The organism is Pseudoalteromonas sp. MMG013, from assembly GCF_018100885.1.
Taxonomy (GTDB): Bacteria; Pseudomonadota; Gammaproteobacteria; order Enterobacterales; family Alteromonadaceae; genus Pseudoalteromonas; species Pseudoalteromonas aurantia.
Map to the genome: position 1 here is coordinate 288,358 of NZ_JAGJEE010000004.1, position 51,883 is coordinate 340,240.

The 51,883-nt window shown below is 41.9% G+C and carries 48 protein-coding genes and 1 riboswitch (1 of these 49 cut by a window edge); of the genes, 20 read left to right on the top strand and 28 right to left on the bottom strand.

The genetic code is table 11. The features are described from left to right. A protein-coding gene (gene rep / locus J8L98_RS06440) for a DNA helicase Rep (protein ID WP_210995774.1) crosses the window boundary here: on the bottom strand, positions 1 to 837 show its 5' end (the start). It extends 1,179 nt beyond the left edge of the window; only the first 837 of its 2,016 coding nucleotides appear in the window; it begins with the start codon at positions 835 to 837; the stop codon falls past the left edge of the window. Between the two features lie 474 nt (positions 838 to 1,311). On the opposite strand from rep, the gene J8L98_RS06445 reads away from it, so the two are divergent. After that, positions 1,312 to 1,575 carry an accessory factor UbiK family protein gene (locus tag J8L98_RS06445; RefSeq protein ID WP_192508926.1) on the top strand — a complete coding sequence of 88 codons (264 nt, stop codon included), beginning with the start codon at positions 1,312 to 1,314 and terminating at the stop codon, positions 1,573 to 1,575. A gap of 1 nt (position 1,576) precedes the next feature. Here the strand turns inward: J8L98_RS06445 and can are convergent, their stop codons facing one another. The 8 genes from can to ilvG form a co-directional block, all read right to left on the bottom strand. Next, the gene (gene can, locus J8L98_RS06450) at positions 1,577 to 2,233 is read right to left on the bottom strand and encodes a carbonate dehydratase (RefSeq protein ID WP_192508927.1); all 657 of its coding nucleotides are present in this window, start codon (positions 2,231 to 2,233) and stop codon (positions 1,577 to 1,579) included. Positions 2,234 to 2,245: 12 nt separating this feature from the next. Next, positions 2,246 to 3,424 (bottom strand): methyltransferase, encoded by a 1,179-nt coding sequence (locus J8L98_RS06455; RefSeq protein ID WP_210995775.1) that lies wholly within the window; start codon positions 3,422 to 3,424, stop codon positions 2,246 to 2,248. Positions 3,425 to 3,450: 26 nt separating this feature from the next. Next, the gene (locus tag J8L98_RS06460; RefSeq protein WP_210995776.1) at positions 3,451 to 4,545 is read right to left on the bottom strand and encodes an ABC transporter substrate-binding protein; all 1,095 of its coding nucleotides are present in this window, start codon (positions 4,543 to 4,545) and stop codon (positions 3,451 to 3,453) included. A gap of 64 nt (positions 4,546 to 4,609) precedes the next feature. After that, the gene (ilvA, locus tag J8L98_RS06465; RefSeq protein ID WP_210995777.1) at positions 4,610 to 6,151 is read right to left on the bottom strand and encodes a threonine ammonia-lyase, biosynthetic; all 1,542 of its coding nucleotides are present in this window, start codon (positions 6,149 to 6,151) and stop codon (positions 4,610 to 4,612) included. Between the two features lie 2 nt (positions 6,152 to 6,153). Next, positions 6,154 to 8,010: a dihydroxy-acid dehydratase gene (ilvD, locus tag J8L98_RS06470; protein WP_210995778.1), complete on the bottom strand. Its 1,857-nt coding sequence runs from the start codon at positions 8,008 to 8,010 to the stop codon at positions 6,154 to 6,156. A 99-nt stretch (positions 8,011 to 8,109) separates the two neighbouring features. Beyond that, positions 8,110 to 9,033 carry a branched-chain amino acid transaminase gene (locus J8L98_RS06475; protein WP_192508932.1) on the bottom strand — a complete coding sequence of 308 codons (924 nt, stop codon included), beginning with the start codon at positions 9,031 to 9,033 and terminating at the stop codon, positions 8,110 to 8,112. Positions 9,034 to 9,067: 34 nt separating this feature from the next. Continuing rightward, on the bottom strand, positions 9,068 to 9,310 hold the full coding sequence (gene ilvM / locus J8L98_RS06480) for an acetolactate synthase 2 small subunit (RefSeq protein ID WP_192508933.1): 243 nt from the start codon (positions 9,308 to 9,310) through the stop codon (positions 9,068 to 9,070). Continuing rightward, entirely contained in the window at positions 9,307 to 10,956 is a 1,650-nt protein-coding gene (gene ilvG, locus J8L98_RS06485) for an acetolactate synthase 2 catalytic subunit (protein ID WP_210995779.1), read from the bottom strand. The genes ilvM and ilvG overlap by 4 nt, the downstream gene beginning before the upstream one ends. Positions 10,957 to 11,475: 519 nt before the next feature. On the opposite strand from ilvG, the gene J8L98_RS06490 reads away from it, so the two are divergent. Together J8L98_RS06490 and J8L98_RS06495 are read left to right on the top strand one after the other, a co-directional pair. Next, the gene (locus tag J8L98_RS06490; protein ID WP_210995780.1) at positions 11,476 to 12,366 is read left to right on the top strand and encodes a TraB/GumN family protein; all 891 of its coding nucleotides are present in this window, start codon (positions 11,476 to 11,478) and stop codon (positions 12,364 to 12,366) included. Positions 12,367 to 12,506: 140 nt separating this feature from the next. After that, positions 12,507 to 13,121: a hypothetical protein gene (locus tag J8L98_RS06495; RefSeq protein ID WP_210995781.1), complete on the top strand. Its 615-nt coding sequence runs from the start codon at positions 12,507 to 12,509 to the stop codon at positions 13,119 to 13,121. Here J8L98_RS06495 and J8L98_RS06500 read toward each other — a convergent pair. Next, on the bottom strand, positions 13,115 to 14,827 hold the full coding sequence (locus J8L98_RS06500) for a response regulator (RefSeq protein WP_210995782.1): 1,713 nt from the start codon (positions 14,825 to 14,827) through the stop codon (positions 13,115 to 13,117). The two genes, J8L98_RS06495 and J8L98_RS06500, sit on opposite strands and share 7 nt — an antisense overlap. A 150-nt stretch (positions 14,828 to 14,977) precedes the next feature. Further along, a riboswitch (Lysine riboswitch) is annotated at positions 14,978 to 15,186 on the top strand. Positions 15,187 to 15,298: 112 nt separating this feature from the next. Here J8L98_RS06500 and dapA point away from each other — a divergent pair. The 5 genes from dapA (at position 15,299) to J8L98_RS06525 (ending at position 20,486) form a co-directional block, all read left to right on the top strand. After that, positions 15,299 to 16,183 carry a 4-hydroxy-tetrahydrodipicolinate synthase gene (gene dapA / locus J8L98_RS06505; protein ID WP_210995783.1) on the top strand — a complete coding sequence of 295 codons (885 nt, stop codon included), beginning with the start codon at positions 15,299 to 15,301 and terminating at the stop codon, positions 16,181 to 16,183. A 10-nt stretch (positions 16,184 to 16,193) separates the two neighbouring features. After that, the gene (locus J8L98_RS06510; RefSeq protein WP_210995784.1) at positions 16,194 to 16,934 is read left to right on the top strand and encodes a 2,3,4,5-tetrahydropyridine-2,6-dicarboxylate N-succinyltransferase; all 741 of its coding nucleotides are present in this window, start codon (positions 16,194 to 16,196) and stop codon (positions 16,932 to 16,934) included. Continuing rightward, positions 16,934 to 18,139 carry a PLP-dependent decarboxylase gene (locus J8L98_RS06515; RefSeq protein ID WP_210995785.1) on the top strand — a complete coding sequence of 402 codons (1,206 nt, stop codon included), beginning with the start codon at positions 16,934 to 16,936 and terminating at the stop codon, positions 18,137 to 18,139. Before J8L98_RS06510 ends, J8L98_RS06515 begins: the two co-directional genes overlap by 1 nt. Before the next feature lie 9 nt (positions 18,140 to 18,148). After that, on the top strand, positions 18,149 to 19,261 hold the full coding sequence (locus tag J8L98_RS06520) for a succinylglutamate desuccinylase/aspartoacylase family protein (protein ID WP_210995786.1): 1,113 nt from the start codon (positions 18,149 to 18,151) through the stop codon (positions 19,259 to 19,261). Between the two features lie 199 nt (positions 19,262 to 19,460). Next, positions 19,461 to 20,486: a phospholipase A gene (locus tag J8L98_RS06525; RefSeq protein WP_210995806.1), complete on the top strand. Its 1,026-nt coding sequence runs from the start codon at positions 19,461 to 19,463 to the stop codon at positions 20,484 to 20,486. Positions 20,487 to 20,558: 72 nt separating this feature from the next. Here the strand turns inward: J8L98_RS06525 and J8L98_RS06530 are convergent, their stop codons facing one another. From J8L98_RS06530 to metB, 4 genes are all read right to left on the bottom strand, one after another. Next, the gene (locus J8L98_RS06530) at positions 20,559 to 20,801 is read right to left on the bottom strand and encodes a hypothetical protein (RefSeq protein ID WP_010367068.1); all 243 of its coding nucleotides are present in this window, start codon (positions 20,799 to 20,801) and stop codon (positions 20,559 to 20,561) included. A gap of 16 nt (positions 20,802 to 20,817) precedes the next feature. Beyond that, positions 20,818 to 21,657 carry a hypothetical protein gene (locus tag J8L98_RS06535; protein WP_210995787.1) on the bottom strand — a complete coding sequence of 280 codons (840 nt, stop codon included), beginning with the start codon at positions 21,655 to 21,657 and terminating at the stop codon, positions 20,818 to 20,820. A 270-nt stretch (positions 21,658 to 21,927) separates the two neighbouring features. Further along, positions 21,928 to 24,276, bottom strand: coding sequence for a bifunctional aspartate kinase/homoserine dehydrogenase II (gene metL / locus J8L98_RS06540; RefSeq protein WP_210995788.1), 2,349 nt, complete (start codon positions 24,274 to 24,276; stop codon positions 21,928 to 21,930). Positions 24,277 to 24,280: 4 nt separating this feature from the next. Then, complete coding sequence (gene metB / locus J8L98_RS06545) at positions 24,281 to 25,504, bottom strand: cystathionine gamma-synthase (protein ID WP_119861494.1); 1,224 nt, start codon at positions 25,502 to 25,504, stop codon at positions 24,281 to 24,283. Positions 25,505 to 25,801: 297 nt separating this feature from the next. Here metB and metJ point away from each other — a divergent pair, with 297 nt between their 5' ends. Next, entirely contained in the window at positions 25,802 to 26,122 is a 321-nt protein-coding gene (gene metJ, locus J8L98_RS06550; protein WP_192508946.1) for a met regulon transcriptional regulator MetJ, read from the top strand. 482 nt (positions 26,123 to 26,604) lie between these two features. Here the strand turns inward: metJ and rpsQ are convergent, their stop codons facing one another. From rpsQ to rpsJ, 11 genes are read right to left on the bottom strand one after another with little or no spacing between them, the layout of a single operon-like run. After that, entirely contained in the window at positions 26,605 to 26,862 is a 258-nt protein-coding gene (gene rpsQ, locus J8L98_RS06555; protein ID WP_010367075.1) for a 30S ribosomal protein S17, read from the bottom strand. Beyond that, positions 26,862 to 27,053 (bottom strand): 50S ribosomal protein L29, encoded by a 192-nt coding sequence (gene rpmC, locus J8L98_RS06560; protein ID WP_192508947.1) that lies wholly within the window; start codon positions 27,051 to 27,053, stop codon positions 26,862 to 26,864. Before rpmC ends, rpsQ begins: the two co-directional genes overlap by 1 nt. Further along, positions 27,053 to 27,466 carry a 50S ribosomal protein L16 gene (rplP, locus tag J8L98_RS06565; protein WP_010367077.1) on the bottom strand — a complete coding sequence of 138 codons (414 nt, stop codon included), beginning with the start codon at positions 27,464 to 27,466 and terminating at the stop codon, positions 27,053 to 27,055. The genes rpmC and rplP overlap by 1 nt, the downstream gene beginning before the upstream one ends. Positions 27,467 to 27,479: 13 nt before the next feature. Next, positions 27,480 to 28,181 carry a 30S ribosomal protein S3 gene (rpsC, locus tag J8L98_RS06570; RefSeq protein WP_192508948.1) on the bottom strand — a complete coding sequence of 234 codons (702 nt, stop codon included), beginning with the start codon at positions 28,179 to 28,181 and terminating at the stop codon, positions 27,480 to 27,482. 12 nt (positions 28,182 to 28,193) lie between these two features. Beyond that, a complete protein-coding gene (gene rplV, locus J8L98_RS06575; protein ID WP_192508981.1) occupies positions 28,194 to 28,526 on the bottom strand; it encodes a 50S ribosomal protein L22 in 333 nt (110 codons plus the stop codon). Positions 28,527 to 28,538: 12 nt separating this feature from the next. Beyond that, entirely contained in the window at positions 28,539 to 28,817 is a 279-nt protein-coding gene (gene rpsS / locus J8L98_RS06580; protein ID WP_010367084.1) for a 30S ribosomal protein S19, read from the bottom strand. Between the two features lie 16 nt (positions 28,818 to 28,833). Next, positions 28,834 to 29,658 carry a 50S ribosomal protein L2 gene (rplB, locus tag J8L98_RS06585; RefSeq protein ID WP_010367086.1) on the bottom strand — a complete coding sequence of 275 codons (825 nt, stop codon included), beginning with the start codon at positions 29,656 to 29,658 and terminating at the stop codon, positions 28,834 to 28,836. A 17-nt stretch (positions 29,659 to 29,675) separates the two neighbouring features. Continuing rightward, positions 29,676 to 29,978: a 50S ribosomal protein L23 gene (gene rplW / locus J8L98_RS06590; RefSeq protein WP_010367088.1), complete on the bottom strand. Its 303-nt coding sequence runs from the start codon at positions 29,976 to 29,978 to the stop codon at positions 29,676 to 29,678. Then, positions 29,975 to 30,577: a 50S ribosomal protein L4 gene (gene rplD, locus J8L98_RS06595; RefSeq protein WP_010367090.1), complete on the bottom strand. Its 603-nt coding sequence runs from the start codon at positions 30,575 to 30,577 to the stop codon at positions 29,975 to 29,977. The genes rplW and rplD overlap by 4 nt, the downstream gene beginning before the upstream one ends. Before the next feature lie 17 nt (positions 30,578 to 30,594). Continuing rightward, positions 30,595 to 31,230, bottom strand: coding sequence for a 50S ribosomal protein L3 (gene rplC / locus J8L98_RS06600; protein ID WP_010367093.1), 636 nt, complete (start codon positions 31,228 to 31,230; stop codon positions 30,595 to 30,597). Between the two features lie 27 nt (positions 31,231 to 31,257). After that, on the bottom strand, positions 31,258 to 31,569 hold the full coding sequence (gene rpsJ / locus J8L98_RS06605; RefSeq protein WP_010367096.1) for a 30S ribosomal protein S10: 312 nt from the start codon (positions 31,567 to 31,569) through the stop codon (positions 31,258 to 31,260). A gap of 401 nt (positions 31,570 to 31,970) precedes the next feature. On the opposite strand from rpsJ, the gene plsB reads away from it, so the two are divergent. Then, complete coding sequence (gene plsB, locus J8L98_RS06610) at positions 31,971 to 34,397, top strand: glycerol-3-phosphate 1-O-acyltransferase PlsB (RefSeq protein ID WP_210995789.1); 2,427 nt, start codon at positions 31,971 to 31,973, stop codon at positions 34,395 to 34,397. Between the two features lie 55 nt (positions 34,398 to 34,452). Here plsB and tesB read toward each other — a convergent pair whose 3' ends face one another. Then, positions 34,453 to 35,313, bottom strand: a complete 861-nt coding sequence (tesB, locus tag J8L98_RS06615; protein ID WP_192508950.1) for an acyl-CoA thioesterase II — start codon at positions 35,311 to 35,313, stop codon at positions 34,453 to 34,455. A 168-nt stretch (positions 35,314 to 35,481) separates the two neighbouring features. On the opposite strand from tesB, the gene J8L98_RS06620 reads away from it, so the two are divergent. Further along, on the top strand, positions 35,482 to 35,934 hold the full coding sequence (locus J8L98_RS06620; protein WP_210995790.1) for an EVE domain-containing protein: 453 nt from the start codon (positions 35,482 to 35,484) through the stop codon (positions 35,932 to 35,934). 195 nt (positions 35,935 to 36,129) lie between these two features. Here the strand turns inward: J8L98_RS06620 and J8L98_RS06625 are convergent, their stop codons facing one another. Further along, a complete protein-coding gene (locus J8L98_RS06625; protein WP_210995807.1) occupies positions 36,130 to 37,191 on the bottom strand; it encodes a potassium channel family protein in 1,062 nt (353 codons plus the stop codon). Between the two features lie 181 nt (positions 37,192 to 37,372). On the opposite strand from J8L98_RS06625, the gene J8L98_RS06630 reads away from it, so the two are divergent. From J8L98_RS06630 to J8L98_RS06650, 5 genes are all read left to right on the top strand, one after another. Then, positions 37,373 to 38,320, top strand: coding sequence for a chemotaxis protein CheV (locus tag J8L98_RS06630; RefSeq protein WP_210995791.1), 948 nt, complete (start codon positions 37,373 to 37,375; stop codon positions 38,318 to 38,320). Positions 38,321 to 38,467: 147 nt separating this feature from the next. Continuing rightward, on the top strand, positions 38,468 to 40,633 hold the full coding sequence (gene uvrD, locus J8L98_RS06635; RefSeq protein ID WP_210995808.1) for a DNA helicase II: 2,166 nt from the start codon (positions 38,468 to 38,470) through the stop codon (positions 40,631 to 40,633). Next, on the top strand, positions 40,611 to 42,695 hold the full coding sequence (locus tag J8L98_RS06640; protein ID WP_210995792.1) for a GNAT family N-acetyltransferase: 2,085 nt from the start codon (positions 40,611 to 40,613) through the stop codon (positions 42,693 to 42,695). The genes uvrD and J8L98_RS06640 overlap by 23 nt, the downstream gene beginning before the upstream one ends. Beyond that, positions 42,670 to 43,776, top strand: coding sequence for an ABC transporter substrate-binding protein (locus tag J8L98_RS06645; protein WP_210995793.1), 1,107 nt, complete (start codon positions 42,670 to 42,672; stop codon positions 43,774 to 43,776). The genes J8L98_RS06640 and J8L98_RS06645 overlap by 26 nt, the downstream gene beginning before the upstream one ends. 43 nt (positions 43,777 to 43,819) lie before the next feature. Continuing rightward, positions 43,820 to 44,668, top strand: a complete 849-nt coding sequence (locus tag J8L98_RS06650; protein WP_210995794.1) for a CZB domain-containing protein — start codon at positions 43,820 to 43,822, stop codon at positions 44,666 to 44,668. A 125-nt stretch (positions 44,669 to 44,793) separates the two neighbouring features. On the opposite strand, the gene typA is transcribed toward J8L98_RS06650, so the two are convergent. Further along, on the bottom strand, positions 44,794 to 46,617 hold the full coding sequence (gene typA / locus J8L98_RS06655) for a translational GTPase TypA (RefSeq protein ID WP_210995795.1): 1,824 nt from the start codon (positions 46,615 to 46,617) through the stop codon (positions 44,794 to 44,796). A 456-nt stretch (positions 46,618 to 47,073) separates the two neighbouring features. On the opposite strand from typA, the gene glnA reads away from it, so the two are divergent. From glnA to glnG, 4 genes are all read left to right on the top strand, one after another. After that, entirely contained in the window at positions 47,074 to 48,480 is a 1,407-nt protein-coding gene (gene glnA / locus J8L98_RS06660; protein ID WP_192508956.1) for a glutamate--ammonia ligase, read from the top strand. A 115-nt stretch (positions 48,481 to 48,595) separates the two neighbouring features. After that, positions 48,596 to 49,096: a DUF4124 domain-containing protein gene (locus tag J8L98_RS06665; RefSeq protein ID WP_210995796.1), complete on the top strand. Its 501-nt coding sequence runs from the start codon at positions 48,596 to 48,598 to the stop codon at positions 49,094 to 49,096. A 112-nt stretch (positions 49,097 to 49,208) separates the two neighbouring features. Beyond that, on the top strand, positions 49,209 to 50,264 hold the full coding sequence (gene glnL / locus J8L98_RS06670) for a nitrogen regulation protein NR(II) (RefSeq protein ID WP_192508958.1): 1,056 nt from the start codon (positions 49,209 to 49,211) through the stop codon (positions 50,262 to 50,264). Between the two features lie 24 nt (positions 50,265 to 50,288). Further along, positions 50,289 to 51,683 carry a nitrogen regulation protein NR(I) gene (gene glnG / locus J8L98_RS06675; RefSeq protein WP_210995797.1) on the top strand — a complete coding sequence of 465 codons (1,395 nt, stop codon included), beginning with the start codon at positions 50,289 to 50,291 and terminating at the stop codon, positions 51,681 to 51,683. The last annotated feature ends 200 nt before the right edge of the window (positions 51,684 to 51,883 follow it).

Below are 51,883 nucleotides of genomic sequence, written 5' to 3' on the forward strand. Positions count from 1 at the left end.
ACTGCGGTAGTTTTGCTCAAGCTTGATCAATCGTAACCCTGGGTAGTCTTTCGATAACAACACTAAATTTTGGGGTTTAGCACCTCGCCATGAATAAATAGATTGATCATCATCGCCTACCACAGTAAACCGAGCTCGTTCACCTACTAACAACTTTACTAATTGATATTGACTGGTATTGGTATCTTGATATTCATCAACCAGTAAGTAGCGAAAACGACTCTGCCATCGCTCTCTTACCGTCGAGTTTTGCCCCAATAATAATGTTGGGATCATGATTAAATCATCGAAATCTAGCGCATTATAGGCACGTAATTGAATTTGATATCGCGCATATAGCTGAGCAAAGAGCGCTTTTTGCGGTTCCCGGGCTTCTTGTATTGCCCGTTGCGGTAAGATGAGTTCGTTCTTCCAATTACCAATCTGCATTTTAAGCAAATTCAATAAATCTTTATCTTTTTCTAACTCTTTCTCTGTTAGCTCACTCAATAGTTGGTTCGTGTCTTGATCATCCAATAATGAAAAGCCCGGCTTATAGCCTAACGTTTTAAGCTCTTTTTTTATCACTTCTAAGCCAAGTGTGTGGAACGTAGAGACCCATAATCCTTTTGATTCTTTTTTACCCAATGTTTGCAGTACCCGCTCACGCATTTCCTTAGCGGCTTTATTCGTAAATGTCACAGCGGCTATATTTTTTGCCTGATACTCACACTCTTGCACCAAATAGGCTATTTTATTCGTAATAACACGTGTTTTCCCAGAGCCTGCCCCCGCCAAGACCAAGCATGGTCCACTAATATACTTTACTGCTTCATCTTGTTTTGGGTTCAGTTTCATTACTGTGCTTATTTAAATACGATTAATAGTCATATTTTAACGTAAAGCGTCTCATGCGCCTAGCCACCAATTAATTCACGAAGGTGATGAAATGAGCTTTGCGCCCTTTCTATAATTAACCTCAGGTTTGGATAAGGGTTTTGGAATAGAAAATGTTTTGAAAACAAATTTACGTACAATCCAATGATGATATTTTGTTCAATATCAAGGCGCTTTTATGCAGTAATAGCGGGCTATTACAAATGAAAGCAACGCCGAGAGTGAGAAAAATAGCTTTATTGGGCAAATTCGCTTAGCTTGAGCTGAGGTTAATTAAACCAATCAACAAAAGTGCCGTTTACTTAACGAGGCAAGCGATCTTATTCTTGGTGTTTCTTTTCTTTATCGTAAAGTACACCCAACACTTCTCTTTGCTATGTTGTTTTACGAACATTTGCTAATATGCGTACAAGCAACTTTTTATAGGCCAAAAAGATGATCAATCCAGCAAAAATTGAAGAAATTGCCAAACAAATATCGAGTAACATGCCTCAAGGCGTTAAAAATCTGGCAGATACGTTCGAGTCAAAAACGAAGCAAGCTATCCAAAATAAACTTGCTGAGATGGACTTTGTCAGTAGAGAGGAGTTTGATATTCAAAGTAAAGTACTCATCAGAACACGTGAAAAGCTCGCCGAATTAGAAGCTAAAGTCGCTGAAATAGAAGCACAGCTAGACAGCGACAAACACGCAGAATAAATTAATTTGCGTAACGTTCCTTTACTTGTGTAACAGCCAGAGCATATTGGCTATTTATTTGCTCTGGTTGCCCAGCTCTGGCATTTAATTCATGCAATAATCCATCCGCTAGTCCATACACCCAACCATGAATCGTTAAACTTTGCCCTCTGCGCCAAGCATCTTGAACAATGTTGGTTTGACAAACATTACGAACTTGATCAATAACATTAAGCTCGCATAATGCGTCACACTGCTTATCTTGCGCAATATTATCAATAATATGTTGATGCTTTTCTTTTATATCTGAGACATGACGCAGCCAGTTATCAATAAGTCCAAAACGCGCTTCATCCAATACCGCTTGTACACCACCACAGCCATAATGGCCGACTACCATAATGTGTTTTACTTTTAGTACTTCAACCGCATACTGCATGACCGACAAGCAATTGTGATCAGTATGTACCACCACATTTGCAACGTTACGGTGCACAAAGAGCTCACCTGGCATTAAATCAACAATTTCATTCGCCGGTACTCGAGAATCGGAACACCCGATCCATAGATATTCAGGTTCTTGTTGACCAAGTAACTTTTTGAAAAAATCAGGATCTCGCGCTTGTTCGCGCTCTGCCCATTGTTGGTTATTATCTAATAAGTGTTCGAGCGTACACATCGCAGGAGTCCTCTATTTTCGGGTAGCGTGTATTAATATGTTCCTTGGTGTGAGCTGCTTTTCACAAAACTCACTAAGAGTGACATCATACCCAGCTGATTGTAAATATAAACCCCTATCGAGGACCAACCAGATCTCCAATGCCCGTCGAAAAACATGTCGTACCAGCTCAATTCTATCTGTTATACGTTTTCGTTTTTGGCCTTGAAGTAAATATTCATCATAATTAACTTCGGCTGGTAAGTTAATATTTTTTTGCATTGCAGCCCATTGGCAAAAATCGGAAAACTCTCCTGAGAATATGCTTTTATTTACCGAGGGAACACTTATATATACCTCAGAATCAGTACATTCTCGGCGTAATGCATCAAACCCCAAACGCCACGTCACTTCTTTACGTCTAACGACGGCTATCCGATCTGGTGCGGTGACCGTTTCTTGTAATGCTAATTTCATATCACTGTGGCTTAAAGTTAATTTACTGTGTTTTACTTCCTCACTCATTGGTTGATATGTTGGCTCAGTAAATAAATGGTAACAACACGGTGATAAGCTAATTTTTTGACAGTGCCCTGCTGCTGCACGACGTATGAAGGTCTGATGCAGTGCACCACATGCATGTAATGCTATTGCGTGCTGCTGCGCTTTAAAATACTGCACCGTATTGTCGGTTAAAACATTTGCGCAACTAAAGGTGACATTAAGTGCTTGTTGCTTGGCACTGTGGATACCTTGTTCACATAGCCCAGCTTGTAACTCAATAGCATGTACTTCGGGCGCACCTAAATGTGCCATGAGTCTTCCCAAGTGTCCTTTACCCGCGCACCACTCCAATACAGGTAATTGCTGCTCAGGCACATGGCTCACGAAATCTTGTAACTGAATTAATTTACGACCTTTTATCCCATTGCTTAACCAAAAAGGCACGCTTTCTCGGGGCCTTTCTGTGTACGGTAATGCTGTTAATGAAGCAAGCTCACTCAGGTGTGGAATATACTCAGAAAACACATCATATAAACGATTTTGATCAGCATCCAACACCGCCACCTCACTATCATCCAAGCTTAATAAAAAATGATTTAGCTCATCTGTAAATGGTAGTGTTAAATAATCAAATGCGACACGTTGCCAGTAATCTCGTGTGTTGGATAAGCACGTATCGAGTTGTTGAAATTGATTAAGCAAAGACATGAATACATACATTTCAAAATAAAACGCTATTCTAGCGTGTTTTTATCACGATAGGATAATTGTTGTATGCGATATTTTCGTTTATGAAATAACATCAAATAACCGTACATGGGTATTGATAGTAAGGTCAATACACAAGCTAACACTAACATCCAAGACCATGATGAATCGGTAGTATCATGCTTATGTTGATATAAAAAAGTGGGTTTAATCTTCCGCCACTGAGACAAATCCAAGTTGTATAATTGTGCGATCCATTGCCAACGTGTTTCAGACATGCTGCCAATAGCGCCTCCGGAATGCGTAATATAAGTCGCAAGCTCATCCGCTTCAAAGCTCAGCTGCTCTTTGGTTTTATGCCGCGCATACTTCTCATGGATCACCTCTATGCTGTGCTGCATATTCAGTAATGCATAGCGCCACCCTTTTAAACTCGCCTGCTTAAACTTCTCAACCGTCTCGGGCTTATGGGCCAGCATATTTTCACTGGTAAAAAGAATATCGCCATACACATTCAGCCCATATTGCTTAGGACAAATTTGTCGTGTCTTAACACCTTCCTGCAGCATTTTATACGGCTCGTTCGTAACGTAAACCTGAATTGCATCAAACATTCCCCGCTTGAAATCCTCTAATGGATTTAATCCTGCGTATAATGGCAAATCTGAAATGTTAATACCGACACGCTCGAGCATTACAGTAAGCTCTGCACTTTCCTCTTTTCCTAAGTGACTGACCTTTTTCCCTAAGAAGTCTTCCGGTTTATATATATTACTACTCTCTTTTACCATCCAGCAGTAAGGTGATGACTGAAATATAGCAGCTAACGCAACCAATGGTTTACCATCCATTTTGGCCTTTAACACGCCTGAATGAGTAACGCCAAACTGAGCCTGACCTGAAAGCACTTTAAAATGTGTATCTGGGTTACTAGGGTTGGCTGGTAAAATGGTCACTTTCAACCCAGCCTCTTTATAAAACCCCTGCTCCGCTGCCATATAATACCCAGCAAACTGAAATTGATGTGTCCACTTCAGCTGCAGAACAACAGGCTCAAGTCCGTTAGCACCTGATGTCCAAAAAAAAATAATAAACGACAAAGTAAACCAAACTTTCGCCATACATCTTTTACTCTTCCCAATAAACTCGAAGTTTAACTATAGAAAAGCAAAGCTTTTTTGCAAATTACCCGACCTTACGCGCTTCTTCCACCGAAGCTTGAAGATATTGGCTAAAACACGGGTTATTCGTCTCATCTTGATACAAGTAGCCAAGTTGAGAGAGGTGTTTATCAAACTGCTCATATGCATTCGGTGCAATATCAAAAGCAGCCAGTACATTCCCCTCCGCGGCACCATGGTTTCTATAATGAAACAAGGTGATATTCCAGTTCGCTCCCAATGTATCTAAAAAACGAGCCAGTGCACCAGGGTACTCAGGAAATTCGAAACGCAATAAACGCTCTTGCAATAACACAGGCGGCTTGCCACCAACCATGTAACGTATATGCAGCTTAGCAAGTTCATTATCTGACAAATCTTCTAATGCATAACCTTTCTTTTCAAGCCGCCCTTTAAGATCGTCTAATTCAATTTGTCCACCGCGTAATCCAACACCAACAAAAATTTGCGCTTCTCCTTCACCGGCATATCGATAGTTAAACTCAGTGATAGCACGACCCTCTAGATCATGACAAAACTGTTTGAAGCTGCCTTTTTCTTCCGCAATAGTCACCCCAAATAACGCTTCATTTTTAGCGCCTAATGCAGTTCTTTCTGCAATATATCGTAATCTGTCAAAATTCAAATTCGCGCCAGATAAAACAGCTGCTAAGGTTAGCCCTGCACGATTACTTTGCTCGCTCCATTTTTTTATGCCGGCGACGGACAATGCACCCGAAGGCTCAGCTATTGCACGTGTCGCAATAAAGATATCTTGTACCGCGGCACAAATCTCATCAGCACTCACAGTGATAACTTCATCACAAAACTGTTGTGCCAATCGAAATGTTTCGGTGCCGATCAGTTTCACCGCCACACCATCGGCAAAACTCCCCACCTCCGATAACGTCACTGGCTTACCTGCCTCCAAAGCGGCTTTTAAACATGCACTTTCCTGCGCTTCAACTCCAATGACTTTAATATCAGGGCGTAACGACTTGATGTACACCGCCATACCTGCCAACAGGCCGCCGCCGCCAACCGGAATAAATACCGCATCTAACTCATTTAATTGCTGCATTAACTCTCGCGCAACAGTGCCTTGTCCTACAATCACATCTTTATCATCAAAAGGGGGAACAAATACCGCTTGTTCTTGTTCTGTTAGCATGTGCGCATGCATTTGAGCTTCATCAAAGTTATGGCCATGTAACACCACTTTCGCACCTAAATTACGTACTGCATTGACCTTAATCTCAGGAGTCGTCACTGGCATCACAATACACGCTTGATGTCCAAGGTGTGCGGCACTTAATGCAACACCTTGGGCATGATTCCCAGCAGATGCTGTAACCACCTGACTACCTAGAGGTAATTGCTGTAATTTGTGATATGCACCACGTAATTTAAAAGAGTATACCGGTTGTTGGTCTTCACGCTTGAGCCAGATTTTTTGCCCCAAACGTTCTGAGAGTGCACTCATTTCACTTAATTCAGTCACCTTGACTAGTGGAGACATATCAGCTTGAATAATAGCGCGAAAATAATCTAGCTCTTGTGAAACCATCGTTAACTTAACTCCTCTAACTTCGCTAAATCACGTACAGCGCCTTTGTCTGCACTTGTTGCTAACAACGCATAGGCTTTTAATGCAGGGCTCACAACTCGTTGACGATCCAATGGTTTATAGGCATCTTTTCCACGTGCCAATTGCTTATCTCGTCGAGCCTGCATTTGCGTTTCGTCAAGTAACAAATGAATACCTCGATTATGGATATCAATATGGATCAAATCACCATTTTCAACCAGAGCTAACGCGCCGCCACTGGCCGCTTCAGGGGAAGCATGGCCAATAGATAAACCAGACGTGCCACCTGAAAAGCGACCATCGGTTAATAATGCACAGTCTCTATCTAAACCCATTGATTTTAAATAGCTTGTCGGATACAACATTTCTTGCATCCCAGGCCCCCCCTTAGGTCCTTCATAACGAATGACTATCACATCCCCTTTTTTAATCTCACCAGCCAAAATGCTATCAACCGCATCGTCTTGAGATTCAAATACAACCGCTGGACCTGTAAAATCAAGCATCTCGTCAACAACACCGGCACTTTTTACAATACAGCCATCAGGTGTTAAATTACCAGAAAGTACCGCTAAACCACCATCGAGTCGAAACGCATGTTCAATGCTACGAATACAACCATTTTCACGGTCAGTGTCTAACGTATCCCAGCGATATGCTTGACTCATCCCCTTCGTGGTTCGAATACCGGCAGGGCCTGCTCGAAAAAATAGTTGTGCTTTTTCATTGTTACTATCCATTGCATCCCACCGCGTGATCACATCACCTAAAGTGCCACCCGCAACATGTCCTACCGTTAAATCTAAACGATCACCTTTGGCTAATTCATTCAACATACCCATCATGCCACCAGCACGGTGTACATCTTCAATATGATATTCTTGAGTTGCCGGCGCAACTTTACATAAAAATGGCGTTTTGCGAGAGAGCTCATCGATATGGCTCATATCAAAATCAACCCCACCTTCTTGCGCTGCTGCCAATAAATGTAATACCGTATTTGATGACCCGCCCATTGCTATATCTAAGGTCATCGCATTCATAAAGGCCGCTCTATTCGCGATATTTCGAGGTAACACGGCTTCATTATCTTTTTGATAATAATCATTGCACAGAGCAACTATACGCTTACCTGCCGCTTCATATAATTGTTGACGATCTTTATGTGTCGCTAACGTTGTACCGTTGCCCGGCAATGCCAGTCCAAGCGCTTCTAGTAGACAATTCATTGAATTTGCCGTAAACATGCCCGAACATGATCCACACGTTGGACACGCTGAGCGTTCAACTTGCTCTGAGTCTTCATCACTCACAGTTGGATCTGCGCCTTTAACCATGGCATCAACCAAATCCAATTTGATATCAATATCGGCCAAGCGGGTTTTTCCGGCTTCCATTGGGCCACCCGACACAAAAATCACAGGTATATTCAAACGCAGTGCAGCCAACAGCATTCCTGGTGTAATTTTGTCGCAATTTGAAATACACACCATGGCATCAGCACAATGTGCATTCACCATATATTCTACTGAGTCAGCAATTAAATCGCGTGAAGGTAAAGAATACAACATGCCACCATGGCCCATTGCGATACCATCATCAATTGCTATGGTATTAAACTCGCGAGGGACGCCCCCAGCATCACGGATGGTATCCGCCATCAATTCGCTGAGCTGATTGAGATGAACATGGCCCGGAACAAATTGCGTGTAAGAATTTACGACAGCAACAATTGGCTTCTCAAAATCACTGTCTGTCATGCCTGTTGCACGCCAAAGCGCCCTTGCGCCTGCGCGTTTTCTGCCTTCGGTGGTAGTTTTACTTCTTAACTTGGCCATGCTTAACCCTTTAATGTTGTGCGCCGTTACTATATGTACAACGACGACGTTTCCTCATTCCCAATGCAGCCACATTACTGTGGCTGAGCGCTCTTCTCACTATTGATTGACGTACTCTAACCAACCATTTGTGTCGTCACTTTGTCCTTTTACTAAATCGAAATACGCTTTTTGCAACTCTTCAGTAATTGGACCACGTTTACCATTACCCACCTGGATCTGGTCAACGCTGCGAACTGGCACAACTTCAGCAGCTGTGCCCGTCATAAAGAACTCATCAGCTAAATACAATGCTTCACGTGCTATAGACTCTTCACGTACTTCATAGCCCCTAGCTCGGGCTAGTTCCATGAGTGTGTCTCGCGTTAAGCCTGGTAAAATACACGCCGTTGTTGGTGGTGTGTAAAGTATCCCTTTTTTAATAACAAATAGATTCTCACCCGCGCCTTCACTTAAACAACCATTGACATCGAGGGCAATACCTTCAACATAGCCATTGCGCTTGGCTTCACCTGAAATCAATTGTGAAGACAAATAATTACCACCAGCCTTTGCCGCTGTCGGCATAGTATTTGGTGCTAAACGATTCCAAGATGAAATACACACATCAACGCCATCAGCTAAACTGTCATCACCTAAATATGCGCCCCACTGCATCGCAGCAACAGTGACATCAGCTAAATGCGATTTCGGATTTAACCCTAAACCAACATTCCCTAAAAAAGCAAAAGGTCGGATATAAGCATCTTTAAAACCATTCTCGCGCACTGCATCTTTACACGCCTGAATGATCTGCTCAGCAGTAAATGGAATTTCCATACGATAAATTTTTGCTGAATCATATAACCGTTGAATATGATCCGTTAAACGAAAAATCGCCGGGCCATTCGGCGTATCATAGGCACGTATTCCCTCAAACACCGAGCTACCATAATGTAATGCATGGCTAAGTACGTGAGTTGTTGCTTGCTCGTAAGGGATCATTTCGCCGTTATGCCAAATCAATTCCGAAGTTTTAGTCATTTGTAATACCTTGTTCTTTTCTTAATAATTAATTTTAAATTGCCTGTTGCTGTAATGAGTGCAAATCAACCGTATGCACTTCAACCAGCTTACTCAGTTGTGATGTTAATAGATAGATCGGCTTATCACTGTCGACTGTCATTTTGACGTGAAATAATTCGTCATGGCCCTCCATCTCTAACTGAGTCAAACGAAACCCTCTGTGACGTGCAACTCGGAGAAAACGCTCGACAGCAATGCCTTGATTTTTAACTGAGATTGTTAGTTGATGTTTCATTGCGCTTTCTCCGTCATCATTTCATCATTAGCAGCCCCTGGTGGTACCAAAGGCCAAACATTTTCTTTATCGTCTATACATGCATGTACAATATAGGGCCCTGTTGAATTAACTAACGCATCTATCGCACTATCCACTTCATCTGCATGAGTAATTGTTTGACCTGGAATACCAAATACAGCCGCTAATTGCACAAAATCAGGGTTATCAGATAAATTAGTCTCACTGTAACGCCCTTCAAAAAAGAGTTGCTGCCACTGACGTACCATACCCAAACGTTGGTTATCTAAAATAACGATTTTCACTGGTAAATTATTGCGTCTTATGGTCGCAAGTTCCTGAATGTTCATCATGATAGAACCATCACCCGATACGGTCACAACCATATTCTGTGGACGCGCTATTTGTGCACCTATTGCCGCAGGTAAGCCAAAGCCCATAGTGCCAGCACCACCACTGCTGAGGTGATTGCTTGGGTGACTGAACGTCATATGTTGTGCAACCCACATTTGATGCTGACCCACGTCACAACATACCACCCCATCAGTTGGCATTTTCTTACTGAGCTCTTTTAGTAAATACGGCGCAAACACTTTTTCACCTGGGTAGTCATAACGCCAAGCATGTTGCTGCTTTAGCTGTATTATTGTCCTCAACCATGCTTCATCAGTGACAAAGCACCCAAGTGCCGGTATCGAGGCTTTAAGATCCGCTATCAAAGAAGCGGCTACCGGCTTACGTTTACCCACTTCCGCAGGGTCTATATCCAAATGAATAACTTTTGCCTTAGCGGCAAATTTTGCTAGATTTCCGGTCACTCTATCGTCAAAGCGCGCGCCGATACATACAAGCAAATCACATTCTTGCACCGCAATATTAGCGGCTTGACCACCATGCATACCCAACATACCTAAATCGTATTCATATTCAGGCAAAACGCTTCCTAATGCCTTTAATGTCGAGACGGCTGGCATCTGAGTTTTATTCAAAAACTGCATCAACTCGGCTTGCGCGCCAGCACTTTGCACACCCCCACCCACATAGGCGATAGGACGCTTAGCTTCAGACAGTAATAATTCCGCTTTTTGTACTTCACTATTGAGTAATTCTGGTAACTTCTCCTCCATCGCAAGCCAAGGCTGAAAAGGGGCCGAGGCAAGCTGGATATCTTTGGGAATATCCACCAGTACTGGGCCCGGACGACCAGACATGGCTAAATGCATAGCCTCTTGTAGCACTTCAGCTAAATCTTCAGCTCGCTCAACCATATAACTGTGCTTCGTGCATGATAAAGACATACCTAAAACATCAATCTCTTGAAAAGCATCAGAGCCAATAGCTGCGGTCGGCACTTGGCCTGTGATTGCAAGCAAAGGTACAGAATCCATCATTGCATCTGCCAATGCAGTGATCAAATTGGTGGCACCAGGCCCTGATGTTGCAAAACACACTCCCAGTTTCCCTGTACTACGTGCATAACCAACCGCCGCAAAACCTGCACCTTGCTCATGACGCGTCAAATAATGCTTCACAGGCGCACCATAAAGGGCGTCGTAGATGGGCATAATTGCCCCTCCGGGATAACCAAAGACTTCTTGAACGCCGTGTTTGGCAAGTAAGTCGATAAGTAATTGTGCGCCTGTCATTATTTTCCCCATTCCCAATCGTTCAAATTATCACTAAGAAATTTAGCCCTAAAACCAAGAAGCCCCCCGAACTTTTCAGTGCGGGGGGCTTCTCGTTGATGCTTTTTAAAGCACTAACTCGCCCCCGCGGTAATAATAATTACCACGTTTATAATCACGACTAGAGTTAGTACTTTTGCTAGCATACTGAATATCACCAAATTAAATTATTTACGTAACGACAAATCGCTGTTTCTCGACTTGCCTTGTTCTTTTTCTATTAGTAACCCGAAGCCCAACCCAAGTCAACCATAAAAACAATGCTTAATATCAATGAAAAACACTTTACAAAGGTTTTTCAATCCACACAAAGCAATATTTCAAATAAAAAAACCTGAATTTTACAATTTCTTTTTGTTTTGACGTGTTCATATTTTATTTACAACACATTTCATCCTGTAAAAAAATCATATGAAACTTTTATGATCTACTCGGTATTTTGATTATGATGATACATCACAATCTATTCTAGGGAATACCATGGCAACCTACACTGCTCGCCTTATCGTCATTTTCATCATCGGCTTTTTATTTCTATTTAGCCACAACGGGCATACAACACCTGCGTTATACAAAATCGAAAAGTCAGGGATCACATCCTATTTATTGGGCACTGTACATGTAGGTGATGAATCAATGAAGGGGCTTAATCAGATGGTCACTACAGCGATTGATGCCAGCAGTGCTGTCATTGTTGAAGTCAATATTAACAACTTATCACCCCTTGAAATACAACGTCGCTCAGCACCATTTATGCTACTCACCCCACCTAACACCTTAAAGAATCAACTGAGTAAAAAAAATTACGCCCAATTAAAAGCGTATCTAGCCGAAAAAGAAATCGATATTGCAGTATTTAATCAATACGCACCTTGGGCAGTTATGGTTACAGTATTACAAATGGAATACCAGAAATTAGGGTTCAAAGATGATTTTGGCATTGATAAGCAGGTGCTTAACTATGCAAACATGAAACAAAAACCCATCATTGAATTAGAGACACTGGAACAACAATTAGCCATGTTTAACCGCTTAAGTGCACAAGGTGACAGTATGTTAACCGAAACATTCAAACAAATGGGTGATATAGAGCACTACTTTTTAGATTTGATCCGCGCTTGGAAGCAAGGTGATATGACCACACTCAGTAAATACTACAATTTAAGCTTTGACGACAGTACTTATGGAAGGTTTAGTGAGCAAGTCATGCTCATTGAACGTAATAATAATTGGGTAAATATGTTAACTAAGCAACTGACAAAACAATCTTTATTTATCGCAGTCGGTGCCCTACACCTGCCAGAAAAACACGGCCTAATAGCGCAATTACAACAGCACGGTTTTGCCATTACCAATATTTCAGTAAAATAAGACTCACGCCTTTATTATGCCAAATGTACTGAACGCTCCCACATTTGGCATAGTGAAGCGCCTGCCTCCAACTTTTGATTTAAACCTTTTCAGCTTATTTCACGTCACACCCTATAAATACATAAATTGGGGTTTAGAACATGAAGACGATTGTACTTTTAGTGCTTTTAGCAGCCATCAACACGGCAAACGCCGCTGACAATCATATCATTAAACAGTATTTTGCAATTGAAGACAGCCAAGTGCTGGAAATTGACGTACCGGTCGGTAACTTAGAAATGATCGCCTATGATGGTGAGCAGATTGAAGTATCAGTTGTTTTAAAATCGCAACAGCACGGCAATTGGTACCCACACACCAACAACCTATCTGATATAAAATTAAAAAGCCAACGCAACCAGAATAAATTGTCACTGTCAATTGATGAGGAAAACTTGCAACAACATTGGCACGTAAAAGTACCAACTGCCTTTCGCTTAGATATCGAAATAGGCGTAGGCAATGTTGATATTGCAGATCTTGACAATTCCGCAGAGGTTGAGGTTGGCGTGGGCAAGGTACGCATTGATACCAACGTATCTGATTTTAACTCTGTATCTTTAGAGTCTGGTGTAGGCAACACCAGCTTAATTGGGTTAATCAACAAAGTTCAGCATCACAAAAAAGTGATTCACTCTGAGACCATATATCACGGTAAAGGCGCATATAACCTAGAGGTTGAAGTTGGGGTTGGAAATATTAAAGTACGTCATTGAATTAGCCCAACATGTTCAAGCGCTGTGCGTACTGACTCTTTCCTTAATGGTTTCAGAATGGTCACGTCAGCACCCAGCGCTTTTGCCCGATTTAATTCTACTGGTTCACTATTTGCGGTCACAACAATGATGGGTTCAGATAAGCCCAGTGTTTGTCGAATATATTCAATGGCCTGAAAGCCATCCATCACCGGCATATTTAAATCCATAAAAATCACATCATAATGATGAGTACTCAAATCATCGACAGCTGCCAATCCATGCTCAACATGCTTCACGGTAATTGAAAATGTCTCTAGTACTTTTTTAATTATCTTTGCATTTAATGGGTTATCTTCCACTAATAAACCAGTTAAAGGCCTTAGTTGACAATGTTGTTCTCGTCGGCTGTGCATGAGATAAATAGGAGTTTTTACCCGTACCACGGTACCGCTAGGTAGCCCCTTTTCAAATTCTATGTCTCCGCCCATGGCATCTAACAACCATTTACACCGTACCAAGCCTAGCTGCAAACCTTGAAAGTGTGTCTCTGTCACATTGCTTGAAAGCGGCGAAACACCAGAAAAACCACACCCGGTATCTTTTACGGCGATCTGCAAGTAAGTCTGAGCTTCATCTAAATACACCTCGATTAATACACTGCCTTGCTCGGTGAACTTAATCGCATTATCAACTAATTGGCCAATGATCCACGCCAGGTGTTCATGATCACAAGCAATAACCAATGATGTAGAAAATGAAAACTCGGTCTCTAATGCTATCTTTTTCCGCTGTGCTTCATATTCATGGGGTGAAATCGCCTGCATCAGCGTTTGAGTAAGATCATCAGGCACCACCGACACTAGAATATCTCCTTGCTCCCAACGACTAAACTCTTGAATTGCATTCAATTGGTTAACTAATTGCTTCGCCGACACCTCTACTTGTGTCAGCTGTGATTGCGCCCCATCTTGGCGGTATAGGTTTAAAAAACCCAAAATAGCTTGTAAAGGCGTTCTTAACTCATGACTTGCACGAGCAAGAAAGTGCGTTTTCATGGTTAAGGCATGCTGCGTTTCTTGTTTTTGAAGTTCAAGAGAATCGATTGTATCCCTTACCTTTTTCTCCATTGGTTTAAAGATAAATACCACTTCTAACCAAAGCACAACGATTGCACTGACCCAGAATACAAATTCAAACAAACGTGTTAATGCCACTTTACGATTAGCACCTTGCTCAAAAAGTTGCACAGCTTGTTGTTGATAAAATAGTAATACCTGTGCTTCATTGGCCATCTTAATAGCCACCTCTGGACTGAAGGTTTTAGAGTCATATAACGCTAAAAAGTCTAGGCTCCGTTTATTCAAATTAGCCGGCGCATCAAAATACAATGTCATTAACGCTTCAGACAAAAATACATATTTCCCCTCTTTTTCACCTAGGATCATCTGATGATTGGCCGAAAATACGCGCACACTTTTATCCAACTCTGTAAAAAGTGTCTGGGTGAGCTTTTGCTCTTTTTTATAAAAAACAATTTGATTAACGTGTAACGCTATTTTCTGTGCCAACATACGTTGCATACCTGCACGATTAATAAGCTCCGCATCCTCTTGTTTTTGCTGCAAAAGGTATTGCATCGCCGCAGCCGCCAATGTGACTAATACCCCCATTACCAACACTGCGATAAAATAACGGCTGCGCATAGACTTAATGATATTACGCATATTAACTTATCCATCCTATTTGCCATAAAGTGTAGTGTAAAAATTGAAAACTAACATAACCTCACTTGACACCTAGATGGCTAAAGTGTTTCAATGCGTGCTCACCCTATTTGAGGGTCAATGTAAACTCACCGAGTAATATGTTGGCCTAGGGCTGGAAGAGGTGCGTTATTCAGGTACTTGTGTTGAGGAGAGCAAACTCCCATGACACACAAGGAGGGGGAACTAACGCCGAGAAATATATACTATTTGCTCAGTATACATTTCGGGCGACTGGGTTGAATCCCAGCGACTGTCACCAATTGCAGCGTTAATCATATTAACAACGCACATATGTTTGGTGGAGAGCTTCTGGTCTTAAAATAATAAGGCCACTCGCCTTGTCATTTTTAAGTCCATTGCTCTTCGAATTTTAACTGTTCGAAGTTTGGACTCACTCCAGACCCCGAACAAGATATAAGTTCGGTAGAGATGAAATCACAATACGATTTATCCAACTATCCGTTGTGGACAGCCTTAGTTACGCCTTTTGATGCGAATAACCAAGTTGACTATGACACTTTACATTCGCTTGTGAATGAACAAGCGCAAGCAAATAACGGTATTCTCCTGCTTGGCAGTACTGGTGAAGGGCTGGCCTTAAGCTCTGCTGAGCATAAGTGCATTGTCGAGACTGTTTGCAACATGCAATTAGACGTCCCTATTATGGTGGCTGTGGGCGGCATGAACTTGCAAGATCAATCTGAATGGGTGGCGTTTTGTAATACCCAGCCGATTCATGCACTGTTGCTTGGCTCTCCGTTATACACAAAACCTGGGGTAGTCGGCCAAACACAATGGTTTGACACCCTGCTGAGCGCCACTGACTTACCTTGTATGTTATACAACGTACCTGGACGCAGTGGGGTATCCATCAAACCCCAAGTGCTAAAAAATCTAGCCCACCATAAAAATTTATGGGCACTCAAAGAGGCCAGCGGTGATATTGGAGTATTTGAAGCTTTCAGAAAAGCCAATCCAACTCTCGCTATTTTTAGTGGCGATGACGGCCTCATGCCATATTTTGCTCAAGCCGGAGCTGCTGGACTCGTATCCGTGGCCGCAAATGCCTGGCCAAAGCAAACCGCTGAGTTTGTTCGTCGCTCGTTAGCGGGGACTTTTCCTAACTTGTTTACAACTTGGACTGATGCTGTTAATAGCCTATTTTCAGTGGCTAATCCCATTCCAGTCAAAGTATTAATGCATGTACAGGGCAAACTTAGTACCCCTAATTTACGTCCTCCATTAACGCACCTAGAGTTGCCGTGTACTCAGGCAATTGACCGTGCAAACACCACAATTTTATCTTGGAATTAAGGCAGTTATTATGAGCTGGTTAGAACTATTAAACAATTTAGAAAATGGCAGTGTACGTGCTGCGACACAAGACGAACAAGGCAACTGGCACGCTAATATCGAAGTAAAGCAAGGTATTTTAGAAGCTTTTAAAAATGGCAATAATATTGAATTCCCGGGTGGTTTTGTTGATAAACATAATTTAGCGCCACAAGGGTTTGCAGCTGAAGCAGGCGTTCGTATGGTCCCTGGTGGCAGTAGTGTTCGCCGTGGTGCGCATGTTGCATCGGGTACCATTATCATGCCACCAGCATATGTGAATATCGGTGCCTACATAGGTGAAGGTACTATGGTCGATAGCCACGCATTAGTAGGGTCATGTGCTCAAGTAGGTAAAAATGTACATTTAAGTGCCGCAGTGCAACTAGGTGGCGTGCTTGAGCCAATTGGCGCAAGCCCAGTTGTTATTGAAGACGATGCATTCATCGGTGCTGGCTGCGTTATCGTTGAAGGCGTTGTTGTGAAAAAAGGCGCTGTACTTGCACCTGGCGTACGTTTATCAGCAACTATTCCTGTCTATGACTGTATCAACGAACGTCAGTTAGACAAAGGGGAAGCCATTCCAGAAAATGCCATTGTTATTCCTGGTTCTCGCCCGTCATCAAGTGAATGGGGCCGTGAGCAAGGCTTAAGCATGTCATGTGCGCTTATCGTAAAATATCGTGATGAACAAAGCGACGCATCTTTAGAATTAGAAGAGGTATTACGATAATGTCTTTTTTGAGCACACCATTGCGTCAAACCATTACTAAGTTAACCGAACAAGAGCATACCCCGTTTTTTGTTTATGACTTAGATGGCTTACTGTCACACCTAAAACCACTCACAGAGCAATCTGTTGTGAAACTATGGTACGCGGTTAAAGCGAATCCTTTATCGAAGGTGATCCAAACCTTAGATAAAGCAGGGTTTGATTTCGATGTGGCCAGTAGCGGTGAACTTGATCAAGTTTTACGTCAAGACATCGATGCAAGCCGAGTGCTCAATACGGGTCCTGCCAAATCAAAAAGGCAGATCCAGCACTTTCTGTCACAAGGGGTACGTACCTTTGTGGCAGAAAGCCATAATCAAGTTAAGTGGCTTAATGATGCTGCTGAAGAATTAAATATTCAACTGCGTATTTTACTTAGAGTACAGCTGCGCTGGCCTGAAGGTGAGAAAAACCCACTTGGTGGTGATAGCCTAACGCCTTTTGGATTAGGCGTTGAACAATGGCACTCGTTGCAAATAAGTAAATACCAAGCCCTGAATTTTGTTGGCCTGCACATTTTCCAATGGGGCAACATGTTAAGTACTGAGAAGCTCGTGCAACTTTGGACGCAAATGGTGCCGCCACTAAAAGCTCTGGCCGATAACTTGGGCTTCAAATTAGACATATTAGACTTAGGCGGTGGCTTAGGGATCCCTTACTCTGAAAATGACGCTCAGTTAACTTGGCCAACCTTGATTGACGCACTCGCACAAATTAAGGCATCAGCTGGCGTAACAGAGCTGTGGATGGAGCTTGGTCGATATGCTGTGGGAGAGTTTGGTCATTATGCCAACCCTGTCGTCGAACAAAAACAAAACTATGATGAGCATCAACTTATTATGTCGGGTGGTATTAATCACCTGTTGCGTCCAGCAGTGACCAACCAAGCATTCCCTTGTGAACTACTACGTAAATCAAGCGCGGCATCTCGCAGCTATGTGCTCCATGGCCCGTTATGCACGGCCTTAGATAATTTAGGCTATCACACGTTACCTAAAGATATACACGAGCAAGACTGGTTGGTATTCAGCCAATGCGGCGCGTATGGCTTTACAGAAAGTATGCCCTACTTTTTATGTCATGAATTACCAGCTGAGTATGTGATTGAGCACGGCAAAATATGCCACGTCAGAGCTATGCAGCATGCCAGTGATTATTTAAGGTAAGGAGCCAATATGACCCCAATTAAGCAAGAAAATATTCAAGTGGGTGAAATAGCAAACGGGCTACCATTAACGATTCCTGTGTATCGTTTAAAAGGCAATGACACCGGCCCACGCGTCTATATTCAGGCCAATATGCATGGTGCAGAAGTGCAAGGCAATGCCGTTATTTATCAATTACTAGAACAGTTGCAACAACAGACATTGGCTGGTGATATTACGTTAGTCCCTTACGCCAACCCTATTGGATGTAACCAAAAGTCTGGGGAATTTACGCTAGGCCGCTTTGACCCAATTACAGGCACCAATTGGAATCGCATGTATCAAAGTCATCTACCATTAGTGGATACCTTTGTTGCTGAACATCTCGACAGCTCCTTAAGCGAAATTAAAAACCAGTTCTCAGCAGCTTTAGTACAAGCGACACAAGCTATGCTTGATGGGCCAGCATACAGTATAAATACCGGTAAACGCATAGCTTTAAACCTACAACGCTTAGCCCATGAAGCCGACATTGTACTGGACTTACACACTGGGCCTATTTCATCTAAACATCTATATTGCCCAGAATATGCCAAGGCGAGTGCCAGTTACTTTAATATTCCCCATGTGCTGCTCATTCCCAACGACTTTGATGGTGCACTTGATGAAGCCAGTTTTTGTCCGTGGTGGGCATTGAGTGAAGCCTATAAAAAACAGGGGCGAGATATACCTGTTTTAGTTGAAGCATTCACTGTTGAACTTGGCTCTCAAGAAAAAATTGACTTAACCGAAGCCAAAGCAGATGCAGCAAGTCTACTCAGCTACTTAAGCTATAAAGAAGCGTTGCTAAACTCGCCATTTAAACCACAAGCAATGGTCCGCTACGGTTGTATGCTGCAAGATTACCTAGCCTACTATGCACCAATGGGTGGCATGGTTGAATACACAGCGGCACTGGGCAGCCATATAAAAGCAGGTGACACAATCGCTCATATTTTGCGCATGGAGCGTTACCTGTCGGAGCAACCTTTGCACAGTATCACTTTAGATAAAGATGCCATTGCTATCTTGCATTTTGCGTCAGCAAGCGTCAACCAAGGAACTGAGTTGTATAAGTTCTTTACTAATTACTTTGAGCTATAGCTCAATCACAATATTGCGTGAGAGTAAGCTGGTATCAACCTGCTTACTAAGGAATGGCGGCGATGCCGCCAACCTTTTTTCATTCAGATCCGCTAACTAGCATATTTGACCCCAAACCTAAACAGCAGTTATTCATCCTCATTTAATATAAAGCGGTGTATAATTGTCACTTCAATAATATTCTATGAAACAATACACTATGGAACTGCGTTCACTTGTTTTTGGTACTTTACTTTCAGGGCTTTCATTTACAACTCTCGCTGAGACACCTGCAAACAACGATGAGATTGATCTAGTTAAGCAATGCATTCTGAATGAAATTATTGGTGGCGATAAAAAGCAAACAATTGAGCAACTGAGGACTCGATGCGCTAAGCTGGATGCCGCAAGACAGCTCAGTTCTTTAGATAAGCGCGTAGCGCGAGAGCGAGTCGGTGAAAAAAACCGTAATGTACTTACACCACATCACCGTAACTATATTTTGCCTGTATCCTACATAAGCAACCCTAATAATCGCCCTTTCGATGGTCTTAAGAATATTGATGCGGAAGCGGGTGAGCCGCTTGATAACTTTGAAGCGAAATATCAACTGTCTCTTAAAATACCACTTTATAGCGATTTTTCTGATAGTGACCAAGCCATTTATATGGGCTTCACTTTACAATCTTACTGGCAGCTTTATAACAAAGATATCTCTTCACCGTTTCGTGAAACCAATTATGAGCCAGAACTATTCTGGGTTAACTTCCTAGATGATGAAAATGTCCTTTGGGGTGATGAAATGGCGATAGTGTTAGGTATCTCTCACCAATCTAATGGTAGAAGTCAACCTAACTCACGTTCTTGGAACCGTATTTATGCAAATTTCATATGGGAAAATAATGGTTTTGTCTTCAGTTTCAAACCTTGGTATCGACTGCCAGAAGAGCGTAAAACTGATGTACTAACGGCCAAAGGAGACGACAATCCAGATATTCATAGATATATGGGTTACTTCGAGCTCAGTGGGGTGTATAGATATAAAGAGCATGAATTTGGCTTTACTGCGCGAAATAACCTTAACAGCGACAATCGGGGCGCTCTACAAATTGACTGGTCATTCCCTATCTGGGGAAAATTACGAGGCTACGCACAATACTTTAATGGCTACGGTGAAAGCTTGATTGACTATAACGCAGACATTCAACGATTTGGGGTGGGTATACTGCTTACCGATATTTTATAAATACCACGCTCTACCCTGAAAATAGACCCACGATATAAAAAAGCGCCCTATTTATGGCGCTTCTTATTGTCATTACTCGTCTTCAGATAGGCTTTTTTTATCTCGCCTTTGATAAAATATTGCCGCAAGTAAATAACCAACACATACATACATGTTCAATATAGGAATACAGGATGAAATTATCGCAGGCTTTTTCCTGAAACCCTTTAACTTCGCAATCAATAAATTAAACGGCAACGCTATTATTATGGATACTATGCCGCCTAATAGTATCGGCGGTAGTTCTCCTGTCCTGAATAATTCTAAAAATTCCATGTTTCACCTTTGTATATTATTCTGGGGAGATGGGCACTATGGTCACACTTCCTCCGCCACTACCCCCCATCCAACCTTCGCTGTACACCACCGTAACTGCAATACCGTATTCAGCAGCCTTATCTAAAAAGCGCTCTAAAGCCGCACTACTGCTAAATGTATACCGGCCTTGAATCGATGCACCAGCATCGGGGATTCTATTGCCATTGGCATCGCGCGCGCTGTTAGCTTTATAATTCAATTTTAAAACAGCACTTCCCAATGTTGAAGCTGTCATTAACAAGATCGATCCATCTTCAAACTTAAACCTCAGTTCAAGACCGTTTAACGGACCAATAAACGAGCCCCCAACAATTGAGGTAAGATTTGCTGACCAATACGTGAGTGGATAAGCAGATTGATACCAGCTATCTAACTTATCGTGATTACTGAAATTTTGCGACAAACTCCATGCACTCCCTAACCCTGAAGAGGATGGGACTGGCACCGTAGTTGACGCCTCTATACTGTTGAAATACGTATGCGCTTGATTCACTCTGTTCTGCAAATCTGAAGAAGTTGCGGTATATCGACCGGTCACCACAGTGACTAATTCACCACGACGATCTAACTCTGGTCTAGACGTCACTCTAAACGACTTAACTAAGCCATTTTTAATACTAATAACATGCACATTATACTCAGAGCTAACACTGTCATACTCAGTCATCTCTTTCACTTTACTCACCGCTTTGGTATGCATTTGCACTGCCGAAGAGCACGGATTGCAAGTCACATTAATTGCAGCTTTGCTATCGTGAGTAAATAAAAAAAGTAAAAAACAAAATGTAATAATAAGAAGTTTGCTATGTTTCATTTTCTATGTCCTTATAGGTAATTGCAGTTATCCATTAACTGACAATTTACAAGGTAGACCAAGAGCTGATATTAAGCAATTATTTAGTAGGTAATAATACGAAAGAAATAGTATTTAAGTTTTATTTTTAAATCGATGTGTTATTTAAGGATACACGCTATCCTGTTCTTAACATGCAAATTATGAACAACGCGTGCGCGCAGTATCCTGCAATGCTAAAGGCGATGAACTTTAGTGCATCACCTTTGAATTTATTGAGACCACCAAATATTATTTGAGTTGCTGAGTGAGCCAATACAAATCTGAATGAATGCCTGCTGCAGTCACCTCTTTGCCGGCACCAGGGCCTTGAATAACTAACGGATTCTGCTCGTACCACAGACTTTTTATTACAAATATATTATCACCAGGGGTTAAATTCGCAATCGCCGAGCCTGCCTCAGCAAAAGCAATTCCAACTTTTGCAGTCACTGTACTACTGTCGCTAATAATTAATTGTCCTGTGTAACGGAGCGATTTACCCTCATCATCTGCTTGTTGGTATTTCGCAGCATAAAATGTGTCTAATTCATCACGTTTCGCTAAAAAGTCATCCCAACTACCTTCAGCTAAATGCACCGGCATTAGAGGTTCTAATGCAATGTCATCAACATCGAGTTCTAAGCCTAAATCACGCGCCAATATGAGCAACTTTCGTTGCATATCTCTACCTGATAAGTCTTCTCTGGGATCTGGTTCGGTATACCCCATTTCTTGTGCAGCAAGCACCAAGTCAGAGAACTTTTGATTAGCAGTAAAACTGCTACATAACCAAGAGAGCGTGCCTGAAAACACCCCTTCAATTGACGTGATCACATCACCGCTATTTTGTAAGTCAGCCAGGGCAAAATTGATAGGCAAACCCGCACCAACACTGGTGTTATAACGCCAATGTAAATTACGCTCACGTTGCTGCTCTCGTAATAACTGATACCAACTTCTGTCGGCAGTACCTGCGTATTTATTAGCGCTGATCAAGTGACAATCACTGGCCACAAAGTCTGGATACAGCAAACTAAATGCTTCACTTGCGGTGATATCAATCACCACTTTATGTTCATAATCTAATTCTGAAATGTGCTCAACAAGCGACTTACTGTTGTAACTTTGCGCTTCATTTTTCCATTGTGTCTGCCATGCTGATAACTCAATACCGCTCGGTGAAAATACCATCTCTTTTGAGCGCAGCAAACCAACAACCTTTAAATCAAACTGTGATTGCAAACGGGTAATTTGCTGCTCGCATTGTTGTAAAAATACATCTCCGACATTACCAATGCCGGCAATAATTACCGCAATCTCCCGACCTTTATTGATAAGCTTATCGTGCAATACAGCCAAAAGATCACTGTCTAATGCCTGATCGGTCAAGAACAAAGCGTAATCACTGTCTTGATGAGCAAAGCGAACGACTACTTCACGATCATGGAATAATTGCTCGGCTTGCTGCTTGAGCCCTGAGAGCTCTGAGGAAGACGCAACCAGTGCACACCCTTGCAAATTACTTTCTACAATATTAATGCGCCCAGCGAGCTGCTGTGCAACAATATGCGTGAATGTTGCAGGCAACAGTAAATACGCTTCACCATTAACAATAAAATGATGAATACTGTGCTGAATAAGCTGACTTAACGTACGTACTTCACCCTTCGCTAAGTTTTCTACGCGCACTAAATCAAGGTTCTCAAAGGTGCTAATAAAGCGTTTTGCTTTGCTATACCCTTCTTTTACTATTTCTGTAGGTGACGCTTCAGGCTCATAACTGCTGCGCACTTGTAGCTTGATGTTACTTCCCTTTAAAGGAGAGAGTGTCTTAGCATGCAGCACTGGATTACCTAGTCTTGCCAATAAATTTGCTTGAGCACGACACACCTTTGGGTATTTCAGCGCATTGCTCACTTTACGTGGATCGGTGCTATACACCCCCTGCGTATCGGTCCAGATTGAGACGGCACTGGCATCAATATAACTGGCGAGTAGCGTAGCACTATAGTCACTGCCATTACGACCTAATGTGACGGTATTTTTATCACAATCTTGTGCAATAAACCCGGTAACCACATAGACCACCGCATCTTGCAACTGGGCGTAACATGCTGCTTTATTCTGTTGGTGTAGCAATTGTGCATCATGCAACGTAAACAATTGGCGGGCATCAATGCTGCGTGCAGCTACCTTAAGCTCATTTAGATAATGCGCTAATAACCGAGCCGACCATAGCTCACCATGGGCTAGTAAGGGAGATTCTTGTAATTCTGATTGTTGAGCCAATTGAGTAATGGCAACTAACTCAGCGTCTAGCTGCGCTTTGAGTGCTCGGTGTACATCGCCAGAGAACAACTCATCAACCAGCTCACTCTGGTGCTTTTCCAACTGAATCAATACGTCTGAAAACGCTTGTTGATCTTGCTGCTGATAACTTTGCCAAAGCTTCACTAACGTGTTTGTGGTTTTACCCGCCGCAGAAACCACCACACAATCACCGCTTTTACAATGCCCAAGTATTATTTGAGCAACGGCTTGATAGCGTGACGCAGAGCTTAAGCTTGAGCCACCGAATTTATGTACTACTCTTGTCATTTTTCTACCACAAAACCGTATGAGCCGGTGTTAATTTAAAAGTTTTTGCCTCATCAGATCCTTTGCTTTGACCTGGTGTAGTGCGTTTAAACGCTTGCTCTAGATCAGCCACCAAATCATCTAATTCTTCAATACCCACTGAAATTCGAATCAGCGTATCTCCTACGCCCGCTTCAAGACGAGCTGTCGCATCCATACCCGCATGTGTCATGGTCGCAGGATGACAGATTAAGCTCTCTACGCCACCCAGTGATTCCGCCAGTGAAAACTCTTTTAAAGAGGTCAAGAATGCAGCAGAGTCACTTAACCCGCCTTTTATGTCAAAGCTCACCATGCCGCCGAAACCTGCTTGCTGCTTTTTGGCTAATTCATGTTGTGGATGAGATTCTAAGCCTGGGTAATACACTTGACTAACATAGTCCGATTGCTCTAAGTATTTGGCAATCGCCAAGGCATTTTCTTGATGCTGCTTTAAACGTACATTCAGCGTTCGTAAGCCGCGAAGCGTTAAATAGCTATCAAAGGGCGCGCCCGTAATGCCAATGTTATTTGCCCACCATGCTAGCTCCTCACCCAGTTCCGCAGTACGTGCGATCACGGCACCACCGACCACGTCTGAATGACCATTAATATATTTAGTGGTTGAGTGAACCACAATGTCTACACCAAACTTAATAGGGTTTTGTAATGCCGGTGACAAAAAAGTGTTATCTGCAGCAACTAGTGCACCTGCTTGCTTAGCGGTTTTCACCACAGCTTCTATGTCTGTCAGGCGAAGAATAGGGTTGCTCGGTGTCTCAATCCATACCACTTTTGGCTTTATATCTAAAATTTTCTGATAGCTTTCAGGCTGTGTTAAATCAAGTACTACAAGGTTTAATAAGCCACGCTTTTGCAATGATGTGAATAAACGATAACTGCCGCCATAACAGTCATGGGGGATCACCAACGTGTCATCGCTATTTAATAGTTGCGTCACTAAGTGAACAGCAGACATACCCGTTGCGGTAATAATGCCTCTTTCTCCGCCTTCTAGCTGAGCTAATGTTTCAGCTAAAATATCTCGATTAGGGTTACCACTGCGACCATAATCATAATCTCGTTTGGTATCAAAATCTGCAAATGAGTACGTAGTTGATAGGTATAACGGCGGTACGACCGCACCATGGTGCTTGTCTGCTTCTATGCCATGGCGTACTGCGATGGTTGATTTATTACGTTCACTCATATCATCACCTAGATAGTTGGATGTTTAGACGTCTAAAAGGTTAGATTAATAAATACTAGAAGTCAAAACATTTATACTGCTAAATGGCTATTTACTTAGTATTTGACTATCTTATTTAAACCGATAAAATTTCGCCACTTCAAAAAAAATGATCGCGAATACGATCGAACGAAACACTTACTATGGCAAGTAAAGGGGCTTTTGCCTAGACCATCACAAACAATGTCATATAATGACAACCAGTAAGTACATAGTTCCGTCGGATAGGCACTACAAAATAAAGGCAACAACAACATTATGGCTAAATGGAATGGTGAATATGTTCACCCGTATGCAGAACACGGTAAAAAGTCTGAACAAGTAAAAAAGATCACTGTATCAATCCCGTTGAATGTATTGAAAGTGTTAACTGACGAGCGGACTCGCCGACAAGTTAATAATTTACGTCATGCAACCAATAGCGAGCTACTGTGTGAAGCATTTTTACATGCATTTACTGGGCAACCTTTGCCAAACGATGAAGATTTACGAAAAGATAATCCAGAAAAAGTACCTGAAGAAGTGCGTCAAATTATGGAGTCTATGGGGTTAGAAGTGCCTATCATTGATGAAGAATAGTCAATTAGAAGCTCCTTCGGGGGCTTCCTATTCTTGTTTAATTTCGAAAAAATGATTTCTTTCGATAACTTCGAACTTTCAAAACCGCATTTTTGCAACTTTAATCATCATTCATATCTGACAACTTCCACAATCTAAAACGTTATGTGGGCAATACACTCCCAAGTGATAAATACCGAGATCGACATATAAGGGCTACGGCTATACCCATATAAAGCGGCTTTAGTATCTACTTCATTAAAATATCACTCACTCTCGCGAATGAGATCTCGCATTCATTGCGTCAAAAAATGAGGAGAAGGCACTTTGTACGAAGAGAAAAATGAGAGTATCCAAATGAAGATGATTAAGAAAATACGTATTCGTAGGTATCGTTAGGGGTCAATATCAAGATAGATGGAATCGATATTCTGGATAAACAAAAGCCCCAACCAAAGGCCGGGGCTTTCAAAGACAAATCTTAAATTAGTTTAAAACTAAAATTAAGCTTGCTTAGGACGTGCAATAACGTCTACTAAAGTCCAAGATTTATTCTTAGAGATAGGAGCACATTCACGAATAGTAACTGTGTCGCCTGCTTTAGCTGTATTGCTCTCGTCATGTACGTGCAACTTAGTTGTACGCTTGATGTATTTACCGTAGATCGGGTGCTTAACCTGACGTTCGATACCTACAACAATAGACTTTTCCATCTTATCGCTGATCACACGACCTTGAAGAGTACGGATTTTATCAGTCATTATGCACCTGCCTTCTGGTTGATAACCGTTTTAACACGCGCAATACTGCGACGTACTTTTCTTAACTCGTGAGTTTGAGCTAGCTGACCAGTGCTTACTTGCATGCGCAGGTTGAACTGCTCACGTAGAAGCTCAAGAAGTTCAGCATTAAGCTCTTCAACGCTTTTGTCTTTAAGTTCGCTAGCTTTCATCACATTACCGTCCGAGTTACAAATGTTGTTTTGAAAGGTAATTTACGAGCTGCAAGGTTAAATGCTTCGCGAGCAAGCTCTTCCGGCACACCTTCCATCTCATAAAGTACTTTGCCTGGCTGGATTTCTGCAACCCAGTACTCAACAGAGCCTTTACCTTTACCCATACGAACTTCAAGCGGTTTGTTTGTGATTGGCTTATCTGGGAATACACGGATCCAGATTTTACCTTGACGCTTTACGTGACGTGTCATAGCACGACGAGCTGCTTCAATTTGACGCGCAGTCATACGACCACGGCCTGTTGCTTTCAAACCGAAAGAACCGAAGCTTACTTTGTTTCCGCTTGTAGCAAGACCACGGTTGCGGCCTTTATGCATTTTACGGAATTTTGTACGTTTTGGCTGTAACATTAATCGCTACCCCTTACTTAGCACTTTTTTTGGCTTTCTTCGGTGCACGTTTAGCTGGCTTCTCTTGCTCTTGAACTAGTGGTAAACCACCAATTACTTCGCCTTTGAAGATCCAAACTTTAACACCGATGATGCCGTAAGTGGTTAAAGCTTCAGAAGTTGCGTAGTCGATATCAGCACGTAGAGTATGTAGAGGTACACGACCTTCACGATACCACTCAGAACGTGCGATTTCAGCGCCGCCTAGACGACCACTTACTTCAACTTTGATACCTTTAGCACCAATGCGCATTGCGTTTTGTACCGAGCGCTTCATAGCACGACGGAACATAACACGACGCTCTAACTGAGATGCAATACCGTCAGCAACTAATTGTGCGTCAAGTTCTGGCTTACGTACTTCAGAAATATTAATCTGAGCAGGAACACCAGCGATCTTAGTTACAGCTTGACGAAGTTTTTCAACATCTTCGCCTTTCTTACCGATAACAACACCAGGACGAGCTGTATGAATTGTTACACGGATAGATTTAGCTGGACGCTCAATAACGATTTTAGACACAGAAGCCGCTTTCAATTCCTTAGTAAGGAATGTACGTACTTTGTGATCGCCAAAAAGCTGTGCAGAGAAATCTTTTGTACTCGCGTACCAGGTAGAAACCCAAGGTTTAGAGATACCTAGGCGAATACCAGTAGGATGAACTTTTTGTCCCATTACTTATATCTCCTAGCTATCTGAAACCACAACAGTGATGTGGCTTGTACGCTTAAGGATGCGGTCTGCGCGTCCTTTAGCACGTGGCATAATACGCTTCATTGTAGGACCATCGTCCACAAAAACCGTAGCTACACGTAGCTCATCAATGTCAGCACCTTCGTTATGCTCTGCGTTAGCAATAGCAGACTCAAGTACTTTCTTAACCAATACAGCCGCTTTTTTAGGGCTGTATGCCAGGATTTCTAGTGCGCGATCTACCGGAAGTCCGCGGATCTGATCTGCAACTAGACGTGCTTTTTGCGCCGAACCAGAGGCGAATTTGTGTTTAGCTAATGCTTCCATCATATTCCCCTATTAACGCTTCTTCGCTTTCTTATCCGCAGCATGGCCGCGGTAAGTACGAGTAGGTGCAAACTCACCTAGTTTGTGACCGATCATTTCGTCTGTAACGAATACAGGTACGTGCTGACGACCATTATGGACAGCGATGGTCAATCCGATCATGTTAGGGATGATCATTGAACGACGGCTCCAAGTCTTTATAGGCTTCTTGTCACCGCTTTCCAACGCCTTCTCTACCTTCTTCAGCAAGTGTAGGTCTATAAATGGACCCTTCTTGAGAGAACGTGGCATGGCAATTCCTCAACTATTACTTAGTACGACGACGTACTATTAGTTTATCCGTACGCTTGTTCTTGCGCGTTTTAGCACCTTTAGTAGGCTTACCCCATGGAGACACAGGGTGACGACCACCAGAAGTACGACCTTCACCACCACCGTGTGGGTGATCAACCGGGTTCATGGCAACACCACGAACTGTCGGACGAATACCACGCCAGCGGTTAGCACCTGCTTTACCTAGTGAACGAAGCATATGCTCAGCATTGCCTACTTCACCTAAGGTAGCGCGACAGTCAGACTCAACTTTACGTACTTCGCCTGAACGAAGACGTAGAGTCACGTATTGACCTTCACGTGCTAGGATTTGAACGTATGCACCAGCAGAGCGTGCAATTTGCGCACCCTTACCAGGTTTTAACTCTACGTTGTGTACAGTCGAACCTACAGGCATGTTACGCATCGGTAATGTGTTACCAGCTTTGATAGGTGCATCAACACCTGACTGGATCTGATCACCGGCTTTAAGGCCTTTAGGTGCAATGATGTAACGACGCTCACCGTCTGCATATAATACAAGAGCGATGTTTGCGCTACGGTTAGGATCATACTCTAAACGCTCAACAGTGGCTGGAATGCCATCTTTAGTGCGTTTGAAGTCGATTAAACGATAGTGTTGCTTATGACCACCACCGATATGACGAACCGTTATACGACCGTTGTTGTTACGACCACCTGATTTAGAGTTTTTCTCTAAAAGCGGTGCGTATGGCTTACCCTTGTGTAGCTCAGAGTTAACCACTTTAACGACGTGACGACGACCCGCAGAAGTTGGTTTACACTTTTGAAGTGCCATAATTCTAACTCCCCTTATTACTCGGCGCCGCCGACAAAGTCTAGCTCGCTACCTTCTTTAAGAGTAACGTAGGCTTTTTTCCAGTCGCTACGACGACCGAAACGTTGACCTGTACGTTTTGTTTTACCCTTAACGTTTAGAGTGCGAACACCAGTTACTTCTACTTCAAAAAGCTTCTCAACTGCCGCTTTAACTTCAGCTTTAGTTGCATCGTTTACTACTTTGAAAACAATCGTGTTGTTTTCTTCAGCAGCGATCGTGCTTTTCTCAGAGATGTGTGGAGCAAGAATTACTTTTAAAAGACGTTCTTCACGGATCATGCTAGCGCCTCCTCAAGTTGCTTAATAGCACCTGCAGTAATAAGTACCTTATCGAATGCGATTAGGCTTACTGGGTCGATGCCAGCTACATCACGAGTGTCAACCTTATAAAGGTTACGTGAAGATAGGAATAGATTCTCATCTACTTCTTCAGTCACGATAAGCACGTCTTTAAGCTCAAGTTCTTTAAGCTTAGAAACTAATTCTTTTGTTTTTGGTGCTTCAAGACCAAAACTTTCAACAACGATTAAACGCTCTTGACGAACAAGCTCAGACAAAATGCTTTTGATTGCACCGCGATACATCTTACGGTTAACTTTTTGGCTGTGGTCTTGCGGCTTAGCTGCAAAACTTACACCACCGCTGCGCCAGATTGGGCTGCGGATTGTACCAGCACGTGCACGGCCAGTACCTTTTTGAGCGAATGGTTTTTTACCACCGCCTCTAACTTCAGAACGTGTCTTCTGAGCACGAGTACCTTGGCGAGCACCTGCTGCATATGCAACAACTACTTGGTGTACCAATGCTTCGTTAAACTCACGTCCAAAAGTAGCTTCGGAAACTTCAAGCGCGCCAGCGCCTTTAATTGCTAATTCCATCACTAAATCTCCAGGACTTATGCTTTAACAGCAGGTTTAACGATAACGTCGCCGCCAATAGCGCCAGGTACAGCACCTTTAACTAGAAGCAGATTACGTTCAGCGTCAACACGTACTAGTTCAAGATTCTGAGTCGTTACACGCTCAGCACCCATATGACCGGCCATTTTCTTACCTTTAAACACCTTACCAGGTGATTGGTTTTGACCGATTGAACCAGGAGCACGGTGAGACAAAGAGTTACCGTGTGTAGCGTCTTGCATGCTGAAGTTCCAGCGCTTAACACCACCTTGGAAACCTTTACCTTTCGAAGAACCGGTAACGTCTACTTTGTTGATATCAGTAAATAATTCAACAGTAAGTTCATTACCTACTTCAAAATCGCCTTCACCACCATTTAGGCGGAATTCCCACAGGCCACGACCCGCTTCAACACCAGCTTTTGCGAAATGACCCGCATCTGCTTTGTTTACACGGCTTGCTTTTTTCTCGCCTGCAGTAACTTGAAGCGCATTGTAACCGTCTGTTGCGTCAGATTTGATCTGAGTAACACGGTTAGGCGTTGCTTCAATAACTGTCACAGGGATAGATACACCATCTTCAGTGAAGATGCGTGTCATACCCACTTTACGACCGACTAGACCTAATGCCATTTTCCTAAAACCTCTCTAATCTTCCGATTAACCCAGGCTGATTTGAACATCAACACCAGCAGCAAGGTCTAGGCGCATTAGAGCGTCTACAGTCTTGTCAGTTGGTTCTACGATGTCGATCAGACGTTTATGGGTGCGGATCTCATATTGATCTCGCGCATCTTTGTTCACGTGCGGAGAAGTCAATATTGTAAAACGTTCAAAGCGAGTTGGAAGTGGGATTGGACCACGTACCTGAGCGCCAGTGCGTTTCGCTGTTTCCACGATTTCCGCCGTTGATTGGTCAATCAAACGATGGTCAAAAGCTTTTAGGCGAATACGAATGCGTTGATTTGACATTCTTTAACAACCTCAATTAAAAGAGCATTTAAAAAGAGCATAAAAATACCACCAGAACAAAATAATAAATTATTTGCCGGTTGGGATCTTTATTTCTACCATTGAACTCCAAATCGGAGTTCCTGTTTTAGCTTGAAATCCAAGCTCTATTTGCTTTCTAACTGTCTATAACAGTAGAAAGTCCGCACATTATAATGATATTGGCGATAAATGCAACAAGCAATACTAAGTTTTATTTCATGTTCTGTTTAATCATTCAAAGTAAGCTTAAACTAACTACTACCTTTTATATGTGCACTTTTACACTAATCTAATATAGTGCATTATCTCCAATTCAAGCTGAAATGGTCAGTCCAGTGAAAGCTTGCTATGCTATCACAAATTTTTAAATGTGGTGTTTTATGAGACTTATCTCGCAAGGTTTAAATCAACTTTCACAGTGGGCTAACGCATTATTGGTGAGGACTAAACTACTTCCCGAAAACCCCGTAGCGCAATTTGAATTAAACCCTGAACTTCCAACATTTTATGTTGCTCGACTCAATGCTCGTTCTGACATTGCGGCACTCGATCATGTCTGTAAAAAGCTAGCACTGCCTCGGCCAACACAAACACAGTCTATTGGTGAAAAGTCCATTCCTCGCTTTATTGGGCTACAAAATCCAACGCCACTGTTTTCTAAAAAAGCAAAACCCAGTAATGCGTTGGATATTGGTAAAGATATTTTTGAAGCTTTACAACTTACACCTGATTGTCAGGCCCAAATCATTCCAATCACAATACTGTGGGGCCGTAACCCAGGAAAAGAGAAACCGGGTATAGGCACGTTATTTTCACATTCTTTAACGCCTAGCTGGTTGCGAAAATGCTTTGTTTTACTATTTTCAGGCCGAGATAACTTAGTTCGCTTCAGTCAACCTATCGAGCTCAACCAACTTATCAACGACAAAGCCGATGTCGATGAATTACCACATAAACTTGTTCGTGTAGCACGAGTACACTTTCGCCGTCAAAAATTAGCAGCAACAGGTCCAAAACTCCCCTCTCGGGAACAGCTATTTAATTCTTTACTCGCGTCACCCAGTATCAAAAAGGCCATTGAAGAAGAAGCGAAAAGTAAAGGGTTAACCCATGATGAAGCGCGTTTAAACGCTCAAAACCTATTAGAAGAAATTGCAGCAAATTATTCAGATGCAATGGTCAAAGTTGGCGAACGACTTCTCACCTGGTTATGGAATAAACTTTATAATGGAATTGAAATAAAATATGCAGAACGCGTCCATAACTTAGTCGATAAAGGCCATGAGATTATTTATGTACCTTGCCACCGCAGCCACATGGATTACCTGTTACTCACATACGTGATCTATCATCAAGGACTCGTTCCTCCACATATTGCAGCAGGCGTTAACTTAAATTTCTTTCCGGCAGGCGGCATATTTAGACGTTGTGGGGCATTTTTTATACGCCGTTCATTTGCTGGTAACAAACTTTACTCTGCTGTATTCAAAGAATATTTAAGCCAGCTCTTCATTAAAGGTTATTCTGTTAAGTTTTATACTGAAGGAGGTCGCAGTCGCACTGGTCGCTTACTTCCGCCCAAAACAGGTATGTTAGCAATGACAATTCAATCCATGTTACGAGGAATAGACAGGCCGATTTCAATAGTTCCTGTTTATATTGGCTATGAGCATGTCATGGAAATTAATACCTACCTTAAAGAATTAGCAGGGAGTAACAAAAAGAACGAATCGGTATTTGCTGTCTTCAAAGCCATGAAAAACCTGAAAAACTATGGTCGTGGTTATTTAAATTTTGGTGAACCAATTAATGTAAATCAGTATTTAAATGAGCATCAGCAAGGGTGGCATAACGCAATACACCCAACCAATGTGCAAAAGCCGACATGGTTAAATGCTCGTGTCGCCGGCTTGGCCGACAACATTATGACTAATATCAATAGCGCCGCTGCTTTAAATGCAGTTAATTTATTGGCCACCATTTTACTCAGCAACAGTCAATTTGCATTAAGTAAACGTAAGTTACTTTCTCAGCTAGAGTTTTATCTAAACTTACATCGAGATGCTAAGTACAACACACAAGTTACTTTACCTGAAGGCAATGCTGAGCAGCTGCTTCAACATGCCCTGCAACTCAACAAGTTTGACGTATTACAAGATGAGCTTGGGGACATTGTAACAATTAAAGAGCAGGAACGGACTCTTTTTAATTACTATCGCAATAACATTATTCATGTATTTGCCGTGCCCAGTATTATTGCTCAGCAATTAGTTAACTGCCGCACAGTCACTATACAAGAATGTGAGCAGCAATTAGCATTGCTATATCCATTTTTTGCGAAAGAGTGGTTTTTAACGCCATTGCGTGCAGGGTATATTGCTGAAATATTGAACGCCTTTGCTAACAGTGGACTCATTGAATTTGACGGTAACTCTGTCAAAGTCGCCTCTCAAAGTAATGCCGTAGCACAGTTAGAGATGCTGGGGAAAGTCATACATTTAACACTCGAGCGTTATGCAATCACAGTCAGTTTAATCGATTCCAATCAAGGGATCACACGTACGACTTTAGAATCTGAAAATGATGTACTTGCAAAACGCTTAGGGACGCTCCACGGCATTAAAAGTCCTGAGTTCTTTGATAAAAAAGTGCTGGTATCGTTTATTTCAAGCCTTAAAACTCAGGGCTATATTACTGTCTCTGAACAGCAATGTATTGAGGCTACTCAGCAACTCGCTGAGCTAAAATCTCATTTACGCGCATTGTTGCCAGCAAGTATTTGGCAATCAATTAACGACACCCTTTAGCCCTTATAACCAAAAGGGGGTTACTTCGTTACCGCATAGTAATCCTCTTTTGATATTAACCCCGCTGTCGCATAACACCTTCTTGCATCGTAGAAGCAATCAGCTCTCCATTGCGGTTAAAAAACTGGCCTCTAACTAAACCTCGGCCGTTGCTGGCACTTGGGCTGTCCACACTATATAAAATCCAGTCATCTAACCTAAATGGTCGATGGAACCACATCGCATGATCAACTGTAGCAACCTGCATACTCGGGTGCATAAATGATAACCCATGAGGCTGAAGTGCCGTTGGTAAAAATTCAAAATCAGACGCGTATGCTAAAAGGTAATTGTGGATCCGCCTATCATCTGGCATAGGTCCATTGGCTTTAAACCATACATGACGCTCTGGGGTTGTTTTTTGTGGCTTAAAAGGGTTTTGAAAATCTACGGGCCTCATTTCTAGAGGCATTTCGCGAGTAAATTTATGTCTTAACGGCTCCGGTATCAAATGCGCATTTTCTTGATAAAACTCTAATGACGATTTTAATGTTTCAGGTGCTGGCACCTTTGGCATATTACTTTGATGAGAAAGCCCAGGTTCATCCCCCTGAAATGAGGCTGTCATATAAAATATCGGTTTACCATATTGAATCGCACTTACACGACGAGTACTAAAGCTTTTACCATCCCGAATAGTCTCAACGTCATAGACAATAGGTTTCGCTGGGTCTCCAGGTCGCAAAAAATAAGAATGCAGTGAGTTTACATATCGCGCTTCCGGCAAGGTATATTTTGCCGCTGACAAAGCCTGTCCCATAACTTGCCCACCAAAAACTTGTGGAAAGCCTAAATCTTGACTTTGACCTCGATAAATACCCAATTCAATTTCTTCTAATTTTAGTAATGACAATAAATTATCAAGTATCTGACTCATGGTACGTGCCCGCTTAGTTATCGTGATCTAATAATACTATAAATAACAACGATACCTACCCTAATTACTTATCAAAGCGCATTTAACGAACACCATATTGATTAATGATTGCATGACGACACATTTATCTACGACAATAAGGCTTCACACACGAAAGAGATCCTCGCCATGGCATATTGGTTATTTAAAACTGAACCGGAGACATTCTCCATCGATGACTTAAAAAGTGCATCACAACAACGTACATTTTGGGAGGGCATCAGAAATTATCAAGCGCGCAATTTTTTACGAGATAGAGTGCAAATCGGAGATCAAGTGTTCATTTATCACTCTAGCTGTAAAATACCTGCCATTGTGGGCATAGCCGTCGTCGTCAAAGCTGCGGAAGCCGACCCGCATCAATTCGATATGCATAGCGATTATTACGATGCGAAAGCCACCCACGAAGCGCCTCGGTGGGTAGGCGTAACCATTCAATATCAGCAACACTTAACCCCCATTACATTGGCCGAAATAAAAGCCAACAACGCCATTACTGAACTCGCGCTCAAAAAGGCTAATCGACTTTCAATCATGCCCGTCACTGACAGTGAGTGGCAATTATTAATAGCGTTGCGCTAGATTCCGGTACGTGTTGTGTTGCGTTCCGCTCTCGCCCCCAAATTGGGTGCAATCGAAAAATACAGTAATAAGACCAGCCAAGAAAAAAGCAATGAACCGATGAACCTACCACTTTCTTCATACTTTAGAGTTCGCTGACGGGCTACTATCAAACCGAACGGTACTAGACAATCAAATATTTCCTACTCGTCACTGTCATATGTCATTCCACTGTACCTCACTCACAAGTACTCTACTGGGGGCTATATAATGCAAAATATCACCCGCATTAATCCTATATTCCAATGGTGGATTTAAATCCAAATTTTGCCCGTTTCGGTCATGTGCTACGCCTAATAAAATTGCATTGTGATGTGTCTTAAAATAGGGAAATAGTGCGCCAAATTGATAGCTATTAACATCTTCTGGTAACTGTAAGCTAAATTGTGTATCACCGTGTAGACTCGAAAGCAGCTCTTCTTGAACACGACTAGAGCCGGGGTCCTGCATGGCACGCACTAATATTTCAGCCGATTTAGCCGACGAACACTCCACGTTCTGACAGTGAGAACGTAATAAAGCAACTTTACTTTCATCCTGAAAATGCGCGCTAATATGAGCTTCAGGTTTGATGATAGGGCTTAATTTCAAAGAGGTAGTGAACGTCTGGTCATCATCTTGTCCATCTATAATCACTTTATCTGCATCTCTGATAGCAATTCTGGCCAACTGCTCATTCTCTGTGAAACTAGTCAAACGCGCAAAATTAACTTCTGGATAGCCCAATAAAGGATGCTCTATATTATCAGTAACAGCCAAAACGATACGCCGCTTATCTCGTTTTGTATCTGCAAGAATATAGTCAATGATTTTCTTTGTTCTGACTGGGTGCCAACCAAATATAATAATGTGATTGCGCAAATGGTAGTAATCTTTATCGCCTGTCATTGCTCGTTTTATCCAAAATGTTGCCATTTGCCCTGCTTTTCCAAGCAGAACACCAAATAAACCTAAACCAAACGGAATTTGCACCAACGCCACAACCCAACGGCCAAAATCAGTTGTGGCACTAAAATCGCCATATCCAACGGTTGAGGTTGTTACAATATAATAATAAAAAAATACATTTGCTGGCAGTAATGTGTGCTCATTTGCAAACAGTAACAACCCCCATACTAACCCCATATGCAGCGCGGTAATTAAACACAATAACCGCCAACTAGCTCGGTCAACATGAGCGCGTAATAATACTACTAAGCGTTTAAAAATAATCATAATTAGGCGTGTCGTGAAAATATATATCTACCCTACTTTATTTCAAGTTTCTTGAAAACCTTACCATGACTATACACAATAAAATAACAATAAATTCAGCTTTGGAAACTTACAGACAAACTCGTAATTTGCAATAACTTGGGTATACTAAAATATGAAATAACACGAGATAATAGGTTGAAGAATGGCTGGTGTATTGGCTTCAGTGGATCAAAGAACACAATTAGTTGGCGAAAACCGGCTTGAGCTGTTGTTATTCCACTTACACAGTCGACATTTGTTTGCACTGAATGTATTTAAGGTGAAAGAGGTCGTAAAATTACCACACCTCAACATTATTCCCAATGCGCACCCTAAAGTATGTGGAGTGACAACAATACGTGGCGAATCAATCCCCGTCATAGATTTACGCTTAGCGATTTGCATGCCTGAGTGTGAACGAGGCGCAGACTGTAATCTTGTTATCACCGAATATAACCGCTCTATACAAGCGTTTTTAGTTGGTAAAGTAGATCAAATCGTTAATACAACATGGTCTGATATTATGCCAACCCCCAGTTCTGTAGGTAAAAACCATTATTTAACCGCTTTAACAAAAGTAGTCCGAGAAGATGTCGAGCATATTGTAGAAATCATTGACGTTGAAAAAGTATTGGCCGAAATCATAGAATACGACATTGGCATTTCCGATAATGTGTTAGATCAGACGATTATTGAAGATTTTAAAGGCCGTAAAATACTTCATGCTGACGACTCCCCTACAGCCCGTAGGCAAGTCGCAGACACGCTTGCCCAACTTGGCATCGAAATCATCCCTGCGACTGACGGTCAACAAGCACTTGACTTATTGACGAAATGGGCCGATGACGGTGTTAATGTAAATGAAGAGCTCCTCGCGGTGATCACTGATGCTGAAATGCCTGTTATGGATGGGTATAGATTAACGTACGAGATTCGGAATGACCCACGCCTCAAAGATCTGTACGTAGTGCTTAACACATCTCTTAGCGGCAGCTTTAATCAAGCTATGGTTGAAAAAGTAGGGTGTAATGCTTTTCTTTCAAAATTCCAGCCTGACTTACTTGTACAAGAAGTACAAAATCGCTTAAAAGCGATTCTGCCCACCAAGTAACTGGCTACTTATACAGTGTTTATGCTTTTATTTTCTTTTGAATTTCAAATTGTTAAATATTAAGACGTAAGGAACATCACCACAAAACTGGGAAAGCGAAGTACACAAAGGTATACTTTGCCTTCATTTTCTATAACAGGCGTGATGATGGACGTTTCTGAATTAATCGATGGTTTAAACGATAAACAGCGAGAAGCTGTTGCCGCACCACTACAGAATATGCTGGTGTTGGCGGGTGCGGGGTCTGGTAAGACCCGAGTACTAGTACATCGTATCGCTTGGTTAATGCAAGTCGAACATGCATCACCCTACAGTATATTTGCCGTAACATTTACTAATAAAGCGGCCAAAGAAATGCGCTCCCGTGTAGAGGAAACTATCAAGTCTTCTGTTGGCGGGATGTGGATTGGAACCTTTCACGGATTATCACACCGCATCTTACGAGCGCATTACCGTGATGCTAATTTGCCCGAAGCATTCCAAATACTAGACACCGATGATCAAGTTCGTATGATCCGTCGACTGCTCAAAGCAATGAATATAGACGAAAAAAAGTGGCCTGCAAAGCAAATCGCATGGTATATCAGTGCTCGTAAAGATGAGGGTACTCGACCTAAAGATATTCAGGCTTACGATATCAATGAGCAGCTTTTACTTAAAGTATATACTGCGTATCAAGAAGCATGTGATCGTGCTGGCTTAGTCGATTTTGCCGAAATTCTATTACGATGTTTTGAATTGCTACAACAGCATCCCACCCTCTTACGCCACTATCAGCAACGTTTTCGCTATATGCTAGTTGACGAATTCCAAGATACCAATAGCATTCAGTACCAATGGCTTAAGTTACTTGCTGGGACTGAAAACACGATGATGATAGTGGGAGATGACGATCAAAGTATTTATGGCTGGCGAGGGGCTAAGATTGAGAATATCACCCGCTTTGTGGGTGACTTTAATGCCGAAACCATTCGCCTAGAGCAGAACTATCGCTCAACGGCCACTATTTTAAAAGCATCTAATGCACTTATTGAGAATAACGCTGAACGTATGGGTAAAAGTTTATGGACTGAGGGCTCAGAAGGTGAGCCTATTTCTGTCTATGCCGCTTTTAATGAGCTCGATGAATCTCGCTTTGTCGCAAGCAAAATCCGCAGCTGGCTAAATGCAGGTAACAAACTCGATCACAGCGCCATTTTATATCGAAATAATGCCCAATCACGGGTACTTGAAGAAGCATTATTACAAGAAGGGTTAAAATACCGAATTTATGGTGGCATGCGCTTTTTCGAACGACAAGAAATTAAAGATGCTCTTGCATATTTACGCTTGATCAGCAATCGACAGGATGATGCCGCATTTGAGCGGGTTATTAATACCCCAGCGCGAGGCATTGGCGATAAAACACTCAGTCACATCCGCGATTGTGCTCGAAATGAGTCAATGCCTTTATGGTACGCGGCGAAAGCAATCATAGAAGAAAAGCACCTTTCTGGTAGAGCAGCAACAGCAATTAGTCGCTTTGTAGAAGTGGTTGAGAAGTTGGACGATAATATTACTGAATTAGAGTTGGCTGAGCAGGCACAATTAACTATTGAACAATCAGGTTTACTGGCGATGTATCAAGCTGAAAAAGGCGAGAAAGGTCGGGCTCGTGTTGAAAACTTGGAAGAATTAATCAGTGCATGTGGTCAATATGATTTACCTATCGATGAAGACTTTAGTTCACCTTTGCAAGGCTTCTTAGCTTATACATCACTAGAGTCAGGAGAAGGACAAGCTGATGAACATGAAGATGCAGTGCAAATGATGACATTACACTCAGCCAAAGGTTTAGAATTCCCTCTGGTTTTTATGGTTGGGGTAGAAGAAGGCATGTTCCCGTCCCAACAAAGTCATGAAGAATCAGGCAGATTAGAGGAAGAACGTCGGCTTTGTTATGTTGGTATGACACGGGCAATGGAGAAACTATACATTAGTCACGCTGAAAGCCGTAGATTGTATGGACAGGAAAAGCATCATAGTCCGTCTCGTTTTTTACGTGAATTACCCGATGATTGTGTCGAAGAAATTCGTATAAAAACTCAAGTTTCGCGTCCTGCGGCGAGTGGTCGCTTTAGCCCGTCAGTAACACATGCCGTTTTTGAAGACAGTGGTTATACGCTAGGTCAACGTGTTTTACACGCCAAGTTTGGTGCTGGAACAGTATTAAATTACGAAGGAAGTGGCGCTCAATCACGCATTCAGGTCAATTTTGATGATGTGGGCAGCAAATGGTTAGTGACGGCTTATGCACGTCTTCAAGCCATGTGATATAACCCCACTACTTACTCAACTGGCGTATAATAAGCATCGCCAGTTGTTACTGTTATGTGGGGATCACAATTGGGCCGTTGCCCAATACCAAGCCATGTTCACGCATTTTGCTGGTAGCCAATTATTGCTTTCTAAGCACTCGGATTTACACTCAGCACGCTGGCCTGAGCATTTACACGAAATCTTAGGTCAAGAGTTTACAGTTGCCCTATATGATGGATATGCTGGCATCATTCCAAACAAATTAGCTGCTGTCAGTGGTACAGTTAAAGCTGGTGGAGTATTGGTATTACTTCTACCTGAATTAACGCAGCTCAATGCGTGGTCTGATCCAGCACAAAAAACATGGTCATCGTACGGTACTGACACAAGTAACAGTCTATTTTTACAGCGTTGGCAACAACTCATCCCCGCACTACCCATTAGCGTATTATCACAAACCAATGGCGCAACCTTAAACATACCAGCAGCGCAAGCTCCTTCTGCACAAAATACATTACAACAAAGTCAGGTAGTGTCTGCTCTGCATCAACACTTACAACAAAAAAATACAACGCCTTATTTGATCAGTGCTGACAGAGGACGAGGGAAGTCTTCTGCATTGGGCTTATTGGTCGCCAACATGCCAGAACATCAGTTTGTCATTTGTGCTGTGCAATATCGTGCGGTAAAAAGCTGCTTTAAACATTTAGCCATTGCGCAGAAGATCGAATACTTTGGTCATGAAAAACAACTTGCAAACTTGCATTATATGCCGCCAGATCAACTGCTCCAAAACATGCCTTTACATGACACCATCATACTAATTGATGAAGCTGCTACCTTACCTGTCCCTACTTTAATGAAGATAGAGCAACAGGCTGAAAGCTGTATTTTCGCAAGCACCTTAGCTGGCTATGAAGGCAATGGAAGGGGCTATACCCTCAAATTTGCACAATACCTTGCTAGTAAGCTCCCAAAATACCAACAACTTTCACTCACACAACCCATTCGTTACAACTCAGGTGACCCTTTAGAACACTCAATTAATCGATTACTTGCTTTAGATAGTCAATATATAGAACCCCCGCACTTTTTTCACAACGCACTGCAGTTTATTGAATTAAGCCCCCATCAGCTCAGTCATAATGAGCAATTATTAGCACAGACTTTCGCCCTTTTAGTCATCGCACATTATCAAACCAGTGTAAACGACTTTAGACAGTTGCTAGATAGCCCTAGCCAACGTCTGTTTGCTATTGCACATGAAGAACACATTGTTGGTGTATGCTTAGTTAATTTAGAAGGTGGTCTAGATGATACGATTCAACAGCAAATCAGCAGTGGTCACCGCCGCCCACAAGGGCATTTATTGGCTCAACAGCTATTTCACGTGCAGGGGCAGACACCTTTTTTAAGCGCTAAATGTGCTCGGATCGTACGTATCGCTATTGCCCCTCATTTACAGAATAAAAAATTAGGGAGTCAGCTTTTACAGTTTGTCGAACAAACTCTCGAACATACAGTTGATTACTTTGGTAGCAGTTTTGGTTGTGATCAACCTTTGTTAAGGTTTTGGCAAAATAGGGGCTATACACTCGTCAAGCTAGGCTATAAAAAAGATAAAGCCAGTGGTCTGTATTCTGCGATGGTCATTAAGAGCCAAACACAGTTACGCCATGAACAAATTCAATTACAGGCCCACTTTCAGAATATGCTGTCTTACCAGCTTATGAATCACTACTGTGAGTTACCCTCACCGTTAGTGCTCAGTATAATTACACAATGGCCAAACAAACCCCTACCAACTGAACTTAAAGCGCAATTACATTTTATAGCGAATAAGAATTCAAACCTCGAACAATATACTGCCCTTATTTGGCAAGTGATCATATTACGCCCCTCTCTACTATCAGACATACCGCGCATTTCCCAACAGTTAGCGATTAGTCTATTATTACAAAATAATACTAAGGAATGGGTTCAGCATACTCTATCGCTGCGCTCAAAAAAGCAATTTAATATTGCATTGCAAGCTTTGGTGAAAGAACTTTATGCACGGATCTCTGTTAAAAATTAGTGTAATAATACTCTGCTACTTGTTATTACAGCCTCATGGTTTTGCAGCCCCGCCTAAAGATATAAAATTAGGCATGTCTACGGCACTCAGCGGTCCAGCTCAAGCTATTGGTAGTCAGCTCAAGGTAGGCGCAAATATTTATTTTGAACAGCTAAATAAAAACGGGGGGATCAATGGTGCCAAAGTCGACTTACTTGTATTAGATGATGGCTATGAGCCCAGTCGCACTGTTAATAATACTCGCTATTTTATATATGAGAAAAAGGTTGATGCTTTGTTCAGCTTCATGGGCACACCGACGATTTCAGCGATCCGTCCACTACTAGAGCACAGCAAAATTTCTCTATTGATGCCTTTCTCTGGCGCTGACTTTTTACGCAACAACCGTACGCTCAAAATATTCAACTTACGACCTAGCTATTTTGATGAAGCCGAAGAGCAAATAAACTACTTAGTGAATGAAAGAAAGCACAAAAATATTGCTTTGTTTATTCAAGCTGATGAATTTGGTATTACGTTAGAGAAAAGCCTCACAAAAGTACTCGCAGATAAAGGCTTAACCCCTTCCGTGATCACTCGCTTTCGCCGTAACTCTAGTAATGTAGATAAAGCACTCAGTAAAATTAAAGCATCTAGAGCAACCGCAGTAGCGCTGATAGGAACGTACAAGCCATTGGCAAAATTTATAAATAGGGCACAATTACGCGGTGTTAAAGCAGATTACACCAGTGTGTCGTTTGCTTCTAGTAAAGAGCTACTTAGCAGAATAAAGTCATCTCAACTGCTTATGATCACTGAAGTTGTGCCCAACCCATATAATTGTTCAGCACGACTATGTAACACATTCCGTACCCATGCAGCAGCATACCCTAACGCTAAGATTGATCATGTGCTTTTTGAAGGCTATTTAAATGCACTATTATTTAGTAAAGCTGCAACGCAATGCCCTCTTACGTTTAGCGACCAGTGCATATTAGATAAGCTCTCCTTAATGCTTGAACATGATGCTGATTTACAAGAACTATTTAACGTAACATCTGCTGAAAAGAAATTACCGGTTTTCCGCTCATATTCATCATAATGTTCTATTCTTAGAACATAATTATAATTTTTTAGAGGCGAACATGGATTTAATAAACTTTCGAGTTGGACAAAAAACCATATCTCTTAAAATATTGGATATTTTGCTCACAGAACGTTATGAAGGGAACCTAACCTCTTTACCGAATGGAAACCCTAGCTTTTTAGGGGTAAAAGATTACATGGGGACTCCCACTCCTATTTTTGACTTAGGCCTGATCCTTAATAATCAGTCTTCACAAGATATTAATCGTGCACTAATTGATTTACTTATACAGTATGAACAAGAACATAAATCTTGGTTTCAAGCACTTGAACACAGTATTATTAATGGGACAGCTTTTGAAGGCGCACGCGATGCCAAACACAGTGAGTTTGGTAAATGGTTTTATCACTTCCAAACAGATAACGATGATCTAAAAGCTATCTTATCGCGTTTTGAACAGCCTCATTCACAACTATACTCACTTCCAGAGCAACTATTTTCGCTAGTAAATAACAGCCAACAAGAAGAAGCAAAACGACTACTATCCAAGGAAAAGTCAACAACTTACACGAAGCTTATACGCTTATTCGAGTCGGCCAGAGAACAAATAACCCTAGATCATAAGCCGATCATTGTGTTTACCACCGAAGATGGGCAGAAACCTCACATAGGTCTATTAGTCGACCAAGTAGAGGATAATATTCATTGCAATGAAAATGAAATTAAATCATTGAGTGAACTAACGAATATTGGTTTTGAAATTGATGCACAGACGAAAAAAATGATGCGGGGACTGATTAAACGAGGAGAAACACACAGTGTTGTCATTGACCCGAGTGCAATATTCAGACCTGAACACCTCAAAGATTATGAACCCGAAGAAACGGAGACATATGGGCTATTCTAACCCATATAACCCTAGCTACTGAATATCACCAACTACCAGGCAAATGTAAATATTATTTATTAGAAAATAATATGCTACAAAAATGCCGCTCATAAGAGCGGCATTTTTTAAATCTCTATTCGATATTAGTCTTTAAGTTGACGACCAGCACGCTTACGCTCACTTTCAGTCAATAACTTTTTACGAATACGGATATTTTCAGGTGTAACTTCTACCAGCTCATCATCATCGATAAACTCAAGTGCCTGCTCAAGAGACATTCTGATAGGTGGTACAAGTGTTTGTGCTTCATCAGTACCTGATGCACGAACGTTCGTTAACTGCTTACCTTTAAGCGCGTTAACTGTCAGGTCGTTATCACGGCTATGAATACCGATAACCATACCTTCGTAGACTTCTACACCGTGCCCAATAAACAACTTACCACGTTCTTGAAGGTTGAATAATGCGTTAGTTAGCGCTTTACCTGTTGCATTCGCAATTAATACACCATTCTTACGCTTACCAATAGTACCGCCTTTGTATGGGCCATAGTGGTCAAACGTGTGGTACATTAAGCCTGAACCTGATGTCAGCGTCATAAAGTCAGTTTGGAAACCGATTAAACCACGTGAAGGCATCATGAAATCCATACGCACACGACCTTTACCATCTGGAGCCATATCCGTCATTTCTGCTTTACGAAGACCAAGTTGTTCCATAATTGAACCTTGGTGCTCATCTTGAACATCAATTGTTACTGTTTCAAACGGTTCTTCTAACTGACCATCAACTTCACGAAGAATTACTTCTGGACGAGAAACAGCTAGCTCATAACCTTCACGACGCATGTTTTCAATCAAGATACCTAGGTGTAATTCACCACGACCAGACACGCGGAAGCTATCAGGGTTTTCAGTCTCTTCAACACGTAGTGCTACGTTGTGAACTAATTCATTTTCAAGACGCTCAAGGATATTACGTGAAGTAACAAACTTACCTTCTTGTCCTGCAAACGGCGAAGTGTTTACAGAGAACGTCATTGTTACTGTCGGCTCATCAACTGATAACGGAGTCAATGCTTCTACTGCATTTACGTCACAGATAGTGTCTGAAATTTTCAGTTCACCAAGACCTGTGATTGCAATGATGTCGCCGGCTTGTGCTTCAGCAGCTTCGTGGCGGTCAAGACCTAAGTAACTCATTACTTGGCCAACTTTACCATTACGCGTTGCACCATCAGCACCCACAATTGTAACCTGCTGGTTAGGCTTAACAGAACCACGTTTAATACGACCTACACCGATAACACCAATATATGAGTTGTAATCTAGCTGAGAGATCTGCATTTGAAAATCACCTTCTGGATCAGCGTCTGGTGCTTCAACTTGCTCTACAATCGCTTCAAACATTGGTTGCATGTTATCTGATTCATTATCAAGATCTAATGTCGCCCAACCATTGATTGCTGATGCATAAATAACTTGGAAATCTAGCTGCTCGTCCGTTGCACCAAGGTTGTCGAATAAATCAAAGACCTGATCCATAACCCAGTCAGGGCGTGCACCTGGCTTATCAATCTTGTTAATTACCACGATTGGCTTAAGACCTAATGCGAATGCTTTTTGTGTTACAAAACGCGTTTGCGGCATTGGACCTTCTTGCGCATCTACTAATAGAAGAACTGAATCAACCATTGAAAGTACACGTTCTACTTCACCACCAAAATCGGCGTGTCCTGGAGTATCTACGATGTTGATGTGGTAATCATTCCACTCAATCGCAGTATTTTTTGCAAGGATGGTGATACCGCGCTCTTTTTCGATATCATTTGAATCCATTACACGCTCTTCGTTGCCGCCGCGTGTTTCTAGTGTGCCTGATTGCTCTAGCAACTTATCAACTAGGGTTGTTTTACCGTGGTCAACGTGTGCGATAATCGCAATATTTCTTAACTTTTCGATGCTCATATAATTACTCAGAGAAAGTTGAATCTCAGTGATCCTAGTCGATCTACGCGATTTCACTAAATGTTGGCGCGCCAGAGATGTCCCAATATAGGATTTAAACGGCGCACATTATCCCTTATTACGGCGATGGATGAAAGTTTATCCAACATAAATTTTATGACTTTATCAAGTCATTGTATTTTTTAGAGGGTTTTCAGGGCTATAAATTGCACTACTAATAAATAATACTAAGCTTATTTTACTACGCACCATACTAGCGCGTTACATGCTGGCACGCACCATTACGAAACAACACCGCACCAAAATGGTGCAAAAATACATAAAGCCTAATTTAAATTTAATTTATATTAAGATAAATCAATACTTTAAACATTTGGCATGAAATACGCTTAAGGTAAGACAAGTCGCATCAATATAATGCTACACAAAATAATAACCCATCGAGTCGGAGGACACATGTCACAATCGGTTTTAGATTTTATTAAAGAAAATGACGTTAAGTTTGTAGATTTACGTTTTACAGATACCAAAGGTAAAGAGCAACACGTTTCAATTCCTCATCACCAAGCCGATGAAGACTTCTTCGAAGATGGCAAAATGTTTGATGGCTCGTCTATAGCTGGCTGGAAAGGCATTAACGAATCTGACATGGTTTTAATGCCTGACGCAGCTTCTGTTAAACTTGACCCATTTGCTGAAGAAACAACGATGATTGTTCGTTGTGATGTTGTTGAGCCAGCAACATTACAAGGATACGAACGTGATCCTCGCTCTGTTGCAAAACGAGCAGAAGAATATATGCGCTCAACCGGCATTGCAGATACGGTTTTATTTGGGCCTGAGCCTGAGTTCTTTGTTTTTGACGATGTTAAGTATAAAACTGATATGTCTGGCTCAATGTACAAGATTGATTCTAAACAAGCAGCTTGGAACTCAGATAAAGCATATGAAGATGGTAATACTGGTCACCGCCCAGGCGTTAAAGGGGGTTACTTCCCTGTTGCCCCAGTTGATGATTTCCAAGATTGGCGTAGTGCGACATGTTTGGTACTGGAAGAAATGGGTCAAGTAGTAGAAGCCCACCACCATGAAGTAGCTACCGCTGGTCAAAATGAAATTGCGACGCGCTTTAATACCATGGTTTTAAAGGCTGATGAGATTCAAGAAATGAAGTATGTTATTCATAACATGGCTCATTTATATGGTAAAACAGCAACATTCATGCCTAAGCCTGTTGTTGGTGATAATGGTTCAGGCATGCACTGTCACCAATCACTTGCTAAAGACGGCAAAAACTTATTTGCTGGTGATAAATATGGCGGTTTATCTGAAGATGCTCTTTATTACATTGGCGGCATCATCAAGCATGCTAAAGCAATTAATGCATTTGCCAATGCGTCAACTAACTCATACAAACGTTTAGTACCTGGGTTTGAAGCACCGGTCATGCTTGCATATTCAGCACGTAACCGTTCAGCTTCGATTCGTATTCCAGTTGTTCCTTCAGAGCGCGCTCGACGCATAGAAGTTCGTTTCCCAGACCCAACAGCTAACCCATATCTTGCATTCTCAGCAATGCTTATGGCTGGCCTTGACGGGATTAAAAATAAAATCCACCCTGGCGATGCGATGGATAAAGATCTATACGACCTACCAGCTGAGGAAGCTGCTGAAATTCCAACCGTGGCAGCCTCATTTGATGAAGCGTTAGCGTGTCTTGATGCTGATCGTGAATTTTTAGTACAAGGTGGTGTATTCACCCATGACTTAATTGATGCTTATATTGCACTTAAGTCACAGGAAGTGGAAAAACTGAACATGACAACTCACCCTGTTGAGTTTGAAATGTACTACAGCGTGTAATTACGTATTCAGATCATATGTGTTCTCAAGCCCGCAAAGCGGGCTTTTTTATGGTAAAGTAATTCACAACAGTCTAGAGTATTAGAGTATATTTTTGATATCAGGCAAGATCTAAATGCGGCTTTTATTTTTAGGGTGTTTTGTATTGTTTAGTTCATCAGTTTTAGCGGACTCAAAGGTGTACCGTTGGAAAGATGAGCAGGGTAATTGGGTCTTTTCTGATGTACCACGACAAGGCGCAAAAGAAATACAGTTAAATAAATCAATGACAATGCCCGCTGTTGATACAAGTATACTCAATACGCAAGCAAGTCAAAAAGCGATTGAATATACAGCAAGTATTACCTCACCAAACCACGAGCAAACACTCAGAGAAAATACTGGCACCATCTATGTTACAGGGCAAATTCAGCCTAGCTTCTCCAATGGTTTTAAAGTGCAATTAACGTTAGATGGAAAAGCAACAGGACCTATGCAAACAAGCACAACATTTGTCTTACATAACGTACCTCGAGGGGAGCACTCTCTACTGTTAAAGCTCTACAATGAACAGGGAAAAGCACTCGCGCAAAGTGATCCAACCACGTTTTATCTGCACAGAAAAAGTATAAAATAATTAAAGTGTTACCTATTTAAGCGCCTTGAGTATTGCCTAGAAATAAAATCACTAATAATGCTATGCTACTACCGCACTACATTGGTGCAATATCTAATTAAGGTGAACCAATATGGAACAACTCCATGAGCAACTGCTCCCTGACTTGTGGCATAATTTAGCAACGTCCGTTATTTTACTCGATAAGAACTTTATAGTTCACTATGCCAATACAAGCAGTAGTGAACTATTCGGATTAGGTATTAAAAGGCTAATAGGTCAATCACTCCACGCGACCTTCAGCCATCACCACATAGATATAACAAGAATCAATCAATATGTACTAAAAGACGGTGTCGATTGCCAGCAGCATAGAGTTGACGTGGTGTTTATCGACAATAGAGCCGCGACTTTAAATCTTCATGCTCGCCGAGTACACCTATTAAATACTACTTATATTTTAATGGAATTTCGACGTATTGATGATGAAGTGCGATTTGATCAAGCATCAAACCAAATGCATCAATACCACGCTGCGCGCACATTAATAAGAGGATTAGCACATGAAATTAAAAACCCGCTCGGTGGAATTCGTGGAGCGGCGCAATTATTGCAGTATGAAGGTTGTCAGAGTGAGCGGGACCAATGTGCCGAATTAATTATCGAGCAAACAGACCGTTTAACCGATTTAGTCGACCGTTTACTCGGACCTAATCAATTACTGCATAAAGCACCGTGTAATATTCACCAAACTTTAGAATCAGTGATTAAACTCAGCACATTAGATAACGAGCATAATATAAAGTTAATTAAAGATTATGATCCAAGTATTCCTGACATAAACATCGATCAAGCAAAAATTCAGCAGGTTGTGCTGAATATTGTACGTAACGCATTACAAGCACTAACTCAAGGTGGAAACATAACGCTAACGACACGGATTAAGCATCGATTACGACGTGGCGAAAAGCTAATTAAAAAAGCTCTTTTGATTAAAATCATGGATAACGGCCCTGGCATTGCGCCTGAACTAAAAGATACATTATTTTTCCCCATGACCACAAATAAAGATGGAGGTTCTGGACTGGGATTATCCATCGCGCAAACTTTGATAGAGCAGCACAATGGCATGATTGATTATGACAGCTGGACTGGACACACAGAATTTAATATTTATCTACCGTTCTGACGCCAACGGTATACGGAGCAAGAAATGAAAACAGTATGGTTAGTTGATGATGATGCATCCATTCGATTTGTACTCGATAAAGCATTATCACGAGCAGGGTTTACGACTGAATGCTTTTCCAATGGCCAAGATGTTCTAACCGCTTTATCATATAGCCAACCTGCTGTTTTAATCTCAGATGTTCGTATGCCCGGTCTCGATGGTATGGCTTTGCTAGAAGAGATAAGCTTAAGTCATCCTAATTTACCTGTCATCATTATGACAGCCCACTCCGACTTAGACTCAGCTGTCAATGCATTTCAAAAAGGGGCTTTTGAATATTTAGCCAAACCTTTTGATTTAAATGAAGCCGCAGATCTTGTTGAACGGGCTTATCAAGCGAATTCACAAGCAAAAAAAACCAAACGTACGCCAACTGAGAAAGATAGCCCCGATATTATTGGTGAAGCCCCCGCCATGCAAGAAGTCTTCAGAGCCATTGGTAAGCTTTCTATGTCAAGTATGAGTGTATTAATAAATGGTGAATCTGGTACAGGGAAAGAGCTTGTCGCAGGCGCGTTACATAACCATAGCCCGCGCAAAGATAATACCTTCATAGCTCTGAATATGGCAGCTATCCCAAAAGATCTTGTTGAGTCCGAGCTATTCGGGCATGAAAAGGGAGCATTCACAGGTGCTGACAGCATGCGTCGAGGCCGATTTGAACAAGCTAACAAAGGAACTCTTTTTTTAGATGAAATTGGTGATATGCCATTAGATGTGCAAACTCGGTTACTGCGAGTATTGGCCGATGGGGAGTTTTATCGGGTTGGCGGACACCAAAGTGTCAGTGTAGATGTTCGAATTATTGCCGCAACTCACCAAAACTTAGAAGAATTAGTAAAACAAGGTCAGTTTCGTGAAGATTTATTCCATCGCCTTAATGTAGTTCGACTGCGACTACCTGCACTCAAAGAAAGGCCTGAAGATATTGAAGCCCTAGCACATCACTTTTTATCTGCCAGCGCTGAAGAGTTACAAGTTGAAACAAAGACACTAACAGCAGACTCAATAAAAGCTATGCAACTTTACCATTGGCCAGGAAACGTTCGTCAATTACAAAATACTTGCCGTTGGCTAACCGTTATGGCACCCAGTCAAACGGTTAATCCTCAAGAATTGCCCGACGAACTATCCCACACTTCAGCACATAGTGAATCAGATGGAGACTGGCTAGATGCGTTTCAAAGCTGGTTAAATCAGGAGCTTACCCAAGGAAAAGAAAATATCTGGCCAAATGTGCAAGCACAACTAGAAACCCGTTTGATCAAAACAGCCTTAGCTGTGTGTAACGGGCACAAGCAAGATGCAGCTTTAAAAATTGGCTGGGGTCGGAATACTCTCACTAGAAAGTTGAAAGAACGTAATATTCAGGACTGATGTCACAGTCATAAAAACTTGCTGACTTCTGCTGTAATTATAAAGCCGTTATACCTTTAATGGATCCTGACCTACGTCAGGAAGACAACGAGGTGAGCGTAATAAAAACTCCACCTCTAAATAGATAGAAACCTCCGTCTCCCTGAACTGGTTTCAGGGTCCATAGGGTGTTTATTCTAGGCTTTCTCTAAAGCTCTTCT

Coding starts and splice junctions, on each gene's coding strand:
- J8L98_RS06445 (WP_192508926.1), top strand. CDS start 1,312: ATGATCAATCCAGCAAAAATTGAAGAAATTGCCAAACAAATATCGAGT.
- can (WP_192508927.1), bottom strand. CDS start 2,233: ATGTGTACGCTCGAACACTTATTAGATAATAACCAACAATGGGCAGAG.
- J8L98_RS06455 (WP_210995775.1), bottom strand. CDS start 3,424: ATGTCTTTGCTTAATCAATTTCAACAACTCGATACGTGCTTATCCAAC.
- J8L98_RS06460 (WP_210995776.1), bottom strand. CDS start 4,545: ATGGCGAAAGTTTGGTTTACTTTGTCGTTTATTATTTTTTTTTGGACA.
- ilvA (WP_210995777.1), bottom strand. CDS start 6,151: ATGGTTTCACAAGAGCTAGATTATTTTCGCGCTATTATTCAAGCTGAT.
- ilvD (WP_210995778.1), bottom strand. CDS start 8,010: ATGGCCAAGTTAAGAAGTAAAACTACCACCGAAGGCAGAAAACGCGCA.
- J8L98_RS06475 (WP_192508932.1), bottom strand. CDS start 9,033: ATGACTAAAACTTCGGAATTGATTTGGCATAACGGCGAAATGATCCCT.
- ilvM (WP_192508933.1), bottom strand. CDS start 9,310: ATGAAACATCAACTAACAATCTCAGTTAAAAATCAAGGCATTGCTGTC.
- ilvG (WP_210995779.1), bottom strand. CDS start 10,956: ATGACAGGCGCACAATTACTTATCGACTTACTTGCCAAACACGGCGTT.
- J8L98_RS06490 (WP_210995780.1), top strand. CDS start 11,476: ATGGCAACCTACACTGCTCGCCTTATCGTCATTTTCATCATCGGCTTT.
- J8L98_RS06495 (WP_210995781.1), top strand. CDS start 12,507: ATGAAGACGATTGTACTTTTAGTGCTTTTAGCAGCCATCAACACGGCA.
- J8L98_RS06500 (WP_210995782.1), bottom strand. CDS start 14,827: ATGCGTAATATCATTAAGTCTATGCGCAGCCGTTATTTTATCGCAGTG.
- dapA (WP_210995783.1), top strand. CDS start 15,299: ATGAAATCACAATACGATTTATCCAACTATCCGTTGTGGACAGCCTTA.
- J8L98_RS06510 (WP_210995784.1), top strand. CDS start 16,194: ATGAGCTGGTTAGAACTATTAAACAATTTAGAAAATGGCAGTGTACGT.
- J8L98_RS06515 (WP_210995785.1), top strand. CDS start 16,934: ATGTCTTTTTTGAGCACACCATTGCGTCAAACCATTACTAAGTTAACC.
- J8L98_RS06520 (WP_210995786.1), top strand. CDS start 18,149: ATGACCCCAATTAAGCAAGAAAATATTCAAGTGGGTGAAATAGCAAAC.
- J8L98_RS06525 (WP_210995806.1), top strand. CDS start 19,461: ATGGAACTGCGTTCACTTGTTTTTGGTACTTTACTTTCAGGGCTTTCA.
- J8L98_RS06530 (WP_010367068.1), bottom strand. CDS start 20,801: ATGGAATTTTTAGAATTATTCAGGACAGGAGAACTACCGCCGATACTA.
- J8L98_RS06535 (WP_210995787.1), bottom strand. CDS start 21,657: ATGAAACATAGCAAACTTCTTATTATTACATTTTGTTTTTTACTTTTT.
- metL (WP_210995788.1), bottom strand. CDS start 24,276: ATGACAAGAGTAGTACATAAATTCGGTGGCTCAAGCTTAAGCTCTGCG.
- metB (WP_119861494.1), bottom strand. CDS start 25,504: ATGAGTGAACGTAATAAATCAACCATCGCAGTACGCCATGGCATAGAA.
- metJ (WP_192508946.1), top strand. CDS start 25,802: ATGGCTAAATGGAATGGTGAATATGTTCACCCGTATGCAGAACACGGT.
- rpsQ (WP_010367075.1), bottom strand. CDS start 26,862: ATGACTGATAAAATCCGTACTCTTCAAGGTCGTGTGATCAGCGATAAG.
- rpmC (WP_192508947.1), bottom strand. CDS start 27,053: ATGAAAGCTAGCGAACTTAAAGACAAAAGCGTTGAAGAGCTTAATGCT.
- rplP (WP_010367077.1), bottom strand. CDS start 27,466: ATGTTACAGCCAAAACGTACAAAATTCCGTAAAATGCATAAAGGCCGC.
- rpsC (WP_192508948.1), bottom strand. CDS start 28,181: ATGGGACAAAAAGTTCATCCTACTGGTATTCGCCTAGGTATCTCTAAA.
- rplV (WP_192508981.1), bottom strand. CDS start 28,526: ATGGAAGCATTAGCTAAACACAAATTCGCCTCTGGTTCGGCGCAAAAA.
- rpsS (WP_010367084.1), bottom strand. CDS start 28,817: ATGCCACGTTCTCTCAAGAAGGGTCCATTTATAGACCTACACTTGCTG.
- rplB (WP_010367086.1), bottom strand. CDS start 29,658: ATGGCACTTCAAAAGTGTAAACCAACTTCTGCGGGTCGTCGTCACGTC.
- rplW (WP_010367088.1), bottom strand. CDS start 29,978: ATGATCCGTGAAGAACGTCTTTTAAAAGTAATTCTTGCTCCACACATC.
- rplD (WP_010367090.1), bottom strand. CDS start 30,577: ATGGAATTAGCAATTAAAGGCGCTGGCGCGCTTGAAGTTTCCGAAGCT.
- rplC (WP_010367093.1), bottom strand. CDS start 31,230: ATGGCATTAGGTCTAGTCGGTCGTAAAGTGGGTATGACACGCATCTTC.
- rpsJ (WP_010367096.1), bottom strand. CDS start 31,569: ATGTCAAATCAACGCATTCGTATTCGCCTAAAAGCTTTTGACCATCGT.
- plsB (WP_210995789.1), top strand. CDS start 31,971: ATGAGACTTATCTCGCAAGGTTTAAATCAACTTTCACAGTGGGCTAAC.
- tesB (WP_192508950.1), bottom strand. CDS start 35,313: ATGAGTCAGATACTTGATAATTTATTGTCATTACTAAAATTAGAAGAA.
- J8L98_RS06620 (WP_210995790.1), top strand. CDS start 35,482: ATGGCATATTGGTTATTTAAAACTGAACCGGAGACATTCTCCATCGAT.
- J8L98_RS06630 (WP_210995791.1), top strand. CDS start 37,373: ATGGCTGGTGTATTGGCTTCAGTGGATCAAAGAACACAATTAGTTGGC.
- uvrD (WP_210995808.1), top strand. CDS start 38,468: ATGGACGTTTCTGAATTAATCGATGGTTTAAACGATAAACAGCGAGAA.
- J8L98_RS06640 (WP_210995792.1), top strand. CDS start 40,611: ATGCACGTCTTCAAGCCATGTGATATAACCCCACTACTTACTCAACTG.
- J8L98_RS06645 (WP_210995793.1), top strand. CDS start 42,670: ATGCACGGATCTCTGTTAAAAATTAGTGTAATAATACTCTGCTACTTG.
- J8L98_RS06650 (WP_210995794.1), top strand. CDS start 43,820: ATGGATTTAATAAACTTTCGAGTTGGACAAAAAACCATATCTCTTAAA.
- typA (WP_210995795.1), bottom strand. CDS start 46,617: ATGAGCATCGAAAAGTTAAGAAATATTGCGATTATCGCACACGTTGAC.
- glnA (WP_192508956.1), top strand. CDS start 47,074: ATGTCACAATCGGTTTTAGATTTTATTAAAGAAAATGACGTTAAGTTT.
- J8L98_RS06665 (WP_210995796.1), top strand. CDS start 48,596: ATGCGGCTTTTATTTTTAGGGTGTTTTGTATTGTTTAGTTCATCAGTT.
- glnL (WP_192508958.1), top strand. CDS start 49,209: ATGGAACAACTCCATGAGCAACTGCTCCCTGACTTGTGGCATAATTTA.
- glnG (WP_210995797.1), top strand. CDS start 50,289: ATGAAAACAGTATGGTTAGTTGATGATGATGCATCCATTCGATTTGTA.